General features: G+C 45.1%; 56 protein-coding genes (1 of these 56 running past the window's edge). 31 read left to right on the forward strand and 25 right to left on the reverse strand.

The window, feature by feature from the left end:
- Positions 1–660: 660 nt before the first annotated feature.
- The gene (locus tag L5M11_RS18155; RefSeq protein ID WP_263186021.1) at positions 661–1,209 is read left to right on the forward strand and encodes a gamma carbonic anhydrase family protein; all 549 of its coding nucleotides are present in this window, start codon (positions 661–663) and stop codon (positions 1,207–1,209) included.
- Between the two features lie 134 nt (positions 1,210–1,343).
- Here L5M11_RS18155 and L5M11_RS18160 read toward each other — a convergent pair whose 3' ends face one another.
- Positions 1,344–1,619, reverse strand: a complete 276-nt coding sequence (locus tag L5M11_RS18160; protein ID WP_113941387.1) for a DUF1488 domain-containing protein — start codon at positions 1,617–1,619, stop codon at positions 1,344–1,346.
- A gap of 5 nt (positions 1,620–1,624) precedes the next feature.
- Positions 1,625–2,473: a shikimate dehydrogenase gene (aroE, locus tag L5M11_RS18165; protein ID WP_113941388.1), complete on the reverse strand. Its 849-nt coding sequence runs from the start codon at positions 2,471–2,473 to the stop codon at positions 1,625–1,627.
- A 153-nt stretch (positions 2,474–2,626) separates the two neighbouring features.
- Here aroE and L5M11_RS18170 point away from each other — a divergent pair, with 153 nt between their 5' ends.
- On the forward strand, positions 2,627–3,064 hold the full coding sequence (locus L5M11_RS18170) for a group II truncated hemoglobin (RefSeq protein WP_263192904.1): 438 nt from the start codon (positions 2,627–2,629) through the stop codon (positions 3,062–3,064).
- A gap of 33 nt (positions 3,065–3,097) precedes the next feature.
- Here the strand turns inward: L5M11_RS18170 and hemF are convergent, their stop codons facing one another.
- The 6 genes from hemF to L5M11_RS18200 form a co-directional block, all read right to left on the reverse strand.
- The gene (gene hemF, locus L5M11_RS18175; RefSeq protein ID WP_263192905.1) at positions 3,098–4,006 is read right to left on the reverse strand and encodes an oxygen-dependent coproporphyrinogen oxidase; all 909 of its coding nucleotides are present in this window, start codon (positions 4,004–4,006) and stop codon (positions 3,098–3,100) included.
- 25 nt (positions 4,007–4,031) lie between these two features.
- Positions 4,032–4,598 carry an L-threonylcarbamoyladenylate synthase gene (locus tag L5M11_RS18180; RefSeq protein WP_105250832.1) on the reverse strand — a complete coding sequence of 189 codons (567 nt, stop codon included), beginning with the start codon at positions 4,596–4,598 and terminating at the stop codon, positions 4,032–4,034.
- A 147-nt stretch (positions 4,599–4,745) separates the two neighbouring features.
- Positions 4,746–5,309 carry a type I DNA topoisomerase gene (locus L5M11_RS18185; protein WP_263192907.1) on the reverse strand — a complete coding sequence of 188 codons (564 nt, stop codon included), beginning with the start codon at positions 5,307–5,309 and terminating at the stop codon, positions 4,746–4,748.
- A 119-nt stretch (positions 5,310–5,428) separates the two neighbouring features.
- Positions 5,429–5,902: a DUF494 family protein gene (locus L5M11_RS18190; RefSeq protein ID WP_006083793.1), complete on the reverse strand. Its 474-nt coding sequence runs from the start codon at positions 5,900–5,902 to the stop codon at positions 5,429–5,431.
- Between the two features lie 2 nt (positions 5,903–5,904).
- Positions 5,905–6,921, reverse strand: coding sequence for a DNA-processing protein DprA (gene dprA / locus L5M11_RS18195; RefSeq protein WP_168827568.1), 1,017 nt, complete (start codon positions 6,919–6,921; stop codon positions 5,905–5,907).
- A gap of 83 nt (positions 6,922–7,004) precedes the next feature.
- Positions 7,005–8,135 (reverse strand): LysM peptidoglycan-binding domain-containing protein, encoded by a 1,131-nt coding sequence (locus tag L5M11_RS18200; RefSeq protein ID WP_131524499.1) that lies wholly within the window; start codon positions 8,133–8,135, stop codon positions 7,005–7,007.
- A gap of 125 nt (positions 8,136–8,260) precedes the next feature.
- On the opposite strand from L5M11_RS18200, the gene def reads away from it, so the two are divergent.
- Genes def through L5M11_RS18225 form a run of 5 tightly spaced genes read left to right on the forward strand, consistent with a single transcriptional unit; the run spans position 8,261 to position 13,915 of the window.
- Positions 8,261–8,773, forward strand: a complete 513-nt coding sequence (gene def, locus L5M11_RS18205; protein ID WP_206766142.1) for a peptide deformylase — start codon at positions 8,261–8,263, stop codon at positions 8,771–8,773.
- Between the two features lie 8 nt (positions 8,774–8,781).
- Positions 8,782–9,738 (forward strand): methionyl-tRNA formyltransferase, encoded by a 957-nt coding sequence (gene fmt / locus L5M11_RS18210; protein ID WP_131524501.1) that lies wholly within the window; start codon positions 8,782–8,784, stop codon positions 9,736–9,738.
- A gap of 2 nt (positions 9,739–9,740) precedes the next feature.
- A complete protein-coding gene (gene rsmB / locus L5M11_RS18215) occupies positions 9,741–11,027 on the forward strand; it encodes a 16S rRNA (cytosine(967)-C(5))-methyltransferase RsmB (RefSeq protein WP_173248514.1) in 1,287 nt (428 codons plus the stop codon).
- 15 nt (positions 11,028–11,042) lie between these two features.
- A complete protein-coding gene (trkA, locus tag L5M11_RS18220) occupies positions 11,043–12,452 on the forward strand; it encodes a Trk system potassium transporter TrkA (RefSeq protein WP_105250826.1) in 1,410 nt (469 codons plus the stop codon).
- Positions 12,453–12,472: 20 nt separating this feature from the next.
- Positions 12,473–13,915, forward strand: a complete 1,443-nt coding sequence (locus L5M11_RS18225) for a TrkH family potassium uptake protein (RefSeq protein WP_263192908.1) — start codon at positions 12,473–12,475, stop codon at positions 13,913–13,915.
- A gap of 69 nt (positions 13,916–13,984) precedes the next feature.
- Here the strand turns inward: L5M11_RS18225 and hemG (L5M11_RS18230) are convergent, their stop codons facing one another.
- On the reverse strand, positions 13,985–14,536 hold the full coding sequence (gene hemG / locus L5M11_RS18230; protein WP_263192909.1) for a menaquinone-dependent protoporphyrinogen IX dehydrogenase: 552 nt from the start codon (positions 14,534–14,536) through the stop codon (positions 13,985–13,987).
- Positions 14,537–14,735: 199 nt separating this feature from the next.
- On the opposite strand from hemG (L5M11_RS18230), the gene L5M11_RS18235 reads away from it, so the two are divergent.
- Entirely contained in the window at positions 14,736–15,044 is a 309-nt protein-coding gene (locus tag L5M11_RS18235) for an ArsR/SmtB family transcription factor (protein WP_105250823.1), read from the forward strand.
- Between the two features lie 63 nt (positions 15,045–15,107).
- On the opposite strand, the gene hemG (L5M11_RS18240) is transcribed toward L5M11_RS18235, so the two are convergent.
- From hemG (L5M11_RS18240) to pepQ, 4 genes are all read right to left on the reverse strand, one after another.
- Positions 15,108–15,632 carry a menaquinone-dependent protoporphyrinogen IX dehydrogenase gene (hemG, locus tag L5M11_RS18240; RefSeq protein WP_219252093.1) on the reverse strand — a complete coding sequence of 175 codons (525 nt, stop codon included), beginning with the start codon at positions 15,630–15,632 and terminating at the stop codon, positions 15,108–15,110.
- Positions 15,633–15,634: 2 nt separating this feature from the next.
- Positions 15,635–17,092 carry a TrkH family potassium uptake protein gene (locus L5M11_RS18245; RefSeq protein WP_105250821.1) on the reverse strand — a complete coding sequence of 486 codons (1,458 nt, stop codon included), beginning with the start codon at positions 17,090–17,092 and terminating at the stop codon, positions 15,635–15,637.
- Between the two features lie 77 nt (positions 17,093–17,169).
- Positions 17,170–17,784 (reverse strand): YigZ family protein, encoded by a 615-nt coding sequence (locus L5M11_RS18250; RefSeq protein ID WP_263186032.1) that lies wholly within the window; start codon positions 17,782–17,784, stop codon positions 17,170–17,172.
- A gap of 27 nt (positions 17,785–17,811) precedes the next feature.
- Positions 17,812–19,134: a Xaa-Pro dipeptidase gene (gene pepQ, locus L5M11_RS18255; protein WP_263186034.1), complete on the reverse strand. Its 1,323-nt coding sequence runs from the start codon at positions 19,132–19,134 to the stop codon at positions 17,812–17,814.
- A gap of 490 nt (positions 19,135–19,624) precedes the next feature.
- On the opposite strand from pepQ, the gene fadB reads away from it, so the two are divergent.
- The 6 genes from fadB to L5M11_RS18285 all read left to right on the forward strand — a co-directional run bounded on the left by fadB (position 19,625) and on the right by L5M11_RS18285 (position 28,720).
- The gene (fadB, locus tag L5M11_RS18260; protein WP_263186036.1) at positions 19,625–21,775 is read left to right on the forward strand and encodes a fatty acid oxidation complex subunit alpha FadB; all 2,151 of its coding nucleotides are present in this window, start codon (positions 19,625–19,627) and stop codon (positions 21,773–21,775) included.
- A 22-nt stretch (positions 21,776–21,797) separates the two neighbouring features.
- Positions 21,798–22,961, forward strand: coding sequence for an acetyl-CoA C-acyltransferase FadA (gene fadA / locus L5M11_RS18265; protein WP_263192910.1), 1,164 nt, complete (start codon positions 21,798–21,800; stop codon positions 22,959–22,961).
- A gap of 243 nt (positions 22,962–23,204) precedes the next feature.
- Positions 23,205–24,371 (forward strand): diguanylate cyclase domain-containing protein, encoded by a 1,167-nt coding sequence (locus tag L5M11_RS18270; RefSeq protein ID WP_131524506.1) that lies wholly within the window; start codon positions 23,205–23,207, stop codon positions 24,369–24,371.
- 175 nt (positions 24,372–24,546) lie between these two features.
- Positions 24,547–24,792, forward strand: coding sequence for a sulfurtransferase TusA (gene tusA / locus L5M11_RS18275; RefSeq protein WP_168827595.1), 246 nt, complete (start codon positions 24,547–24,549; stop codon positions 24,790–24,792).
- 48 nt (positions 24,793–24,840) lie between these two features.
- The gene (locus L5M11_RS18280; protein ID WP_168827597.1) at positions 24,841–25,287 is read left to right on the forward strand and encodes an MOSC domain-containing protein; all 447 of its coding nucleotides are present in this window, start codon (positions 24,841–24,843) and stop codon (positions 25,285–25,287) included.
- 244 nt (positions 25,288–25,531) lie between these two features.
- On the forward strand, positions 25,532–28,720 hold the full coding sequence (locus tag L5M11_RS18285; RefSeq protein ID WP_263192911.1) for an amidohydrolase family protein: 3,189 nt from the start codon (positions 25,532–25,534) through the stop codon (positions 28,718–28,720).
- Between the two features lie 171 nt (positions 28,721–28,891).
- Here the strand turns inward: L5M11_RS18285 and L5M11_RS18290 are convergent, their stop codons facing one another.
- Positions 28,892–29,482 (reverse strand): DNA-3-methyladenine glycosylase I, encoded by a 591-nt coding sequence (locus tag L5M11_RS18290; protein ID WP_263169493.1) that lies wholly within the window; start codon positions 29,480–29,482, stop codon positions 28,892–28,894.
- A 117-nt stretch (positions 29,483–29,599) separates the two neighbouring features.
- On the opposite strand from L5M11_RS18290, the gene glyQ reads away from it, so the two are divergent.
- The gene (glyQ, locus tag L5M11_RS18295; protein WP_263192912.1) at positions 29,600–30,505 is read left to right on the forward strand and encodes a glycine--tRNA ligase subunit alpha; all 906 of its coding nucleotides are present in this window, start codon (positions 29,600–29,602) and stop codon (positions 30,503–30,505) included.
- A gap of 10 nt (positions 30,506–30,515) precedes the next feature.
- Positions 30,516–32,585, forward strand: coding sequence for a glycine--tRNA ligase subunit beta (gene glyS, locus L5M11_RS18300; protein WP_263186040.1), 2,070 nt, complete (start codon positions 30,516–30,518; stop codon positions 32,583–32,585).
- Positions 32,586–32,672: 87 nt separating this feature from the next.
- Here the strand turns inward: glyS and L5M11_RS18305 are convergent, their stop codons facing one another.
- Complete coding sequence (locus L5M11_RS18305) at positions 32,673–33,713, reverse strand: HDOD domain-containing protein (RefSeq protein ID WP_263169498.1); 1,041 nt, start codon at positions 33,711–33,713, stop codon at positions 32,673–32,675.
- Positions 33,714–34,046: 333 nt separating this feature from the next.
- Here L5M11_RS18305 and L5M11_RS18310 point away from each other — a divergent pair, with 333 nt between their 5' ends.
- Complete coding sequence (locus tag L5M11_RS18310; protein WP_263169500.1) at positions 34,047–34,967, forward strand: biotin-dependent carboxyltransferase family protein; 921 nt, start codon at positions 34,047–34,049, stop codon at positions 34,965–34,967.
- Between the two features lie 94 nt (positions 34,968–35,061).
- On the opposite strand, the gene L5M11_RS18315 is transcribed toward L5M11_RS18310, so the two are convergent.
- From L5M11_RS18315 to L5M11_RS18330, 4 genes are read right to left on the reverse strand one after another with little or no spacing between them, the layout of a single operon-like run.
- A complete protein-coding gene (locus L5M11_RS18315) occupies positions 35,062–35,397 on the reverse strand; it encodes a c-type cytochrome (protein WP_198573716.1) in 336 nt (111 codons plus the stop codon).
- Positions 35,394–35,777 carry a cytochrome C gene (locus tag L5M11_RS18320; protein WP_263169502.1) on the reverse strand — a complete coding sequence of 128 codons (384 nt, stop codon included), beginning with the start codon at positions 35,775–35,777 and terminating at the stop codon, positions 35,394–35,396. Before L5M11_RS18320 ends, L5M11_RS18315 begins: the two co-directional genes overlap by 4 nt.
- Entirely contained in the window at positions 35,777–37,003 is a 1,227-nt protein-coding gene (locus tag L5M11_RS18325) for a sulfite oxidase (RefSeq protein WP_263192914.1), read from the reverse strand. Before L5M11_RS18325 ends, L5M11_RS18320 begins: the two co-directional genes overlap by 1 nt.
- Position 37,004: 1 nt before the next feature.
- Positions 37,005–37,307 carry a c-type cytochrome gene (locus L5M11_RS18330; protein WP_105250807.1) on the reverse strand — a complete coding sequence of 101 codons (303 nt, stop codon included), beginning with the start codon at positions 37,305–37,307 and terminating at the stop codon, positions 37,005–37,007.
- A gap of 240 nt (positions 37,308–37,547) precedes the next feature.
- Here L5M11_RS18330 and L5M11_RS18335 point away from each other — a divergent pair, with 240 nt between their 5' ends.
- Complete coding sequence (locus tag L5M11_RS18335) at positions 37,548–38,210, forward strand: glutathione S-transferase family protein (RefSeq protein ID WP_263192916.1); 663 nt, start codon at positions 37,548–37,550, stop codon at positions 38,208–38,210.
- 112 nt (positions 38,211–38,322) lie between these two features.
- Here L5M11_RS18335 and gyrB read toward each other — a convergent pair whose 3' ends face one another.
- Genes gyrB through dnaA form a run of 5 tightly spaced genes read right to left on the reverse strand, consistent with a single transcriptional unit; the run spans position 38,323 to position 44,549 of the window.
- Positions 38,323–40,740 carry a DNA topoisomerase (ATP-hydrolyzing) subunit B gene (gyrB, locus tag L5M11_RS18340; RefSeq protein ID WP_263192918.1) on the reverse strand — a complete coding sequence of 806 codons (2,418 nt, stop codon included), beginning with the start codon at positions 40,738–40,740 and terminating at the stop codon, positions 38,323–38,325.
- Between the two features lie 16 nt (positions 40,741–40,756).
- Entirely contained in the window at positions 40,757–41,839 is a 1,083-nt protein-coding gene (gene recF / locus L5M11_RS18345) for a DNA replication/repair protein RecF (protein ID WP_105250804.1), read from the reverse strand.
- Positions 41,836–42,066 (reverse strand): hypothetical protein, encoded by a 231-nt coding sequence (locus L5M11_RS18350; RefSeq protein ID WP_158683016.1) that lies wholly within the window; start codon positions 42,064–42,066, stop codon positions 41,836–41,838. Before L5M11_RS18350 ends, recF begins: the two co-directional genes overlap by 4 nt.
- On the reverse strand, positions 42,041–43,141 hold the full coding sequence (dnaN, locus tag L5M11_RS18355) for a DNA polymerase III subunit beta (RefSeq protein ID WP_105250803.1): 1,101 nt from the start codon (positions 43,139–43,141) through the stop codon (positions 42,041–42,043). Before dnaN ends, L5M11_RS18350 begins: the two co-directional genes overlap by 26 nt.
- A gap of 19 nt (positions 43,142–43,160) precedes the next feature.
- Positions 43,161–44,549, reverse strand: coding sequence for a chromosomal replication initiator protein DnaA (gene dnaA / locus L5M11_RS18360; protein ID WP_113941415.1), 1,389 nt, complete (start codon positions 44,547–44,549; stop codon positions 43,161–43,163).
- 445 nt (positions 44,550–44,994) lie between these two features.
- Here dnaA and rpmH point away from each other — a divergent pair, with 445 nt between their 5' ends.
- The 5 genes from rpmH (at position 44,995) to mnmE (ending at position 48,825) form a co-directional block, all read left to right on the forward strand.
- Positions 44,995–45,132, forward strand: coding sequence for a 50S ribosomal protein L34 (gene rpmH / locus L5M11_RS18365; protein WP_006083827.1), 138 nt, complete (start codon positions 44,995–44,997; stop codon positions 45,130–45,132).
- Positions 45,133–45,147: 15 nt separating this feature from the next.
- Positions 45,148–45,504 (forward strand): ribonuclease P protein component, encoded by a 357-nt coding sequence (rnpA, locus tag L5M11_RS18370; protein ID WP_105250802.1) that lies wholly within the window; start codon positions 45,148–45,150, stop codon positions 45,502–45,504.
- Positions 45,471–45,725 (forward strand): membrane protein insertion efficiency factor YidD, encoded by a 255-nt coding sequence (yidD, locus tag L5M11_RS18375; RefSeq protein ID WP_006083829.1) that lies wholly within the window; start codon positions 45,471–45,473, stop codon positions 45,723–45,725. Before rnpA ends, yidD begins: the two co-directional genes overlap by 34 nt.
- 3 nt (positions 45,726–45,728) lie before the next feature.
- A complete protein-coding gene (gene yidC, locus L5M11_RS18380; RefSeq protein WP_105250801.1) occupies positions 45,729–47,357 on the forward strand; it encodes a membrane protein insertase YidC in 1,629 nt (542 codons plus the stop codon).
- A 106-nt stretch (positions 47,358–47,463) separates the two neighbouring features.
- Positions 47,464–48,825 (forward strand): tRNA uridine-5-carboxymethylaminomethyl(34) synthesis GTPase MnmE, encoded by a 1,362-nt coding sequence (gene mnmE, locus L5M11_RS18385; protein WP_113941427.1) that lies wholly within the window; start codon positions 47,464–47,466, stop codon positions 48,823–48,825.
- A 90-nt stretch (positions 48,826–48,915) separates the two neighbouring features.
- On the opposite strand, the gene L5M11_RS18390 is transcribed toward mnmE, so the two are convergent.
- Positions 48,916–50,469 carry an oligopeptide:H+ symporter gene (locus L5M11_RS18390; protein ID WP_173248474.1) on the reverse strand — a complete coding sequence of 518 codons (1,554 nt, stop codon included), beginning with the start codon at positions 50,467–50,469 and terminating at the stop codon, positions 48,916–48,918.
- Between the two features lie 250 nt (positions 50,470–50,719).
- Between L5M11_RS18390 and mioC the strand changes: the two genes are divergently transcribed.
- The 8 genes from mioC to atpE all read left to right on the forward strand — a co-directional run.
- Positions 50,720–51,160, forward strand: coding sequence for an FMN-binding protein MioC (mioC, locus tag L5M11_RS18395; protein ID WP_219235712.1), 441 nt, complete (start codon positions 50,720–50,722; stop codon positions 51,158–51,160).
- A gap of 439 nt (positions 51,161–51,599) precedes the next feature.
- On the forward strand, positions 51,600–53,489 hold the full coding sequence (gene mnmG, locus L5M11_RS18400; protein WP_263192919.1) for a tRNA uridine-5-carboxymethylaminomethyl(34) synthesis enzyme MnmG: 1,890 nt from the start codon (positions 51,600–51,602) through the stop codon (positions 53,487–53,489).
- Positions 53,490–53,606: 117 nt separating this feature from the next.
- Entirely contained in the window at positions 53,607–54,227 is a 621-nt protein-coding gene (rsmG, locus tag L5M11_RS18405) for a 16S rRNA (guanine(527)-N(7))-methyltransferase RsmG (RefSeq protein WP_113941418.1), read from the forward strand.
- A gap of 73 nt (positions 54,228–54,300) precedes the next feature.
- Positions 54,301–55,089, forward strand: coding sequence for a ParA family protein (locus L5M11_RS18410; RefSeq protein ID WP_105250796.1), 789 nt, complete (start codon positions 54,301–54,303; stop codon positions 55,087–55,089).
- A 9-nt stretch (positions 55,090–55,098) separates the two neighbouring features.
- A complete protein-coding gene (locus tag L5M11_RS18415) occupies positions 55,099–55,977 on the forward strand; it encodes a ParB/RepB/Spo0J family partition protein (protein WP_263192920.1) in 879 nt (292 codons plus the stop codon).
- Positions 55,978–56,202: 225 nt separating this feature from the next.
- Positions 56,203–56,586 carry an ATP synthase subunit I gene (locus L5M11_RS18420; protein ID WP_105250794.1) on the forward strand — a complete coding sequence of 128 codons (384 nt, stop codon included), beginning with the start codon at positions 56,203–56,205 and terminating at the stop codon, positions 56,584–56,586.
- A 12-nt stretch (positions 56,587–56,598) separates the two neighbouring features.
- Entirely contained in the window at positions 56,599–57,393 is a 795-nt protein-coding gene (gene atpB / locus L5M11_RS18425) for a F0F1 ATP synthase subunit A (protein ID WP_105250793.1), read from the forward strand.
- Positions 57,394–57,457: 64 nt separating this feature from the next.
- Positions 57,458–57,671 carry the 5' portion of a F0F1 ATP synthase subunit C gene (gene atpE / locus L5M11_RS18430; protein WP_006083840.1) on the forward strand. Its footprint extends 38 nt past the window's final position, so the window shows 214 of its 252 coding nt (coding positions 1–214); the start codon lies at positions 57,458–57,460; its stop codon lies beyond the right edge, outside the window.

Consider the following 57,671-nt stretch of genomic DNA (forward strand, 5'->3'; position numbering starts at 1 on the left):
CTTACGTCAAACGGCTCAATGAATTCTACTGTTTTGATTCGCTTTGCTCACTAAGAAACATCGCGTTTCAATTCATACTTACGTCAAACGGCTCAATGAATTCTACTGTTTTGATTCGCTTTGCTCACTAAGAAACATCGCGTTTCAATTCATACATTACTGTATGTACATATTACTATGAACACTCAATCACCCTTCCCGTAAGGAGAATGACTTGAAAACATTGATTTAAATTTTTGACTGCCAACCCTAAGGCTAAGCAGTTTCGATTAACTCAACACCTGTGAGTGTCCACACAGATTTCTTGTTTTATCTTGTTAAAGAGCGTTGACCACATACCGTTGCAGGCGGGTCGTGCTGATACTTCATCAGCTCAGGGTCGTGCATTTTACGCATTTCCCGTTTCGCGTCAAGGAGTTTTTTACAACTTCTTGCTGCCGTTGAATTAAGTGCTTAAAAGCGACTCAATTCAACCTAACTCGTCAGCTGGCTTTCGCTGTCTGCCGTGTCAGTGGATGCGCATTATAGGGAGATTGAGAAAGTCCGCAACCCCTATTTTTAAGATAATTGTCATTTTCTCACTGTTCGTTGGATATTTGACCTGACCCGCTAGTTTTTAACCTTTATAATGCTAAAAACCACTCAATTAGGGACTTTTCTATGTCAGGGCCACTCAGAACTTACCAAGGTATTCATCCTCAATTAGGCAATAACGTATATGTAGATGAAGCTTCGGTGCTTGTTGGCGATATTGCGTTAGATACTGATGCCAGTATTTGGCCTATGGTGGCGGCGCGTGGTGATGTTAACCATATTCGTATTGGTAAACGCTCGAACGTACAAGACGGTAGCATATTGCATGTAACGCGTAAGTCAGCTGCTCGTCCCGATGGTCATCCACTGATTATTGGTGATGATGTGACTATTGGTCACAAGGCTATGCTTCACGGTTGCAAAGTCGGTAACCGAGTATTAGTAGGCATGGGTGCGATTATTCTCGACGGTGCGATTTTAGAAGATGATGTGATCTTAGGTGCGGGTTCTTTAGTGCCACCGGGCAAGGTATTACAGAGTGGCTATTTATATGTAGGCAGCCCAGTTAAGCAGGCTCGCCCATTAACGCCAGCCGAAATTGCCTTTTTGCCAGAATCTGCCGACAACTATGTCAGACTGAAAAACGAATACTTAGTTAAGTTACAGAACATCTAATCACTTATAGCTAATCTCTTATAGTTAGTCGCTTAGTGTCACTATAGCTATATAAGAAAGGCGGTAGAGACTCATTGAGTCTCTACCGCCTTTTGCTATTCGCTGATTCAGAAAACTATCTGAGTTCGATAAGTTTAGCCTAAGTGTACTGCCCCAAACTCATCAAACTCTTCGGCTTCAATTAAGTCTTCCGCCATTTCTTCGGCATCAAATCTCACCGCATCAAACAATGCCAGCATAGCGGCGGCTTCATTGGCACTCGGCTGTTCAGAGAAATCATTCAGCTCGGCTAACTTATTCACACTGATATAGCACTTAATGTTCATCCCCTGTGACTGCGCGATAAAGCAGACTCGCTTGTGGGCGTCGTCCCAATATTGCAGTTCGGGAAAAAGAATACTTTGATTCATGCTTCCTACTTAGGCTCGGCCATTAGTTTATCCCTCAAAAGATTTAATACCACTTGAGTATCGGGCTCGATACCTCGCCATAGGGTAAAACTCTTAGCCGCTTGTCCGACTAACATGCCGAGCCCATCAATAACCTTAGCTGCACCTTGAGATAGCGCCCATTGGTTAAACGCGGTGACCGAGGCGCCATACATCATGTCATAACAAACAGTTTGGGTGGTGATGATATGCGCTGGCAAAGTTGGCAACTCGCCCGCAAGACTGGCCGAGGTTGAATTGATGATGACATCGAACTCGCCCACAAGCTCATTCATTTCTACGGCGGTGACTCTATTTGCGAAAGCACCGTTATCCACCGAAGTAAAGATATCGACCAGAAGCTGTGCCTTAGTGTGAGTGCGATTACTGATGATCATCTGCGCAATTCCCGCATTTAATAACGGCAGAATACAACCGCGCGCCGCACCACCAGCACCAATAAGTAACACGCGCTTATCTTGCAGGCTGCCTAAGTTAGCGATGAGATCGGCCACCAGCCCTAAACCATCGGTGTTATCACCGCGAATAGTGCCATCGGCCAATAAACTTAAGGTGTTTACCGCGCCAGCAAGCTTGGCCTCTGGGCTGAGACTGTCACACAGCGCAAAAGCTTGCTCCTTAAAAGGCACTGTCACATTCGCGCCCTTGCCGCCCGCATTGAAAAACGCCGTCAGTGAGGCTTCAAAACCATCGACCGGAGCAAGAATGGCTTCATAGGTTAATAACTCTTGGGTGGGCGCGGCAAATTGTCCATGAATGAACGGCGATTTACTGTGGCTAATTGGATTGCCAAACACTGCGTATCTGTCTGTCATAGCGATATTAAATTTTAGGTTCAATGGCTTTGCAGTCTACCGCGCTTTTGAGCCTAGGCAAGACGAATTATGTTCAACTAAATTTCACGTTGGGTTTCACGCTATAATGCGCCATCGGCTCAATACTCTCTATTTTAGTGAACGACTATTCCAATGAACTGGCTTAAAAAGATTTTTAGTAAACACACTCCGCCACAGGATGATCGCGATCCGAGTCAATCTAACGCCTATGATTTAATCGGCGGCGAACAGGTGATACGTGCTATCGCAAAGAGTTTTTATCAGAAGATGGCAAGCTCTGCAGAAACGACAACACTGCTTGCCATTCATAGAGCGCCAATTGCGGAATCAGAGCAGAAGTTGTTCGAATTTTTAAGTGGTTGGCTCGGCGGGCCGCAGCTCTATCAGCAGAAATATGGTCATCCCGCATTGCGAGCACGGCACATGCATTTCGCCGTCGATGAGGCGATGCGGGATCAATGGCTGTTTTGTATGAAATTTGCGATTGAAGAAAACATTAATAAGCCAGAGCATCGAGCCGCCATCTTTGAGGCGATTTCAACTCTGGCCGATCATATGCGTAATCAATAACGTGGATATGGCTCTACTTTTTATGATTAACGGCTAAACCCAGTCGCGGGGTTTGAGGTAGTTATCATACAAATCTGCCTCTGGGCTTCCCGCCTCTGGTGTATAAGCATATTGCCAACGCACTAATGGCGGCATCGACATTAAGATAGACTCGGTACGGCCGCCTGTCTGCAGGCCAAACAAAGTGCCCCTGTCGTAGACTAAGTTGAACTCAACATAACGACCACGGCGATAGAGTTGGAACTGACGCTCACGCTCACCGAACTCAGTATCTTTACGACGCTCAACAATCGGCGCATAGGCCGTTAAGAAGCCATTGCCCACGGCTTGCATAAAGCTAAAGCTTTGCTCGAATCCTGCTTGATTCAAGTCATCGAAAAACAGTCCGCCCACACCGCGAGTTTCATTACGATGCGGTAGGAAGAAATACTCATCGCACCATTTCTTATACTTGGGATAAACCTCATCCCCGAAAGGCGCGCAAATATCCTTAGAAGTCTGGTGCCACTCGCGCACATCTTCCTCGAAAGGATAATAAGGCGTTAAATCAAAGCCACCGCCAAACCACCACACGGGATCGGCGCCCTCTTTTTGAGCAATAAAGAAACGCACATTGGCATGAGTCGTTGGGATATAAGGATTATTAGGATGAATAACTAAAGAAACGCCCATAGCTTCAAAACTACGACCCGCTAACTCAGGGCGATGCGCCGTAGCCGACGCAGGCATAGCTGCGCCAGTCACATGGGAAAAGTTAACCCCTGCTTGCTCGAACACAGCACCTTGGGTTAATACTCGGCTAGTACCACCACCACCTTCGGCGCGAGTCCATGAATCGGCGGCGAACGTGGCTTGGCCATCCAGCGCCTGTAAACCAGCACAAATTCGGTTTTGTAGATCGATTAAAAACGCTTTTACCACTGCAACATCAGGCACACTCATCTTGTTATCCTTATTATTGGTTTGCTCATTGTCCATTTCGTAAAATCTTGCCGCTTCGCGCATCGATAATGGTCGAGGGCTGACGTTGTTCGCCGAGTTCACCTAATACGAGTGCATCAATTTTACCTGTAAAATCTGCGAGAATTTCATCGGCAGTTAATGCTGGATCTTCACCCGCAAGGTTAGCGCTAGTCGACACTAAAGGTTTATTGAGCGCGCGGCACAGGGCTTGCACCCCAGTATGGGCTGATACTCGCACTGCAATAGAGTCAAATTCACCACAGAGGTATTTTGAAACCTGCGCTTTGATTGGCATTACAAAGGTAAAAGGCCCCGGCCACTTGGAAAATGCAAACTCGAGCTGCTCAGCCGTTAATTGCGATTCATCAACATAAGCTAAAAGCTGCTGAAAATCACTGGCGACTAAGATCAGTCCCTTTTGCCATGGGCGCTGTTTTACCGCCAATAACTTTTGGATAGCGGTGTCATTATCTGGGTCGCAACCTAGGCCATAAACCGCCTCGGTTGGATAAGCGATAACACCACCGTTAAGCACAATATCTTTTATGTCAGATGGGTGCAGCTGCAACATCTTAGGATCACCTTTTGAGTATTGTCGATTTCAACAATCAAATTATTGGATAAATTCGAATACTGACCGCCCCATCAGCGGTCAGCCGAGGATTATACGCAAGCCACTTTCATCGGCCAAATATTAAGATGCAGGTCACACAATAAACTAAAGTGGTCTTTTGTATTTACAGCTTTTTTGCGGGCATTCTAAACGCATCCCAGCCGCACCTTTACGCTCGACTAAGATCCCAAAACCACAACTCGGGCAATCTTCAGCAACCGGAGGATAATTCACAATAAACTTGCACTTAGGGTAAGCACTGCAGGCATAAAAACTCTTTCCGAAGCGACTCGTTCTGTGCTCAAGCTTACCCGCTTTGCATTCAGGGCAAGGAATGTCAGGCTTGTCACTCGCTTGATCCTGTTTTTCAATATGCGTGCAGCTAGGGTATTGAGAACACCCAATAAAGATCCCAAAGCGCCCAGACTTTACTGCCAGTTCGTGACCGCATTCAGGGCATACAGAACCTTCAATCACTTGAGTTTCAATAGATTCGTGCTGCACTAAGGGTCGAGTGTAATTACAGCTAGGGTAATTATTACAGCCAATAAAACCGCCGTGCTTACTGTGTTTAACCGATAACTCGCTGCCACATTCGGGACAAAGTTCGTATTCTTTTTCCAGTGCGTGTTCGTGGGCACTAAATAATTGTTCATCAATCTTAGACATAATCATTCACCACCTGTCGTAGCGCATTAGGATATCAAGCGCAGTGCCATCAAGGAATTTATGGCATCAAAAAAGGAGGTCTTAGCCTCCTTTCTCTCATAATTCATCTTTCACAACAATTAAGAATGCAGTCGGCCTTCGGGCTGTTCGAAGATTAAATCTTCCATTTGCTCATAAGCGGACTCATGGCCAGGAGCATTAAACAGCACCATTAAGATAACCCATTTGAGATCTTCTAAAATCAGGGTTGGTTCATCCAACTCCATAACTCTATCGATCACCATTTCACGGGTTTCGACATTCAGCACTTTAACTTGCTCTAAAAACAGCAAGAAACCGCGGGATTCCACATCCAGCTTGTCCATTTCGTCCTTTGTATAGATACGAAACGAATGCTGATCGTGATTACAAAGATAAGGTTTATCCCCTTCTTGTAATTCAGCTAAGCGCTCCAACCAAGTTAACGCTTTTAAAATCTCGGATTGATGAAATCCGGCACGAGTGAGTTCCTTGGTTAACTCGTCTTCATCAACTAGTAGTTCAACTTCACTGTGAACATAGTTTTCAAATAGATACATGAGGATATCAAACATGGCTAGCTCCTCTTTACTCTGACGTAACCACCGGGTACTGCTATTACCCAACCTTGCAACTCAAGTTCAAGCATTTGTTCTAACACCAGATCTATCGTTTTTCCACTATGTTCAACGACTGCATCAATTGATGTAGTTTCATAACCTACACTAGCTAACAGAGACGAAAATGGCAAATTACAAATCTCGTCTTGCTGTATATGGTGGCATAACTTCAATTCTTCAAGGTGGAAAGCGGTTAAACTTGCCAACTCTTCCACTATATCGGCAGCGGTTTCCACAAGCTTTGCTCCATCACGTAATAAATCATGACAGCCTTGATGGTAACCACCTAAGATTGAGCCCGGAACGGCAAACACCTCACGCCCTTGTTCCATCGCCAACCTAGCAGTGATTAAAGAGCCGCTTTTGCGACAGGCTTCAACCACAAGAGTACCTAAAGATAGACCGCTAATAATGCGATTTCGTTTCGGAAAATTACCCGCAAAGGGACCAGTATCAGGCCAAAACTCGCTAAGTATACAGCCTTGCCGCTGAATATCATGATAAAGCTGTCGATGTTTTCGTGGATAAATGATCTCTATGCCCGTTCCTAGTACGGCAATAGTGCGCCCTTGATGGTCAACACAGGCTTTATGGGCCGCCCCATCAATCCCCATCGCCATGCCACTACAGATACCAAATCCCATTGAGGACATCTCAGCAGCCAGTTGGTAAGCGACCTGTAATCCGCCAGGAGAAGCATTACGACTGCCAACAATCGCAAGATAAGGAAGGGCTAACGCCTCTAAGCAACCTTTAACGAACAGGACGGCGGGCGGATCTGAGAGTTGTTTTAATAATGGTGGATAAAGCGGATCAGAGAAACAAAGCAGATGATGATCGGCGGCTTGCTGTTGCCATTCGAGGGCGACATCCACTTTTTGATAATCAATAACAAGGCTATGGAGCAGATGATCAGATAAAGGTAGCGCTTGTCTCTCATGCTCTAATCTTTGTCTGAGGTCGTCCACTTCCATGTGCGTTAATAATTGTTGGATCCGAGCGGGTCCTAGCCCAGATACAGCACAAACAACTAACCAATCGACCAAATTTTCAGAGATTATAGACCTCTTAAGGCTAAAGATTCTGGGGCGATTAACTTATCGTCGACACGAACAGGCCGCTCGGTGGAGACAATCAAACCTAAGCTCGCCTTATCAAACACTTTAAACACTAACAACTTACCATGATAAACATCCGGCATCTTAACTGCACGATCCGAAGAGACTGACGCCATTAGGTTATCATAGGCAGTACGTTCAATTGCAGGAACCGGCATACCATCATTGTTGATAACAATAACCTCACCATCACGATAAATAGAAAATACCACCCCAGGCTCGACGCCATCCTGAGTGCCTTTATCTAAGTACACGACATTCAACTTACCCGCTTCACGCAAATTTGATTCTGTCGCTAACACTAAAGCCGGTATCTTTAATTCCGCAGGTTTAGGAGTAAAGTAAGCTGACATCAAGGAATCACTTTCCATCGGCAATACTCTGAAGCCCGCTTTGGTTTCGCGAAAGCTCGTTAGCAACTTAATTTTTGAAACCTTACCAGACTCAATCACTTGCCCAGTAGACGACAAAATGGCTTCTTGTCCTAACGCTTCGCCTGACTCTTTATTGAAAAACTCGCGACCGCGTTCGTAAATACCATACTTTTGGTTTATTGGCAGTTCAGCATCAATATAAATCACATCACCCACAATATGGTGACGCGATGGACTTTCACCTGCCAGCACCATAGGTTGCTCAGTAAGCCAGTGAGTCTCGACGACCCGATTCTGCACTAAATATTGTTCAATCAAGGCTAAATCAACGGCTGGAATAGCATTACTCTTAGCAATGACACGTCCCTCGGGACTCTTTCTTACATGGGGTTTAGCACTATCGACAGTAGCACCATTACGCACAAGGCGGGGCTGACCATCAATAAATACTAGAGTGAGTTGATCGCCAGGGTAAATAAGGTGGGGGTTAGCAATCTGTGGGTTTACATCCCAAAGACTCGGCCATTTCCATGGGTCATTCAGAAACGCGGCGGAGATATCCCAAAGAGTATCGCCCTTTTTCACTACATATGACTCAGGATGCCCCGCCTTAAGCGTCAGGGTATCTGCGGCAACAAACGTGCAATTGAATGTCATTAACGCGAGTAAAATTAACCGTTTCATGGGTATTTCCATGTTGTTTAACTCTTAGTTTGAGCTTTTACTGTTATTGGTAGGCACTAAAGATTAAAATTAACTCATTAGCATCAGTCAGTATAACTAACTGGCAGAGATTTGACAGACTTGTTAAGAGTTTATGTATGACACTATTAAAAGTATTACAATTCCCTGACGAAAGATTACGAACACAAGCCACACCCATCACAGAGTTTAATGCCGAGCTGCAGACTCAAATTGATGATATGTTCGAAACCATGTACCAAGAAAAAGGTATCGGTCTGGCCGCGACCCAAGTTGATTACCATAAACAACTTATTGTCATGGACTTACAGGATGAAGTCGAACGACCCAAAGTGTTTATCAACCCCGAAATTATCGCCAGCAGCGGTGACTTCTGCAATGAAGAAGGTTGCCTGTCGGTTCCGGGGATTTACGCCAAAGTCGATCGCGCCGAATTTGTCACGGTAAAAGCCTTAGACAGGCACGGTAACGAATTTATAGTTGAAGCCGATGAGTTATTTGCCATTTGTATTCAACACGAAATGGATCACCTCAAAGGCAAATTGTTTGTCGATTATTTGTCGCCGCTAAAACGTCAGCGGATCAAACAAAAACTTGAAAAAGCGGCCCGATTGGACGCCAAAGAAGCATAGGATCAGATTTGAAACCACTCAACATCATCTTTGCCGGAACACCGGATTTTGCCGCTCGCCACTTACAAGCACTGTTGAACTCACACCACAATGTGATTGGCGTTTACACTCAGCCCGATAGACCCGCTGGCCGCGGCAAGAAACTGACCGCCAGCCCAGTAAAAGAACTCGCTATCGCCAATAGTATTCCAGTGTTTCAACCCGGCTCATTACGTAAAGAACCCGCGCAACAAGAACTTGCCGCACTCAACGCCGATATCATGGTGGTCGTCGCCTACGGCCTGATCTTGCCAAAAGTCGTATTAGATACACCGCGTTTAGGTTGTATTAACGTTCATGGTTCTATTTTGCCACGCTGGCGTGGTGCCGCACCGATCCAACGCGCGCTTTGGGCCGGCGACAAAGAAACTGGCGTAACCGTTATGCAGATGGATGTGGGTTTAGATACTGGTGACATGCTGCTTAAAACCTATCTGCCGATCGAAGATAACGACACGTCAGCCAGCCTTTACGAGAAACTGGCAGAACAAGGTCCCGTTGCCCTATTGCAAGCCCTCGAGGGTTTAGCAAACGGTACCTTAGCCGCTGAAAAACAAGATGAGGCCTTAGCGAACTACGCAGAAAAACTCAGTAAAGAAGAAGCCAGACTCGACTGGAATAAATCTGCCAAACAACTCTGGCAAGAAGTCCGCGCCTTTAATCCTTGGCCTGTGAGTTACTTTGAGCACCAAGGTAACACTATTAAAGTGTGGCAAACCCAAGTCAGCGAAACCACCAGCACAGCTGCTCCGGGCACTATTATCAGCGCCAGCAAAAAAGGCATAGACGTCGCCACCGCTGATGGTGTGTTAACCCTGCTGAGTATGCAGCTTCCGGGGAAAAAGCCACTCAATGTTGCCGATATTCTCAATGCTCGAGGTGAATGGTTTAGCCCGAATACTCGCCTCGCAAACGAGGCACAATAATCATGAACTTGCGCGCGCTAGCTGCGAAAGCCATCTTCGAAGTATTAGAAAAAGGCGTGTCACTGTCAGTGGCATTGCCTGATCAACAAAAGCATCTTGCCAGCGGCAAAGATAAAGCCCTACTTGCCGAGATCTGCTATGGCGTGATGCGCACTCTGCCGCAAATAGAAAAACGCATCAGTGAATGCCTAGAGAAACCACTTAAAGGCAAACAAAGGATTATCCACCAGCTCCTGATCGTAGGTTGCTATCAACTGTACTTCACTCGTATTCCAAGCCACGCCGCAATTTCAGAAACCGCCGAAGCCTGTCGCCAATTAAAATTTGAAGGCATGGTCAAAGTGGTTAATGGTGTACTGCGCAATATTCAGCGCCAGCTATCGCCGCTAAGCACAGAATCAGATACCTTAAGCTATAACACACCCGCTTGGTTAATTAAGCGCTTAAAAGAAGCCTATCCCGAGCAGTGGCAAGACATCATTCAACAAAGCCATGAACGCCCGCCCATGTGGCTGCGTAACAATCGCTTATCCCAGAGCCGTGCCGAATACCTCGCTGCTTTAGCCGAAATCGACATTGAAGCGAGCGAAGGCAGCAGTGCCGATGCCATTCTCCTAGCGCATCCAAAGGATGTCGCCACACTGCCACACTTTCATGAAGGTGCAGCATCAGTGCAAGATGGCGCGGCACAATGGGCGGCTACCTTACTAGCCCCGCAAGCGAATGAATTAATACTCGATGCCTGCGCGGCACCCGGTGGCAAAAGTTGTCACTTACTCGAACTTGAGCCGAGTATCAAATTAGTCGCTGTTGATTTTGATGCCAAACGCCTTGAACGTGTGCAACAGAACCTTGACCGCTTATCATTAAAAGCGGAGCTTATCCATGGTGATGCGGCCAACATAGACTCATGGTGGCAAGGCGGACAATTTGATCGTATCTTACTGGACGCGCCTTGCTCAGCCACAGGAGTGATCCGCCGCCATCCCGATATTAAATGGTTGCGAAAAAACCATGACATTGAAGAATTGGCTGAACTACAACAGCAAATTCTCGATCATTGCTGGAAGTGGCTAAAACCCGGTGGCACGCTTCTTTATGCCACTTGTTCGATTTTACCGCAGGAAAACCGCGACCAGATCAGTGCGTTTTTAGATAGAACGGTAGATGCTAAGCTAGACACACTTGCCCAGCAAAATTCGCCACAGGATATAGGTTGGCAAATCACGCCAGGACAAGACAATATGGATGGGTTTTATTATGCCCGTTTATTGAAAGCGACTGATTAGGAAGTAAGCAAGGCCATGAAAATTATCATATTAGGTGCGGGTCAAGTCGGGGGAACCTTGGCCGAAAATTTGGTGGGTGAGAACAATGACATCACCATTGTCGATTATGACAAATCCAGATTACGCGCCCTGCAAGATAAATATGACCTTCGCGTCGTAGCGGGCCATGCCGCTCACCCTGATGTTCTCAGAGAAGCAGGCGCAGAAGATGCCGACATGCTTATCGCCGTAACCAATAGTGATGAATGTAATATGGCTGCCTGCCAGATTGCCTATACCCTCTTTGGTACGCCGACTAAAATTGCCCGTATCCGCTCAGAACCCTATTTGGCGATGCGCGATAAACTCTTTATCGACAGTGAAACCAAAAATAGCGATGGTCGTCCCCGTGGCGGCTTCGTGATCGATGAATTAATCGCCCCTGAACAGTTAGTGACCGCTTACATCCAGCGACTCGTAGAATATCCAGGCGCATTGCAAGTGCTTGAATTTGCGGAAGGCCGCTTGAGCCTAGTGGCCGTTCGAGCCTATTACGGCGGCCCACTGGTGGGGAATGCATTAGCGGCACTTCGCGAGCATATGCCCAATATTGATACCCGGGTCGCGGCGATCTTCCGCCAAGGCCGTGCTATTATGCCTCGCGGAACAACCATTATCGAAGCCGATGATGAAGTCTTCTTCGTTGCAGACAGTCGCCACATTCGCGCTGTCATGAGCGAAATGCAAAAACTCGATAACTCCTACCGCAACATTATGATCGCTGGTGGCGGTAACATAGGCCTAGGTTTAGCAAAACGCCTTGAGCGCACCCACTCGGTCAAACTGATTGAGCATAAATTAGAACGTGCAGAAGCCTTATCGGAGCAGCTGGAAAATACCACAGTGTTCTGCGGTGATGCCTCAGATCAAGAATTACTGCTCGAAGAACACATAGACCAAACCGACGTATTTATTGCGGTCACCAATGACGACGAAGCCAATATTATGTCCGCCCTGCTAGCAAAACGTATGGGCGCGAAAAAGGTCATGGTGCTTATTCAACGCGAAGCCTATGTGGATATAGTGCAAGAAGCCAACATCGATATTGCTATCTCACCACAACAAGCGACGATTTCGGCACTATTAACTCATATTCGTCAGGGTGATATCTGTAACGTTTACTCTCTACGTCGTGGGGCGGCCGAAGCAATTGAAGCCATTGCCCACGGAGATGCCAGCACTTCTAAAGTCGTTGGCAAAGCCATTGGTGATATTAAGTTGCCACCGGGGACAACGATTGGTGCCATTGTCCGCAATGATGAAGTGCTGATGGCCCACGACAAAACCGTGATAGAGCAAGGAGATCACGTGATCTTGTTCTTAGTGAATAAAAAGTTTGTCGGCGAAGTCGAGAAGCTTTTCCAACCAAGTGCTTTCTTCTTCTAAGAACCTTAGTAAGCCAACTTATGCTGAACTTTAGACCGCTATTGTTTATTTTAGGGCTGTTTTTGTCCATGCTGACAGCTTTCATGCTGATCCCTCTGCTCCTCGCCGCATACAAAGGTGAGGAAACCGTGGGCTCTTTTATGGTGTCAGCATTAGTCACAGGCATTAGCTCAAGCCTGTGTTTACACAATGGCCAGAGCAAAAGCATTAACCTCAATATCCGCGATATGTTCCTGCTAACCAGCCTAACGTGGTTGATCGTAAGCCTATTCGCGGCCATGCCATTTACCCTTTATCACGGTATTGGTTATACCGACGCCTTCTTTGAAACCATGTCCGGCATCACGACCACAGGTTCTACTGTACTCTCAGGGTTGGATACTATGGATCACAGTATCTTAATCTGGCGCTCTTTATTGCAATGGCTAGGTGGGATTGGTTTTATCGTAATGGCGGTGGCGATTCTGCCCTTCTTAAACATCGGCGGGATGCGGCTATTCCGCACTGAATCATCCGATTGGAGCGATAAAGCAGTGCCTCGCACCCAAAGCATGGCTAAGTATTTATTCTTTATATATATTTTACTAACGAGTATCTGCTGTGTTGCCTATCATCTGGCGGGAATGACTTGGTTTCAGGCCATCAATCATGCAATGACCACCCTCTCGACTGGTGGCTACTCGACCTCAGATAGCTCAATGGCGGCGTTCTCCAACTCTGCACACTGGGTTGGGATTTTCTTTATGGCAGCAGGTGGCTTGCCACTGCTCATGTTTGTACAAACCATACAGCAAAGGGATCTACGGATTTGGAACGATGCTCAGGTCAAAGGCTTCTTATTTTTCCTCACATTTGTATCTTGTTCTATTGGCTTCTGGCTGTGGCAAACCCGCGACATTGAGCTTCTAGATGCACTGCGTTTATCCAGCTTTAACGTGGTATCGGTAGTCACCACTACAGGTTATGGCTTAACGGACTACGGTGCTTGGGGCGCCTTTGCCAATATCGCCTTCCTGTTTTTAATGTTTGTCGGTAGTTGCTCTGGTTCAACTTCGGGCGGGATTAAGATCTTCCGTTTTCAAATTGCTGGGGCCATTATGCGCGAGCAATTGAAACAGCAATGTCATCCAAACGGTATCTTTAGGGAACGTTACAACAACCGCATCATCAGTGATGATATCGTGCGCTCTCTGATCACTTTCGTACTGCTGTTTGTGATGGTGATTGTAGGCTTGTCAGTGATTTTAGTGCTCACGGGTCTCGATCCTATGACCAGTTTCACGGGCGCGATTACGGCAGTCACTAACGTGGGCCCTGGTTTAGGCCCGATTATTGGACCTGTAGGTAACTTCTCAACGCTACCCGATGTCGCTAAATGGGCGTTGTCACTCGGCATGCTCCTCGGTCGTTTAGAAATCTTAACCGTGGCGGTGTTGTTCCACCCGAGTTTCTGGAAGTACTAATTCAGTAGAGCTTAAATACTAAAAAGGCGCTTAACTTGTTAAGCGCCTTTTTATTAAGCCTGACCCGTCCTAAATAGCGGTAACGTCGAATAATTCCAATAGATGATCAGCATAAACTTTCACATCTGCCCAGTCGGTATAATCGATAACTGACTTAGGATCAGTTGGACCTTTAGTCATCTTCATAATCAACTGAATCGCCAATCTGTCATACCAAGGCCATGAAGGATAATCCACTTTGCCCGCAATAATTTTAAGATCAGCAGGCGTCCATGGCGATAACGCAATGAACTTTTGCAGATATTTATTATTTGCAGGGATACGTTTTTCAGGATTTCTCGCCACAACATTGACGCAGAAAAAACTGTTTGGCAATGCGCCCAGAGCCTGTGCATGCTGCTCAATAAATTGAAAAACGCTCTTATCATAGGTGCCATAGAGCACGCAGGCACCTAAGGCAACGACATCATAATCAGGCCAATTAATACAAGTCGCTGCAGCACTGTTGATATCGATGAGGTCAACCTTAGCGTCACGAAATCTTAATTGCTCGGCAATTGCACTGGCAATCTTGGCCGTATGGCCACCACGGGTAAAATAAAGTACGAGGACGCGTGTCATAGGCAATTTCCGATCCACTGAGTAATACCACCATTGTGGCAAGGTTACGTTAAATAAACCTCTGATAGGATCACAAATCAGTCGTATCTCATATTCTGAGATGCAAAAATTGAGATCTGCATTGCCGAGCAGTATGATTGCGTAAACACATGTGTTCAATTAGAATTATCTAATCAAAAGCGATAAAGTGAGTGACCTTATGCAAAATGACATAGATGTAGATGCAATGGTAACTAATGCGGAAAGTGCGGCTAAATGGCTCAAGGCCATAGCGAACCCTTATCGCCTAATGATTTTATGTCTATTACTAGACAAAGAGTTGAGCGTAACCGAGCTCAACGCCACAGTGCCATTAAGCCAGTCGGCCCTATCCCAGCATTTAGCCGTATTACGCGCAGAAGATCTCGTGGATACCCGTAAGAGCTCGCAGATTGTTTACTATAAACTCAAGAACGAGCAAGTCACCCAAGTGATTTCAATTCTGCATAGCCGCTACTGCGCAGCCTAACACTGCAAAATTAGCCTAAATTTAAGCCCTAACCTCTTGCAAGTGATTAGGGCTTAATGGTTTTTAATGTTGGCTAAAACGGTTACCGAAGGCATCGACTTTTGCCCAATCGGTAAACTCAAAAGTGCCTGTGATATCCGTTGGCCCTTTAGTCAACCACATGATAAAACGTATCATGGTCCGGTCGAAGAAACCGTATTTAGGGTAATCAATCTTGCCCGCAAACACTTCTAACAGCTGGGGCTGCCACAGTGAAAGCTTGAGAAACTTTTGCATATAAGGATTGGTTTCAGGCGTATTTTTTAAGGGTTTGCGCGCCACTACGTTAACGGTAAAAAAACCATTAATCTTAGTATCTAGCACTGCATGGTGGCGATTCACATACTGATAAAGCTCTGGTCTATGTTTACCATAACGAATACTGGCACCAATCAGCACTTTATCAAAATCCACTAAGCTCAACGCTTCCGCCTGCTCTAATGTGGCGAGCGAAACCTGCTCTCCCGCCTGTTCAGCAATCGTCTTCATTTTTTGGCAAATTGCCAATGTTTGGCCATCTATCGTCGAATAGATTATTAACGTCTGCATGATTAATTCTTCCAAAAAGTTGGCGTAAACAAAATCAGTAAGGTAAATACTTCGAGGCGACCAAACAGCATAGCCACGACCAATACCCACTTGGCTCCATCACCAATACTGGCATAATTGCTCGCTACCTCACCTAAACCTGGGCCTAAGTTGTTTAAGCATGCCGCCGTGGCACTAAAAGCCGTAATATCATCTAATCCCATCGCCATGAGTGCAAGCATACAAATCACAAACACCAGCGCATAGGCAGAAAAGAATCCCCAAACAGCATCAACCACGCGGTCGGGTAAGGCTTTAGAGCCAATCCTAATCGAAAACATTGCCTTAGGGTGAACGAGTCGTTTCAATTCACGTGAACCCTGTAGCAGCAGTAAAATTACTCGAATGACCTTAATCCCACCCGCAGTTGAGCCACCACAACCACCGATAAAACTCGAAAACATTAATAGTATGGGTAAAAATAATGGCCACAGATGGAAGCTATCAGTGCCAAATCCAGCCGTAGTGGCAACTGAAACTGCCTGAAATAAAGCATGATCTAAGGTTTCTTCTGGCGAATCATAAATACCAGAACGATAAAGCGTGAAGAAACAAATCGCTGTGAGAATAAGTTGAATCGCCACCAGCATCTTAAATTCAGCATCTTTAAAATAGACTCTAACGTTAATCCCACGTCGTGAGAATGCCGCAAAATGCACGCTAAAGTTAACCGCAGAAACAATTAAAAAGAACACACAAATAAGATTAATAGTAGGACTATCGAAATAGCCCATACTGGCATCGTGGGTCGAAAAACCTCCGATGGCTATGGTCGAAAATGAATGACAAATGGCGTCAAAAATACTCATGCCCGCCCACCAATAAGCCGTCGCGCAGGAAATCGTTAGCAGTAAATAGATATACCACAGTGCTTTAGCGGTTTCGGCTATCCGCGGGGTCATCTTACTGTCTTTCACTGGCCCCGGGATTTCTGCGCGATAAAGCTGCATTCCTCCCACACCGAGCACAGGTAAAATAGCTACTGCGAGCACAATAATCCCCATGCCGCCAAGCCATTGCAGCATATGGCGGTAAAACAAAATAGCCTTAGGTAGGAAATCGAGCCCGACAATGACAGTGGCTCCGGTGGTAGTTAACGCAGAAAAAGATTCAAAGAAGCTGTCTGTCCAGCTTAAGTCTGGCTGACTCGAAAAGATAAACGGCAAGGCACCAATAGAACCCAGTACAGTCCAGAACAGCACGACAATCAGGAAGCCCTCTCGCGTACGCAATTCTTCTTTGCAGTGGCGGTTTGGATACCAGAGCCAAAAACCAATAAATAGGCTAACAAAAAATGCCTGCATAAACGCCGTGCCGCCGCCATCGTTATACCAAACAGCGATCAGTGCTGGTGGCAGCATAGTGATTGAAAATAAACCAATCAGCAGGCCTATGATTCTAATTATGGTTTTATATTGCATTACGCGAGTTCAATTATTCCATTGGCTGTAAAGGTATTTTCAGCATTTGGGCTATTTTGGCATAATTTACGCAGGCATCACAGCTCAAACTCGGGCCTCAAACTTCCTTGACTCAGTGTCGCCAGTGACTCACAAAGCCATGCCTGTTGCTCTCGCCCTATCTCAAACACAATATCGACCGCTGCGGCAAATTGCTTATCGATGATCACGGCATCCACTTGCTGTAATAGATGCTCGACATCGCGCAACTGCGCATAATCACAATGCAACTTGGCGGGATACCGTAACTGTTTGAGTCGCGTCGGTAATTGAATCAAGCCTTGCCTTAAGCCCGACGTATAAGCCCGAACGAGTCCACCTACGCCTAGCTTAGTACCGCCATAGTAACGCACGACAACGGCGCCAACTTCGCCAATATGTGCCCCTTGCAACACAGCTAACATAGGGCGGCCTGCACTGCCAGCGGGCTCACCGTCATCACTCGAACCAATTAAGACGCTATCATCCGGTGCGCCAGCAACAAAAGCTAAGCAATAGTGGCTTGCGCCGGGATAGTCACGCTTTATGTCAGTAAGTACTAACTTTAATTTATCGACGCTATCGCAATGAAAGAGAAAAGAGATAAAGCGACTATGCTTTATCTCTTCTTCAATGACGATTTCATCACAGGGAACGTTATAACTTTCGAGCACGAATTCGCCCTAATCTATTTTCAAACATCAATCGGCTAAACCGAGCTCACGGGTCATGTTCTCGTTTCTATCTTGATGCACTATGACGTTATCTTCGATACGAATACCGCCAAAAGGCCTTAACTCATCAATCGTTTGCCAGTTGATCTGCAGGCCACGACTATCTTGTTTAAGCTCATTGAGCAAAGTATCTATGATGTATAACCCAGGTTCCATAGTCAGTACTTGGTTTGGCGCTAAAATGCGGGTGCAGCGCAAGAATGGATGGGCCTCGGGCGCCGCAATATGGGTACCGCGCTCATCGTGGGAGAAGCCACCCACATCATGCACTTGTAAACCTAACATGTGGCCTAAACCATGGGGGAAGAAAGCACTGGTAATGCCTTGATCAACCAAACCTTGGGCATCACCCGTGGCTAAATCAAAATCCAATAGCATTTGCGCGACTTTAGCGTGAGTCGCTAAGTGTAAATCAGGATAACGAACGCCGGGGCGCATCATGTCGATGAGCTCCAGCTGCGCCTTATTCATCGCAGCGATCAACTCATCGAAACGATTCTTCTCGAATGCATAGGTTCTAGTGATATCAGACGCATAACCAAAGTAGCTCGCACCCGCATCGATAAGAAAAGACAAACGTTTCGCAGGGCTTTGATGCTCGAGCGCGGTGTAATGCAAAATCGCCGCATTTTGATTAAGAGCGATAATATTGCCGTAGGGCACTTCATTTTCGCTCTGACCCACGGCAGATAAATAATGCTGTTGGATCTCAAACTCACTCGCACCGTTATAAAACGCATTTTTAGCCGCCAAATGTCCCTGCACCGCAATTTGGTTGGCGCGGCGCATACATTCCAGCTCATATTCAGTTTTAGTGGTTCTGTGGTAATGCAAATAGCTCATCACAGCATCGGGATTGCGACTGGTAAAACCCAGCACTTCGGCTACATCTAAATGCTCACCCAAATAAGCCCAATTAACTGTGTCTTTAGGTAACAGCTCAGCGACCTTATCAGCCTTAGTTAACAGCTTAATATCAAAATGCTCGGTCCAGAACATATCCGGCACATCGGATACTTTGTGCCAAAAATCCACAGGACGATAAAAAATCAGCTGCGGCTTATCGCGACCATTGACGACTAACCAGCAATTCGGATTATCTAACACTGGCAACCATGCCTTGAAGTGCGGGTTTGCTTTAAAGGGATAATTGATATCATCCAAAAACATCCGATGCGGCTGACCCGAATGGATCACTAAACCAGACAAGGCTTCTCGAGACAAAATCTCTGCGACTCGGCGGTTTAACTCGGCAATATGGGCACGATAGTGATGAGTCAACTGATCCATTTGTCATCTCCTGCAATGAATAAAAGTTAATATTATGAGCCAAATTTGCCCACATAATCTTAATCTGATCATGAACAACAGATTCAATCAAAACGTTAAACTGTCACTCAATCTAAAATACATGGCTGCTGAATAAAGAACATTAAAGCGATAACATCATGATTATTTTTAATAATTCTATTCAACCCTAGCATGGCTGCAGCGTTTAAACGTCTAAGGAAAACAGCCACAAAGACCTATTTATCCGCAAAGTGATTTAACGCATTCTAGGTGTTCTACACTCTGTGCAGTGTATCACAAAGGTGAAAAATCACTCTAGCCGACATGAAATTAAACAGTCGTTTAAATTGGGTGTTGTAATTTATCGAATTTCGAAGCACACTGGCACACAACTGGTCAAATGATGGCCGAAGCTGCTGTGAGATAGAGAGTCGTACTAGCACCAACACATAATGGTGGGTATCACTTTTAAGCCAAAAGGAAGCAAGCAATGATCTACCAAAGTCCTACAATTCAAGTTGAGTTACTCGAGGATAATATTGCCAAGCTGTGCTTTAACGCACCCGGTTCGGTGAACAAATTCGACAGAGAAACCCTCGCTTCGCTCGATGCCGCATTAGACAGCATCAAGCAAAATTCCAATATCAAAGCGTTAGTGCTGACCTCCAGTAAAGATACCTTTATTGTGGGTGCCGACATTACCGAATTTTTAGGCCTATTTGCACAAGATGACGCCGTACTACTCTCTTGGGTTGAACAAGCCAACGCAGTCTTCAATAAACTCGAAGACTTGCCTTTCCCAACTGCATCTGCAATCAAAGGCTTTGCCTTAGGTGGCGGCTGTGAAACCATTCTGGCAACGGATTTTCGTATCGCAGATACCACAGCCAAAATCGGTTTACCTGAAACTAAACTCGGCATCATCCCAGGCTTTGGCGGCACAGTTCGTCTGCCACGTGTAATTGGTGCAGATAACGCACTCGAGTGGATCACCACAGGTAACGACCAACGCGCTGAAGATGCACTGAAAGTCGGTGCTGTAGATGCCGTGGTTGCACCAGAAGCATTAGAAGCGGCTGCGATTCAAATGCTCAAAGATGCTGTTGCTGAAAAGTTAGATTGGCAAGCGCGTCGTAACCGCAAGCTGTCTGCCCTAACGCTGCCAAAACTTGAAGCCATGATGTCATTTACCACAGCTAAAGGCATGGTGTTTGCTGTTGCGGGTAAACACTACCCAGCACCAATGGCCGCAGTAAGCGTAATTGAGCAAGCATCAACTAAAGGCCGCACCGAAGCACTGCAAATCGAACATCAAGCCTTTATCAAGCTCGCTAAAACTGACGTTGCTAAAGCGCTTATCGGTATCTTCCTTAATGATCAATTAGTTAAAGGCAAAGCGAAAAAAGCGGGTAAGTTAGCCAAAGAAGTGAAAAACGCTGCCGTATTAGGTGCTGGCATTATGGGCGGCGGTATCGCCTACCAAAGCGCCAGTAAAGGCACACCGATTGTCATGAAAGACATTGCCCAGCCAGCATTAGATTTAGGCCTCAATGAAGCCGCCAAACTGCTGTCTGCCCAAGTTGCTCGTGGCCGTTCAACGCCAGAAAAAATGGCCAAAGTGCTGAACAACATCACGCCTTCATTAGATTATGCTGCGCTCAAACACAGTGATGTCGTCGTTGAAGCCGTTGTTGAACATCCAAAAATTAAAGCGCAGGTTTTAGCCGAAGTTGAAGGCTATGTGAGTGAAGATGCAATTATCGCGTCAAACACCTCAACGATTTCAATCAACTTGCTCGCTAAGAGCATGAAGAAACCTGAGCGTTTCTGCGGTATGCACTTCTTCAACCCAGTGCACAAAATGCCGTTGGTCGAAGTTATCCGTGGCGAGCACAGTTCTGAAGAAACCATCGCCTCTGTTGTGGCTTACGCCAGCAAAATGGGCAAAACCCCAATCGTGGTAAACGATTGCCCAGGCTTCTTCGTTAACCGCGTACTCTTCCCTTACTTTGCAGGCTTTAACGGCTTACTTGCCGAAGGTGGCGACTTTGCTGCAATCGACAAGGTAATGGAAAAACAATTCGGTTGGCCAATGGGCCCTGCTTACCTGCTCGACGTAGTGGGTTTAGACACAGGTCATCACGCCCAAGCCGTTATGGCTGAAGGTTTCCCTGATCGCATGGGTAAATCAGGCACTGATGCGATTGATGTGATGTTTGAGAACAAACGTCTTGGCCAGAAAAATGGCAAAGGTTTCTATGTCTATTCAGTCGATAGCCGTGGTAAACCGAAGAAAGATGTCGATCCAACGAGCTACGGCCTATTGAAAGCTGCCTTTGGCGAATTAAAAGTCTTTGAAGCCGATGACATTATTGCCCGTACTATGATCCCTATGATCATCGAAACCGTGCGCTGTTTAGAAGAAGGTATTGTCGCATCACCAGCCGAAGCGGATATGGGCCTAGTTTATGGCTTAGGTTTCCCGCCATTCAGAGGCGGCGTGTTCCGTTATTTGGATACCATGGGTGTCGCAAACTTTGTAGCCTTAGCAGACAAATATGCTCACTTGGGCGGTCTGTATCAAGTCACAGATGCGATGCGTACATTAGCAGCCAATAACGGTAGCTACTACCAAGCCTAATTAGCGGGAAAGGAATTTAATCATGAAACAAGCTGTTATCGTAGACTGCATCCGTACTCCGATGGGCCGCTCAAAGGCTGGCGTATTTCGTAATGTACGTGCAGAAACTCTGTCTGCCGAATTGATGAAAGGTCTGTTGCTGCGTAATCCGCAACTCGACCCAAACCTAATTGAAGACGTGATTTGGGGTTGTGTGCAACAAACCCTAGAGCAAGGCTTCAACATTGCCCGTAATGCTTCACTATTAGCCGGCATTCCAAAGACCGCTGGCGCTGTGACGGTTAACCGCCTATGTGGTTCATCAATGGATGCAATCCATCAAGCTGCGCGTGCAATCATGACTGGCATGGGCGACACCTTTATTATTGGTGGCGTAGAACACATGGGCCATGTGCCGATGAGCCATGGTGTCGACTTCCACCCAGGTCTTGCTAATAACGTGGCAAAAGCCTCTGGCATGATGGGGTTAACTGCTGAAATGCTGGGTAAACTGCACGGTATTACCCGTGAACAGCAAGATGCTTTTGCAGTACGTTCTCATCAACGTGCTTATGCTGCGACGATTGAAGGCCGTTTTGCCAAGGAAATCTATGGCATTGAAGGTCACGATGCTAACGGTGCCTTAATTAAAGTACTGCAAGACGAAGTCATTCGCCCAGAAACCACAATGGAATCTCTAGCAGCACTACGTCCGGTATTTGATCCAGTCAACGGTACTGTCACTGCGGGTACTTCTTCTGCACTGTCTGATGGCGCTTCAGCCATGTTGATCATGGAAGAATCTAAAGCGCGCGCACTTGGCTTACCAATTCGTGCACGTATTCGCTCTATGGCGGTTTCGGGTTGTGATGCGGCTATCATGGGTTACGGCCCAGTGCCAGCCACGCAAAAAGCGCTGGCTCGTGCTGGTATCACAGTTGCCGATTTAGATGTGATTGAACTGAACGAAGCGTTTGCAGCTCAGTCTTTACCTTGTGTAAAAGATTTAGGCTTAGCGGATGTGGTTGACGACAAAATCAACCTCAACGGCGGTGCGATTGCATTAGGTCACCCACTGGGTTGTTCAGGTGCGCGTATCTCTACGACGCTGATCAACTTGATGGAAGACAAAGACGCGACCTTAGGTTTAGCGACCATGTGTATTGGTTTAGGCCAAGGTATCGCCACTGTGTTCGAACGTGTTTAATTCGTTAATCAAATAATTATCAAAGCCGGAACTTGTTCCGGCTTTTTTATGCCAAATCTTCTGCCATCGTAAATATTAATATTTCTCATTTCTTCTGCTGTTCATTTGAAAATCAGTCCGTTATCGACTTAACTACAAGGGCATTACTGGCTATTGTGGACGACAAGTGGCAGCAATCATCAGCCAAATCTAGGCAGTGTAGTGCAAGGATGCAATTCGTTGTTTTACCAGAGGTAATGCCAGATGCTACAAACGGAACAGACCCTTTTCGAACAAATGCGGATCACTGAGCTGGAAATCGAGTCTCGTAAGGCGCTCTTCTCTTTTACTGGGGCGGACGTAAAGGCCCTGCAATCCTTTAAGCCCATCATTGAAGAAAACATAGATAAAATCGTCGACGACTTTTACGGCTTACAAACCAGTGTGTCAGAAATTGCGCTCTTGATTGGAGACTCAGACACCCTTGCCCGCCTACGTACCGCACAGAGAAGATATGTGCTTGATTTATTTAATGGTGTTTATGATCTTGAGTACGTAAACAATCGCCTGCGGATTGGGTTAGTCCATAAACGCATTGGTGTTGAGCCCAAACTTTACCTGTCTGCGGTGCACACACTCAAGGAGTTGATCTATGCAGTGATCAACAGCTCAGTACAAGATGTACGTCAAGCCGAACGTATTCGAGCCGCAATTGATAAACTGGTGCTGTTTGATGTCACACTAGTATTCGATACTTATATTCGCAGCTTAGTCTCCGAGATTGAGAACGCTAAGGATAAGGCCGAGAAATATGCCCAAAGTATGGAAAGCAAAGTCAAAGAGCGAACGCAGCAGTTAGAAGAACTCTCGCAAACCGATCCCTTAACAGGTTTACTCAATGTAAGGCACTTGCAAGAAACCGCAACTCGCATACTCAGAGCAGCCCAAAGACGCGCCGAGCCAGTATGTGTCATCTACTTAGATGTAGATGATTTTAAATTATTTAATGACACTCAAGGCCATAGATCAGGTGATGAAGTACTTTGTGCTGTCGCAAAAGCGATTAAAGAAACCACTCGTGCTGAAGATCATTGTTTTCGATATGGTGGAGATGAGTTCTGTATCATCATGCCTAACTGTCGTGAGGAACAAGCTCGAGAGAATTTCATCACTCGGTTTAATCAAAAAATAAAACTCAGTCTAAACAATATTTCCTTAAGCTTTGGCATTACAGATACTGGCCCCTATGAATATGAAGAAGCCAATAGCTTAATTCATAAAGCCGATCAAAAAATGTATAGCTACAAACGGGCGTCCAAATTGCAGCAACAAACTATGGCGGCAGCAAATGATTTAGCACCAGAGAATAGTACAGCTGTCATCCATCCGATCTCTCAATCTCAAAGCGCTGCTGATAAAGCCGTTGAGTAATGTTAATTATCATAAGCCATAAGTTTGTTCCACGTGGAACATTTTATCTCTAGCTTTGGTAACGACAAAAAGCACACCAATCAAACCACATCACAAATTGAGACCACCAACTTGGTTTATCATGGGGGCTGGAGTAACATTAGCTAATTCTGCTTAACCGTTCAGTAGAGGTAATATGAACGACGCTTTCTCAACCGCACAGCATAGGCTCGATGCAATAGGCTTACGTTGCCCAGAACCTGTAATGATGGTGCGTAAAACGGTAAGACAAATGGCTGCAGGCGAGACACTGCTGATCATTGCCGATGACCCTGCAACGACACGCGATATTCCAAGCTTCTGTGAGTTTATGGATCACACCCTTATCGCCAGCGAAACGGCTCAGACGCCATACCAATATTTGATCAAAAAAGGACTTTAAGTCGTATCGTTTTAGCGACTTAATCATTAAAAAAGGATGTGAGGAACTATGCCAAAACTGCTGGCAATTGCCTATAAAACTGTAAAGCGCGGCCCAATGAATGAGGTTCTCTGTGCCAATGTCACCCAGTTAAATGGTGTAGAGAAAGATGTATTTGGTCGTCCAGGCAAACGCCAAGTCACTGTGCTTTCCAAACTACAATGGCAACAAGCCTGTCGTGCTATCGAGGCAGAATTGCCTTGGACGACTCGCAGAGCAAATCTGCTCGTTGATGGTCTAGTATTTAGCAGTGCAGATGTTGGTAAACATTTACAGATTGGTGAGTTACTACTTGAAATTACAGGTGAGACCGATCCTTGTAAAAAAATGGAAATTGCACATGTTGGTTTAGAAGCCGCACTCACCCCAGATTGGCGAGGAGGTGTAACATGCAGGGTATTGAATGACGCTATGATCCACTTAGGTGATGAGATAGCAATTTTCTTTCCTAGCTAATCCAATCAGCCTATCTCAGCTAGTTCTCCATACTCCTCTATAAATAGAACCAAATAACTTGGTTCTATTTCTGTTGTCCCAATCCTAATATAAATATCAGCTTTCTAGCTCGAACATCAATTGAAACAGTATTTACGTTTTCCTTCCTATCTATTTATGCGATAACTACACCAAGTATTAACAAAACTTTATCTTGTGATTAATACCGCTCATGTAGCCCATAAGAACGATAACAGGAAGTGACATGTTGAACTCTAAACTTACCCCGCTTTATATTGCCCTCACTCTTGGGATGAATACCCTCGCAGTTAACGCCACAGAAACGAAAGAATCGACTTGGAATGTTAACGCTCCAGCGAATGCTCCCTTAGTGCAAGTCAAAGTTGATGTTAATGAAGGCACTTGGATGAACTTGAGTGTCAGTCCAGATGGTAAGCATATCGTCTTCGACTTACTCGGTGACATCTACCAAATTCCAGTAACAGGCGGTGAAGCTAAGCCATTAGCCCAAGGCATAGCTTGGCAGATGCAGCCCGTCTATAGCCCTGATGGCAAGCACATTGCTTTTACGTCCGATGGTGATGGTGGTGATAACATTTGGATTATGGATGCTGATGGCAAAAACCCAAGAACAGTCACCCAAGAAACCTTCAGGCTGCTAAACAGTCCAGCTTGGAGCCCAGACTCCCAGTATCTGGTTGCCCGTAAGCACTTTACCGCCAGTCGTAGTTTGGGTGCGGGCGAAGTGTGGCTATACCACGTTGCGGGTGGTGAAGGCGTTAAATTGACCGAACGTCCTAATGATGAGAAAGATTTAGGTGAACCCGCGTATTCACCCGATGGTCGCTATATCTACTTTAGTCAGGATGACACGCCGGGTAAAACATTCCATTACTCAAAGGATTCGGTCAACGGTATCTACAAAATAAAACGCTACGATACTCAAACTGGTGAGATTGAGGTATTAATCGAAGACACGGGTGGAGCGATTCGGCCAACGCCGAGCCCAGACGGTACTAAGCTCGCCTATATTAAGCGCGATGATTTCCAGTCATCACTCTACCTACTCGACCTTAAGTCGGGAGAAACAACTAAGCTGTTTGGCGAACTTGACCGTGATATGCAGGAGACTTGGGCCATTCATGGCGTCTATCCAACAATGGCATGGACACAAGATAACAAGGATATTTTCTTCTGGGCTAAGGGAAAAATTAATCGTCTGAATGTTGCCAATAAAACACTCACAGATATCCCCTTTAGTGTAAAAACTGAGTTAGCCGTACAGCCCTCGGTGCGCTTTAAGCAAGATATCGATAAAGACGTTTTCGATGTAAAAATGCTACGTATGGCGCAGGTCTCACCGGATGGTAGCAAAGTCGCCTTCGAAGCACTGGGTAAAATTTGGTTAAAATCCTTACCCGATGGCAGAATGTCACGCTTGACTGAGCTAGACAAAAATATTGCAGAACTTTATCCCCAATGGTCGCGCGATGGTAAAAATATTGTTTTCACCACTTGGAATGACCAAGACCAAGGCACAGTGCAAGTGATCAGCGCCAAAGGTAGCAAACCTAAGCAGCTAACATCTGAGCCAGGAAAGTATGTCGAACCCACCTTTTCACCCAATGGTGAACTCGTAGTGTATCGTAAAACTCAAGGCGGTAACCTCACACCAAGAACTTGGTCGCAGGAACCTGGGCTATATAAAGTCGATATTAAAGGTAAACAAAATAGCAAGATCAGTGCCGATGGCTATCAAGCTCAATTCGGTGCTAATGCCGATCGCGTCTTTTTTATGAATAGCAGCGAAGATGAAACGCCGCAGTTATCATCCATCAACTTAGACGGCTTCGATAAACGGGTTCATTACAGCAGCAAACATGCAACTGAATTTAGGGTTTCACCCGATGGTGAGCAACTCGCCTTTGCTGAACGATTCAAGGTTTGGGTAACACCTTTTGCTAAACACAGCGAGACAGTTGAGATTGGCCCCAATGCCAGCAATCTACCCGTAAGCCAATTGAGTGCCCGTGCGGGTGAAAGTATCAGTTGGAACAGTAAAAGCGACCAACTATATTGGACTCTTGGCCCCGAGTTGTACCAAGCCAAGGTTGACACTCAATATCGCAACAAAGATGAAAAGGCACAACCAAGCATTATCGATTTAGGCTTTACCGAAAAGGCCGATGTTCCACGTGGAACAATCGCGTTTGTCGGTGGTAAAGTGATTACGATGGAAAATGACCAAGTGATTGATAATGGTGTGGTCATAGTCAAAGACAATCATATTGTCGCCGTAGGCGATGCCAATGTTGCGATTCCTAAGGATGCGCAGATCATCGACATCAAAGGCAAATCCATTATGCCAGGACTATTCGATGCCCACGCCCATGGACCGCAAGCAGATGATGAAATTGTGCCACAACAGAACTGGGCGCTGTATTCAGGCTTATCCTTGGGTGTCACCACTATTCACGATCCATCGAATGACACTACAGAAATCTTTGCCGCATCTGAGCAACAAAAAGCAGGCAATATTGTTGGCCCACGAATATTCTCCACCGGCACCATACTCTATGGCGCAAATGCGCCTGGCTACACATCGCACATAGACTCACTGGATGATGCCAAATTCCATCTTGAACGCCTGAAAAAAGTCGGAGCCTTTAGCGTAAAAAGCTATAACCAACCGCGCCGCAATCAGAGACAGCAAGTCATAGCCGCAGCGCGTGAACTTGAAATGATGGTTGTCCCTGAAGGTGGCAGCTTGCTGCAACATAATTTAAGCATGGTCGCCGATGGACATACTACGATTGAGCACTCGCTCCCCGTTGGTTCAATCTATAATGATATCAAACAGTTTTGGAGCCAGACTCAAGTTGGTTACACGCCAACCTTAGTGGTTGCCTATGGTGGTATTTCTGGTGAAAACTACTGGTATGATAAAACCGATGTGTGGGCACATCCACGCCTATCCATGTATGTGCCAGCCGATATTTTACAAGCAAGATCAATGCGACGCCCCCATGCACCAGAGAGCCACTACAATCATTTCAATGTTGCTAAGGTGGCTAACGAACTCAATAAGTTAGGGGTTCACCCAAATATTGGCGCCCACGGTCAACGTGAAGGTTTAGCGGCACATTGGGAAATGTGGATGTTTGCCCAAGGCGGCATGAGCAATATGGAAGTGTTGAAAACGGCCACCATTAATCCAGCGACGACCTTTGGCATGGAGCAGCAACTCGGTTCTATCAAAGAAGGCAAGCTCGCAGACTTGATCGTTATTGATGGTGATCCATTAGCCGACATTCGAGTCACCGACAGAGTCACTCATACTATGGTCAATGGTAAGTTATTTGATGCAGAGACTATGAATGAACTTAATGGGGATAAAGCACAGCGTAAGCCGTTTTTCTTTGAGAAACTCTAAGGGCAACTTTCAAGTCTAAGGAAAATAGCTTTCCTGTTGAGACCGTTTAAGTTTAACAAGATGAGTTCCAGCGAAGCTCAAAAAGCATGTTCCACGTGGAACATGCTTTTTTGTATTTGGATACTCTACAAGAGTTTTCTTTAATATCAGTCAGATCAACGATTAATGATTCTAGTGGCTATGCTCAGCACAGGAATCAACACAGGTCTGATAGGAAATACACTCGACAAGGTGATCGTTCACCATACCCACCGCCTGCATAAAGGCATAACAAATGGTTGGGCCGACAAAATTGAATCCGAGTTTCTTCAACGCTTTTGACATGGCTTCAGATTCTGGTGTTTGTGCAGGAACCTGCGACATTGCCGTAATCTGATTAACTATGGGTTTTCCGCCCACAAAGCTCCATAAAAATGCAGAGAAATCCTTCCCGTCGGCAGTATATGCTAAATAACCTTTGGCATTCTTGATGATAGAGTTCACCTTCAAGCGATTGCGCACTATGCCGGGATCCAGCATGAGCTCCTCCACTTTCGCCTCATCAAAAGTCGCAATAATCTCAGGTTCAAAATTAGCAAAGGCCTGTTCATAGTTTTGTTGCTTCTTCAGGATAGTTATCCAAGATAATCCGGCCTGTTGACCATCTAAACACAACTTAGCAAACAGCTCCTTTGGATCATAAACAGGTCGCCCCCACACTTTGTCGTGATACTCACGATACAAGGGATCATCACTTACCCAGCCACAGCGGATCTCTTCCATGGTATATAACCTTATTGTTTTAATTAAGAAGGTAAAAAATAACCTACATAAGCAGATATCTACAAGGTATAATCGAACCCATTTTCTATTCAGGCTGACGGCAGTAGACAAGTAGACATGACGACAAAACACGACGTAAAAACATTTCAGGGTTTCATTCTCACCCTGCAGGAATATTGGGCACAGCAAGGCTGTGCAATTGTTCAACCTTTAGATATGGAAGTCGGCGCTGGTACATTCCACCCACAAACTTTCCTACGTTCTTTAGGGCCTGAACCTATGAGCAGTGCCTATGTGCAGCCATCGCGCCGCCCTACGGATGGTCGTTACGGTGAAAACCCTAACCGTCTGCAGCACTACTACCAATTCCAAGTCGTGTTGAAGCCTTCACCTAACAATATTCAAGAGCTGTATTTAGGCTCACTGCAAGCACTGGGTATTGATACTCAAATCCACGATATCCGCTTTGTGGAAGATAACTGGGAATCACCAACACTAGGTGCTTGGGGCTTAGGCTGGGAAGTCTGGCTTAATGGTATGGAAGTGACTCAGTTTACTTACTTCCAGCAGGTCGGCGGCATCGAATGCAGCCCAGTCACAGGTGAAATCACTTATGGCCTAGAGCGTCTGGCCATGTATATCCAAGGCGTAGATAGTGTTTATGATCTCGTATGGACCGATGGTCCACTGGGCCTAATCACCTATGGCGATGTGTTCCATCAAAACGAAGTCGAGCAATCGACCTATAACTTCGAACACGCCGATGTGGATTTTATGTTCGCCTTGTTCGATCAATGCGAAAAAATGTGTCAGCATTTATTGTCGCTAGAAAAACCTTTACCTCTGCCCGCATACGAGCAAGTGATGAAAGCCTCACACGCCTTCAACCTGCTCGATGCCCGCCATGCCATTTCAGTTACCGAGCGCCAGCGCTACATCTTACGTGTTCGTACTATGGCGAAAGAGGTCGCTGAATCTTATTATCAGGCACGCGAAGCGCTTGGCTTCCCAATGTGTAAGTAGAGGTAAAAACATGAATTTTGAAAACTTACTCATAGAGTTAGGCACGGAAGAATTACCACCTAAGTCACTGCGTAAACTGGCTGAATCCTTTTTAGCTAACTTTACTGAAGAACTCACCAAAGCCGATTTAGCGTTCAGCTCAGCCGTTTGGTACGCAGCGCCACGTCGTCTGGCAATTAACGTCACTGAACTTGCCCTTGCGCAAGCTGACAAAGTGGTTGAGAAACGTGGCCCCGCCGTGAGTTCAGCATTCGATGCTGAAGGCAAACCGACTAAAGCCGCTGAAGGTTGGGCACGTGGTAATGGCATTACCGTTGAGCAAGCCGAACGTTTAGTCACAGATAAAGGCGAATGGTTAGTCCATAACGCCAAAGTTGAGGGCGTCGAAACCAAAAGTTTGATCGCCGCTATGGCTCAACGTGCACTCGATAAATTGCCCATTCCTAAGCCAATGCGTTGGGGCAATAATAAAACCCAATTTATTCGCCCCGTTCATACAGCCACTATCTTGTTAGGCAGTGAGTTGATTGAAGGTGAATTGCTGGGTATCAAATCGGCACGCACTGTTCGCGGTCACCGCTTTATGGGGCTCAAGCAGTTTGAATTAGCACACGCTGATCACTACCTTGCCGACCTAAAAGAAAAAGGTAAAGTCATCGCCGATTACGAAAGCCGTAAAGCATTAATCAAAGCCGATGCCGAAAAAGCCGCAGCTAAGATTGGTGGCACAGCGGATATCGAAGATAGCCTGCTTGAAGAGGTCACCTCTTTGGTTGAATGGCCTGTGGTATTGACCGCCAGCTTCGAAGAAAAATTCTTAAGTGTACCGTCTGAAGCTTTGGTCTATACCATGAAAGGCGACCAAAAATACTTCCCAGTCTTTGATGATGCAGGCAAGTTACTGCCAAACTTTATCTTTGTGGCCAATATCGAATCTAAAGATCCCGCGCAAATTATCTCTGGTAACGAGAAAGTCGTTCGCCCACGTCTTGCCGACGCCGAGTTCTTTTTTAATACCGATAAAAAACACACGCTGGAATCGCGTTTACCTAGCCTAGAAACCGTCCTGTTCCAACAACAGCTCGGCACCTTAAAAGACAAAGTAAATCGTATTTCTGCTCTAGCCGCCTTTATTGCCGGACAAACTGGCGCGAATGCAGTTGATGCAGCCCGTGCAGGTTTGTTATCTAAAACCGATTTGATGACCAATATGGTGATGGAGTTTACCGACACTCAAGGCACTATGGGCATGCACTACGCCCGCCTCGATGGTGAAACCGAAGCCGTTGCAGTTGCAATGGAAGAGCAATACAAGCCTAAGTTCTCTGGCGATACAGTGCCTAATGCCGGTGTATCTTGCGCTGTCGCATTAGCAGACAAGCTCGACACCTTAGTCGGCATCTTTGGTATTGGCCAAGCACCAAAAGGCGCTGCCGATCCCTTTGCCCTACGCCGTGCCGCCATCGGTGTGCTGCGTATTATCGTTGAGAACAAACTGCCACTGGACTTAGTAACGCTGATAGCTAAAGCTCAGGAGCTCCACGGTACTAACTTAAGCAACGCCAATGCAAGCGATGAAGTGTTAGAGTTCTTAATGGCACGCTTCCGCGCTTGGTATCAAGATAAAGGTATTGGTGTTGATGTGATCTTAGCCGTGCTAGCACGTCGCCCAACACGCCCAGCTGATTTTGATAGCCGTATCAATGCGGTATCACACTTTAGAAGCCTAGAAGCTTCTAGTGCACTTGCGGCAGCGAACAAACGTGTATCAAACATTCTAGCTAAGGTTGAAGGTGCTTTACCGACAACGATCAATGCGAGTCTGTTAACCGAAGCCGCAGAACAAGCATTGGCAGCCAAGTTGAACGAGCTGCAACCGCAATTGGCGCCTTTGTTTGCCAATGCCGATTACCAACAAGCCTTAACCTTGTTAGCTGGCCTACGTGAAAGCGTGGATCAGTTCTTCGAAGATGTGATGGTCATGGCGGATGATGAAGCGTTGAAAAACAATCGTTTAGCATTATTGAATAATCTACGCGAGCAGTTCCTGCACGTCGCGGATATATCACTACTGCAATAACGATACTAACGTTTTTTAAATTATCGCTTTAGAAAAAACGCGCTCAATAGCGCGTTTTTTATTGTCCTGATTTCTTAAACAGCCCAATCAGAACTGCGTCAGTTGTTGATGTAAGCCATCAAATTGAGTTTGATCTAAGTTAACTTGCTGCAGTAAATTCGCCAGTATTTCAGGAGACAATTGCCCTGCTTGATGCAGCATAGAAATCTCGCTGATCACATTCGCCCGCCATACCACAGCTGCGAGCCCAGCTTGCGGACGCGAGTTCACACTGGCGAGCTTGTCTAATTCTGTTTCAAAGGTATTAGGTAGCTGCCAATACTTAGCGAGCAATGAACTTAAGGTTAACGATTTCGTCGTCATCACTTGTCTAAATAACCCAGAATTAGGCTGTTCTCCGGGCTCCGCCTGCACAAACGCATCGAGTAGCATTTTGAAAATGGCCAGCTTGCCGACATCATGCAATAAGCCCAATAAAAAAGCCGTATCTTGATCTTCATCGCTTAACTCACTGGCGAGAAAGGCGACCTGCATCGAGTGGCGCCAAATTTCAGCGCCGAAACGACGAAAATAGATTGGTTTGATATCCAACATTTCACGCACTAAACAAGTGGTGACAAATTTTCTCAACTGTTCGCGGCCAAGCTGTACCAAAGCCTGCTGTAAACTGGTGATATCCCTATCACTACGTTTAAACGCAGGGGAATTGCACAGCTTAAGCACCTCCACACTCAGTAAAGGATCACGCTCGATAAGTGCTAATAGAGCCTTAATATCAAACTGTGGGTCGGACAATTTACGATCTAACTCCAATACTTTTGACGGCAGTTTTAACACTTTTTCGGCGATCACTTGTGGCGATGCCAAGGCCTGCTCTATCTCCGTCATGACTCGACGTTCAAGATTATTGGCTACACCGCCAGTGTCCTTAACCCGTGTCGGAAATAACAAACTATAAAAGAGTGCAGATAAATCCACAGATACCACACTAATGTCTTCGAGAGGTTTAGCTGGCTTTCGCGCAGGTTCAAGCGACTTACCTAAGTCCGTCGTTGAAAAACTTTTGGGTCTCTCAACGGTCGCCGTATCGCGAATATTAAAGAGTTTATTAAAAAGTGATTTAATCAAGAAGCATCAACCTGTCATTATAAATAATTGTTAAAAAGTCAGTTAAATATTGCCCATCATAAATCCATTTTGATCAGCTCAAGCCGTGTATTAAGACATTGTAGACAGGCTAATACTTAGCTTAAGTGTAACATATTCAATTCATTTCGGACTTCTTCTATCCCACCATTACTGCTTTTACAAAGACAATCTTGGTTACAAGTTGAAACCTCAAAAAACTTACATTTCAGCATCATTTAACTGACAATATGTCTACCATTCATAAAGGGATACGTATTTTGTCTCCCTTTAAGTGATTAACAATCTACTCGCGAGCTAACAACGGAAAATTTGATGATCGAGGTAATAAAAGCGGGTGCACTAACCACAGTTCAAGATATCGGACGCATGGGATATCGACATTTAGGCGTAACCCAAGCTGGTGCCTTAGATAGACCTGCACTGTGTTTAGCAAACCGCCTACTCTCAAACCCAGACAATACACCCGTACTGGAATTGACCTTCGGCCAATCGATTTTTTTGTTTAAACGTGATGCTTGGATTGCCTTAACGGGTGCCGATTTCGATGCCCGCATAGACAATAAACCCATAGTTTGCGGCTGGCGTTACTCAATTAAGGCAGGACAAAAACTCAGTCTTAGAGGGGGAAATAAAGGCATGCGTGCCTATGTTGCGATTGATGGCGGCGTTAGAGTGCCGTTAGTGATGGATTCTGCTGCAACTGATTTAACCTCAGGTATCGGTGGATTTCATGGTCGCGCATTAGAAGCTGGCGATAACCTGACCTTAGGTTCAGCTCATCCAATAAGAAGGCAAGTTGGCGCAATTCAAAAAAGTTGGAATGGGCATATTCGCGCACTCGCAACAAAGCACACCCAAGCCTTCTCGTTGAAATCTCAGCAAACATTCTGGCAAACACAGTGGCAACTGTCGGCAGAAAGCAATCGTGCAAGTGCAATACTCAACGGGGAAATATTGACCTTAGCAAAACCATTTCCCGTTCAATCCCATACAGTCAAGCCCGGAGTCATTCAAGTGTCAGCTTCAGGGCAACCTTTAGTGTTACTTGCCGATGCTAAGACCACCAGCAATCATCCTCAAATAGCCGTGATTATTGAAGCCGATCTGTGGAAACTCGCGCAAACTCGCCCAGGGCAGACAATTAAATTCGAATTGGTTGACGATGAACAAGCGGCAACGGCACAAGCGGAATGGCATGACTACTTCTATCGACTACAACGTAGCCTAGATTAACGAACCACTGCATAATCAAATCTACAAAATATCACCCCGTATTCCCTAACTAAACCCTATATCGGTTTTATTCAAATAACGCACTATACTCGCGCTAATTCGCACTTAGGTTCGGTGTAACTTGCTGGCTATAAAATAGCGCCACATCTTGTAATTGCTCTGAGCTTAACGCGCTGACTTGTGATTGCATCAAAGGATCGAGTCGTAAACCGGTTTTAAAATCGACGAGCTGTTTATTAAGATAAGCTAATTTTTGTCCCTTTAAGTTTGGGAATTGCTTGGCCATAGCGATCACCGCATTGCCATGGCATGACTCACACTGTGCCGTAGCCAATGCCTGACCTCGCTCTATATCTGCTTGATAAACCTCCCCATTAACCTCTGTGGATAAGCCACATAGCGCAATCAAACTTATGATAATCGCTTTCATTTTGGCTCCTTAGGGAAAGGGTTAACTAGCGCAGGCTGCAGGCTCGGTTCTAAAGGTAGACGTCTGAAGATCGTCATATCCATTTCAGCCTGCCCATAATGAGTGCTTAGATAACTCAAGGTCGGCGCCCAAGTATCCGACAAGTCCCATAAACCCTGAGTGTCTATCATCCACTGCAAAGTTTCATTCCAAAAGGCTTTATCGCCGTGGTTTTGCACGACTATCATACTGGTATGGTAGGCATTACATTGATAGTTCACTAACTCCCAGCCAGGAGCCATGATCAAACCCGATTTAGGGTCCACTGGATACTCAGCGGCTAGCGAAATACTGGATGCTACTAGCCCAAGCAATATCAGTTTATTGATATGCGACTTCATCACACCACCCTAACGGCAATACGGTGGCAACCGTTAAACATATATCCCTTAGGATTCCATTGCGGTTGTACGACAGGCTGACTATCACCTTCACTATCTGTCGCTTTGGCCCAGATTTCATAATAGCCCTGCGACGGTAATTGCAATTCAATCTTCCATTGCTGCCATGCTGTTATGTTTTTAGGTTTTTCTAATTCAGCGGCAAACCAACGGGTGCCATAATCGTAACTGACTTCCACCTTAACCACTTCCCGCAATCCCGCCCAAGCATGGCCTGCGATAGTCATCTTTTGACCCACAGCTAATTCGGTTCCAGATTGGGGTTGAGTGATCAATGACTTCACTATCATTTCTTCAATGATTTTATAGTCTTTATCATCAACAGACTCACCTGGCGCTATCGGATATTTAGGGAGTTGATACGCTGGCGCTTCCATTTTATGCCCATCATGGACTTTATTACGCACACTGATCCCCGTCGCCGCTTTTTGCGAAACGGATCCTGGCCGTCCACCAAACACAATACGTAAGGGATATCCATGTAGATAAGGAATGTCCTCACCATTCATCGACCATGCAATAAGCCCAAGCTCTTCGAGCGCCGCCTTTATTGGTACGCCGCGTGAAATCGCCTCACCTTTGCCGCTCAAATGCCGATCAACACCGTGATGGCCTGTGTAAACAGCATCAGCTTTAATACCGCAATCCTTAAGCACATCACTCACTAAGACACCTGTCCACTCGGAGCAAAATACGCCGGCATTATTCCACTGATTGCCTTTAGTACTAGGAAAAAAGCCAGAGCGACTATTACCGCCACATTCAATCAGCAACTGCAATGTGTAATGCTTAAAGCGACGCTTAAGTTCATTAATTGTGTAGGTTTTTGGGGTGATAACAGACTCACCATCCACTTGAAAAGTCCAAGTTTTAGCATCTAACGCCTTAAAGTCAGGCACTATGCCATTCCAACGGATAAACGAGGCATCGGCAGGCGTCACAGCAGGAGCGAGCTTATGCTCCGGCGGAAACGCATTCAGTGGATGAGTGTTTAACACTTTGAAATAACTCGGCAAGTCCTCACCCTTAGTCCAAGTTAATGCTGATATATCCAGAGGAATGACCTCTGCGGGAAGCTGATCGGCAAATACCCACTTAACGGGTAAAGCTGATAACACAGACGTCGCTACCGCACCTTTAATAAAAACCCGACGATTAAGATCCATGTTATTTATCCTTTCCGAGGTAAAAGTAATCCGCCATCAGCTGCATATCAGCCTCAGTCAAGAGTTGGGCGACTTTAGTCATAGTGGGATCTTGGCGATCCCCCGCCTTAAAGGCTCGCAGTTGCTTCAATAGGTATTCTGAGTTTTGCCATCCAATGTTAGGAATATGCTCAAAACGACTCACACCGGACTCGCCATGACAGGCCTTACACATATTCAATAACTTATTTGCCTCATCGGCGTTTGCCACCGCCGATAGCATAAAAATCAGTGCACTTACGGGGTAAATCACTCGCTGCCACATCCATTTATCTCGCCAATTAGCCTTCATCTCGACAGAATCCATCGAACAAAGTAATTAAGATATGGTTAAATTATCTCAATGCTGTGAGTCGTTTAAATTCAATAAAAGTGACTCGTAAGCTCAAGAGAAATGACGCGTATTAGCGGATGTAGAAAGGGTAAAATATTCATTAGTCATAGGTGAAATGAGTCCATATAGTAGCTTTGCAGAAACACTCGGCATTTCACTCAAGGACAAACAATGGATCTTTATATTGGCAATAAGAACTACTCTAGCTGGTCACTGCGAGCTTGGTTAATGGCCGCAAAATCTGGCGTGCAGTTCAACGAAGTATTACTGCAACTCGATACCGACAGCTTCTATCAGCAACTCAAAGCCATTTCCCCGACGTTAAAAGTACCGACATTAGTCGATGACGATATCACGGTATGGGATTCACTTTCGATTTGCGAATACCTCAACGACACCTATCTTGCCGGTAGTGCATGGCCGCAAGATCCTAAACAAAAAGCCAAGGCTAGATCGATTGCCAGTGAAATGCATTCTGGCTTTAATGCCGTGCGTAACGCTCTACCAATGAACATATGCGCGAGCCGTTATGTTGAGCTCACTGATGCGGTCCGCAAAGACATTGAGCGCATCGATGCGATTTGGTCAGCACAAATGGCCGAGTTCGCCCCATCTCATGCGGAAGGTACTTGGTTATTTGGCCAATGGTCGATTGCCGACATGATGTTTGCCCCTGTGGTTATGCGTTTTCTTACCTACGATATTGAAGTCTCGCAGGCAAGCCGTGCCTATATGCAGCATGTGATCAGCTGTCCGGAAATGCAGGCGTGGATTAATGCGGCTAAAGCAGAGACTGAAATTGTTGCAGCGGATGAAGCGGGTATTGATCGATAAAGAGATAAATCATAGAGATAAAAAAGGGAAAGCCTTGGCTTTCCCTTAATCATTCACGTACTAACGCGAGTCACTTAACACGCATTACACGTCTAATATTATACATCGAGCATTAAACGTCTAAGTTAGCCACGTTCAATGCGTTCGCTTCGATGAACTCACGACGAGGTTCAACTTGATCACCCATCAAACAAGTGAACAACTGATCGGCACCCACGGCATCATCAATCGTGACTTGCAACATACGGCGTGATTCAGGATCCATTGTAGTTTCCCACAATTGCTCAGGGTTCATCTCACCCAATCCTTTATAACGTTGAATGTATAAGCCGCGTTTGGCTTCAGAAATCGTCCAATCTAGCGCTTCAAGGAAGCTGCCGACTTCTTTAACACGATCGCCGCGTTGTACATAGCCGCCTTCTTCAATCATGCCATCTAACGCCGCACCTAACTTGCCGATACGTTGATAATCGCTTGATTGGAAGAAGTCATAAGTAAACAGATAGTTAGTATCGATACCGTGTTTACGAATGGTGATCTTAGGCAGATACACTTTACGCTCAGGATCGAGAATCGGCTCAGCAGAATACAGTACGCCGCTGTTTTCCATTTCCACCAGCTCATTGATAAAGGCATCGATCCACTCTTTCATCTTGCCTTCATCGGCCAACATCTCATTGGTGATCATTGGATGGTAAAGCATACGGTTAGTAATGTGCGTTGGATAGCGCTGCTCTAAACGAGCAACAATGGCTTCCACTTCACGATACTGAGTCACTAAACGCTCTAACGGCTCACCTGACATACCAATCGCACCTTGCGTTGGATACACAACAGTGCCATCCAATGCTTGAGTCGTGAGGTATTGAGTCAATGCTGGCTCATCTTTCAAATACTGTTCTTGCTTGCCCTTTTTCACTTTAAATAAAGGCGGTTGAGCAATATACACATAACCACGTTCAATCAATTCAGGCATTTGACGGAAGAAGAAGGTCAACAGCAAAGTACGAATGTGCGAGCCGTCGACGTCAGCATCCGTCATGATGATGATGTTGTGATAACGGGTTTTATCTGGGTTATATTCGTCGCGACCAATACCACAGCCAAGTGCCGTGATCAGTGTGGCCACTTCTTGAGAAGACAACATCTTATCGAAGCGGGCCTTCTCAACGTTTAGAATTTTACCTTTCAGTGGCAAAATCGCTTGGTTCTTACGGTTACGTCCCTGCTTAGCACTACCGCCAGCAGAGTCACCTTCCACTATGTAAATTTCTGAAAGACCAGGATCTTTTTCTTGGCAATCGGCCAGCTTACCTGGCAAACCACCTAAATCGAGTGCGCCTTTACGACGGGTCATTTCACGAGCTTTACGCGCCGCTTCACGGGCACGGGCAGCATCGACAATCTTACCGACGATCAACTTCGCATCAGCTGGGTTTTCCAGCAGATAATCGTTCAGCTTCTCACCCATGGTTTGTTCAACCGCGGTTTTCACTTCACTAGAAACCAGTTTGTCTTTGGTTTGCGAGCTGAACTTTGGATCTGGCACTTTAACAGAGATAACGGCAGTCAAGCCTTCGCGGGCATCGTCGCCAGTCGCGCTGGTTTTGCCTTTCTTGTTATAGCCTTCGTTTTCCATGTAGCTGTTGAGGTTACGTGTCAACGCACTACGGAAACCGACTAAGTGAGTACCACCATCACGCTGTGGGATGTTGTTGGTAAAACAGAAAATATTTTCCTGATAACCGTCATTCCACTGCATAGCCACTTCAACGGTAATGCCATCTTCACGCTCTTGCATAAAGTGGAATACATCTTTGTTGACTGGGGTTTTGTTACGGTTCAGGTAATCGACGAATGCGCTAATACCGCCTTCGTATTTGAAGAATTCATTCTTGTTGTCACGTTCATCAACCAGACGAATACCCACGCCTGAGTTAAGGAAAGACAGTTCACGCACGCGCTTTGCCAGAATTTCAAAGTGAAACTCAACATCGCTGAAGGTATCTTCACTTGGCCAAAAACGGATTTCAGTACCGGTTTTGGTTGCATCACCAATCTCTTTGATCGGCGCATCAGGCACACCGTGAGTATAAAACTGCTCGTATACTTTGCCAGCACGACGAATGGTCATTTGCAGCTTTTTAGATAAAGCGTTTACAACCGATACACCCACGCCGTGGAGACCGCCAGACACTTTATAGGAGTTATCGTCGAACTTACCGCCGGCATGCAATACCGTCATAATAACTTCTGCCGCCGATACGCCTTCTTCCTCATGGATAGATACCGGAATACCACGGCCGTCATCCTTAACAGAAACCGAACCATCTACATGGATAGTAATCGTAATATCGCTACAGTGGCCGGCTAAGGCTTCATCGATAGAGTTATCGACTACTTCGAACACCATATGATGTAGACCCGTACCGTCGTCGGTGTCACCAATATACATCCCAGGTCTCTTACGTACTGCATCAAGGCCCTTAAGGACCTTAATACTCGAAGAATCGTAACTATTCTCTGACATATTATTCTCTCAATGGTTATTCAATTACCGTTACACGTCCCTGTTCCACATGAAACATCCTACTGGGAGGCGTGTGTAACGAATCGACTATTGCAGCAGGATCAATGGCGGTCACAAAAACTTGTGCTCCGGTATCCGTTAACTGCTTAAGCAATAGCTGCCTATGCTGTGCATCCAACTCGGACGGAAGATCATCCACAAGATAAATACTGTTTTTATCTATTTGTTGTTTGAGCAACTTTCCCTGTGCAATACGCAGTGCACAGACTAATAATTTCAATTGACCACGGGACAGGGCATCCTGCGCCGGCAAAGTGCCTACACGAAGTCTAAGGTCAGCTTTATGGGGACCGCTGACGGTATGACCTGTGGCCAAATCTCTGGAATATTGGTTTTCGAGTAGTTCTGCAAAATCCGTTTTACTATCCCAGCCGCGCGTAAATGAAACCTTCACATCTACACTCGGTAAAAACTCTCCGATTATACCCTTAAGTAGCTCATTTAACGAGTCTACATAATGGTTTCGTATTTCGGTGACCTGCTCGGCATAGCGCACAAACTCTTGGTCCCAAAATTGAATATGACTGTAAGCTGAACCGTTTCTAAGCAATTGATTTCTTTGTTTAAGAACGCGACGAACATTCGTCCAAGCGCCATAAAACTGTGGGTCAGCATGAAATGCGCCCCAATCGATAAATTGTCGACGGGATTTTGGGCCTTCAAACAGTAAAGAAAAGCTTTCAGGTGTGATCACTTGAATAGGTAAAGCTTCGGCTAAGGTCGACAGACGTTTGACTTTTTCGCCGTCGATTTTCACTTCCGTCTCACCATTGCGAAATCGGCGTAAACCAATTTTACTGTCACCGCGCGCTAAATTTAAAGTCGCAAATAGCGTTAATTTATCGTCATCATGATTAATCACTCGTTGGGATAAATGGCTGCGAAACGAGCGCCCCATACCGAGGAAATAAATGGCTTCTAAAATACTGGTTTTTCCGCTGCCATTTTGACCATAAATCACGTTAATCCCAGGTGCAGGGATTAACTGTGCGGACTGAATGTTGCGAAATGCTTCGATATTGAGGCGGGTCAGGCTCATGCATTACTCATTAAGCCGCGTAAACGGCGTAGGCAAGGATTCATAGCACTTAACGAGCAACTCAATCGCTGCCACAGGCTAAGACTATCGGTAAATGAGTGAAGGAATGGCCAATGCTGCGTATTAAACACTATGCCGCCGTTAAGCGGCATAGACATCGAAGACAGAGGTACAGACACGGGTAACGTAAAAATCGATGGTTTATAAGCGCATCGGCATAACCACATACATGGAATCTTCTTCCAAATGGTTTTCGATTAGGGCGCTGGAGTTACCATCAATGAGCGTGATACGCACATCATCGGACTTAAGGTTGTTGAGCACGTCCAGTAAGTAACTGACGTTAAAACCAATTTCTAAGGCCTGATTGTTGTATTCCACATCAATGATTTCTTCCGCTTCTTCCTGTTCAGGATTATTAGCGGTGATCTTGAGCAGACCATTTTCGAGTTGAATACGCACACCACGGAATTTTTCATTGGATAAAATAGAAGCCCGCGTCAGCGCTTGCTTCAAGTGATTACGACTCGCAATCACAATTTTATCACCGCCCTTTGGCAATACACGGCGATAATCAGGGAAGCGACCATCGACTAATTTACTGGTAAATACTGTGTTAGCCGTGGTGGCACGAATAGCATTATCACCAATAGCAATAGTGATATCGAGATCGTCAGACTCCAATAAGCGCGCCATTTCAATTACGCCTTTACGGGGCACAATGACTTGTTTTTCCGGTAATTGTGCTTCAATCGTACGATGACTTAAGGCTAAACGATGACCGTCGGTCGCTATCGCACGCAACACATTACCTTCAGTTTCAAACAATAATCCGTTGAGGTAATAGCGTACATCTTGGTTAGCCATCGAAAACTGCGTCGAGTCGATAATCGACTTCAACACGCCCTGCTTCAAGCTAAATTCAATCTCAGCTTGGAAGGCTTCAACGTTAGGGTATTCTTCTGCGGGCAAAGTCGCTAAGGAAAAACGGCTACGGCCTGAACGCAGCAACCATTTATTATCTTGTTGTTCGACTTTCAGTTCGCTTTGTTCTGGCAAAGACTTAACAATATCGAGCAGTTTCTTCGCCGGAACCGTAGTACGACCTTCTTCGATATCACCGTGAACCACAGCTTGGCCCACGAGTTCGACTTCTAAATCTGTACCAGTCAGCTTAAGTGAGTGACCACTTACTTCTACAAGGAGGTTAGACAAAATGGGCAAGTTATGGCGTCTTTCTACCGCACCACACACCAATTGCAACGGCTTTAATAGGGCATCCCTATCAATTGAGAATTTCATCGTGTCCAAATTCCTTGTTTTAAGAAGATAAGGTTCTAATCAAATTAGCATAATCTTCTTTAATGTCGTGGCTCTCTTCCCGTAGCTGAGCAATCTTACGACAGGCATGCAACACTGTGGTGTGATCTCGACCACCAAAAGCATCACCAATTTCCGGCAAGCTTTGGTTAGTTAATTCTTTGGATAACGCCATTGCCACTTGCCTTGGGCGCGCAACACTGCGTGAACGACGCTTAGACAACATATCAGCCATCTTGATCTTGTAGTATTCAGCTACGGTTTTCTGAATATTGTCTATAGTGACTAATTTTTCTTGAAGTGCCAAGAGGTCACGTAAGGCTTCACGAACAAAATCAATAGTAATTGGCCGACCCGTGAAGTTAGCGTTGGCGATAACGCGGTTTAATGCCCCTTCTAGCTCGCGTACGTTTGAACGTAAACGCTTAGCAATAAAGAAAGCCACTTCATCGGGCAAGTTAATGCCGCTCTCTTGAGCTTTACGCATCAAGATCGCTACGCGGGTCTCTAACTCTGGTGGCTCAATAGCCACAGTTAAACCCCAACCGAAACGCGATTTCAATCTGTCTTCAACACCGTCGATCTCTTTTGGATAACGATCTGAAGTCAAAATAATTTGGTGATTCCCTTCAAGTAACGCATTGAAAGTATGAAAGAATTCTTCTTGTGATCTGTCTTTATTGGCAAAAAATTGAATATCATCAATAAACAAGGCATCGACGCTACGGTAGTAACGTTTAAATTCTTCTATCGCATTGTTTTGCAGCGCTTTAACCATGTCCTGGACAAAACGCTCGGAATGCATGTAAACCACTTTGGCATTAGGATTATTTTTAATGATCCCGTTACCGACAGCGTGCAACAAGTGAGTCTTACCTAGACCTGTTCCGCCATATAAAAATAGTGGGTTATAAGCACCACCCGGATTTTCAGCCACTTGTAACGCCGCAGCCTTACCTAATTGGTTAGACTTACCTTCTACGAAGTTATCAAACTGGTAGCTAGGATTGATGTTACTGCGGTGATTAGCGTTCGCCATAGGCTCGGCTTGGACATTAAAGGTCGTGCCCACAGTCGCTTTCGTTTGAGTATTGGGTGCTCGAGTTGGCGCAATCGGTGCCGGTACACTTGGCTTTTTCGCCGAAGGACGACTACCTATATCGAAACGCAATTTAGGCGCGTCACTACCCATCTGCTCAGTAAAGAACTGATTAATGATATTGATATACTTATCTCTGACCCAATCAAGCACGAAGCGGTTGGGCGCATAAAGCACCAGAGTATCTCCATCCATTTCGGCTTGTAACGGTCTGATCCACATACTGAACTGCTGAGCAGAAAGCTCATCTTGCAGTCGTCCGATACATTGTTGCCAAAGTGAAACAGCCACTTAGTTATCCCCAAAAGATCATCAAAAAAGAGGTGTATTCTATAGCGAGATCTCAAGGATCGCTATCCTTAAAAAATATTTATCCCCAGCGAGATCATTCTATGTGGATATCCTCGATCATCAAAGATCCAAAACGATCCTTTTATTCAGCACTAACCGCAAATCCTGCTTTATTAAGCGATCCACATTGATCTATAATGGCGCCCCTTAGATCGGCTCGAAGATCCCCTGCACTACTACATGTAGTGTCCGTACACAGAGTTATCCACATCTTATGGTGTATTCTGGGGATTGATCTAAGGATACGCTGGCAGAAATAAAGCACTTACTTACTTTCGTTGTTGACGTGACTAAGTATTGTGATTACAATTCGGCCTCTTTTTTGCCCTTACCTCTATCCTAGAGATAAGGATATGTTCACTAATAACAAAGACGGATTGCCATCATGAGTAAACGTACTTTTCAACCTAGCAACCTGAAGCGCAAGCGTTCTCACGGCTTCCGCGCTCGTATGGCTACTGTAGGCGGCCGTAAGGTGCTTGCACGTCGTCGTGCGAAAGGTCGCGCTCGTTTATCTGCTTAATAAGTGGGTAACTAGTTGACTAGCTATACCTTTTCGCGGGAGTTACGTTTGTTAACTCCCGCGCAATTTAAATCTGTATTTTCCAATCCCATCAAAGCATCTTCTGCTGAAATTACCTTGCTCGCTATTCCTAACACGGAACAACATCCGCGTATGGGCCTTACTGTTGCTAAACGCTATGTAAAACGCGCCAATCAACGTAACCGTATTAAGCGCGTGATCAGAGATAGTTTTCGCTTAAATCAACACGACATTCCTCATCTTGATATTGTTGTGCTTGTCAGAAATGGCGTGATGGAAATGGAAAACGCTGAAATCAACAAATTGATAGAAAAGCTATGGCGCAAACTCAGTCGCCGCTACAATGGCTAGCGACCACGTTAATTCGTGGCTATCAAGTATTCATAAGCCCTATACTGGGCCCTCGATGCCGTTTCAATCCCACCTGCTCTCACTACGCTATTGAAGCAATAAAAGTGCATGGAACCGCGAAAGGTTGTTGGTTTGCATTGAAACGCATATTAAAATGTCACCCTTTACATCCCGGCGGTAGTGATCCCGTCCCCCCTAAAAATGATAGGTGTAATAAATAGGCTATGGAATCTCAACGCAATATATTGCTCATAGGACTACTGTTTGTCAGCTTTTTGCTGTGGCAACAGTGGCAAGCAGACAAAGCTCCTAAACCCGTTGCAACCGAATCGTCCTTAGTGGCGAACGCGGCAAGCTCGCACAGTGCCGATGTTCCAGAAGCTGATACAGGTGTTCCTGCTGCTGCAGTTACTGCAAACAGCAAACTGATTACGGTAAAAACAGATCAGTTAGACATTCAGATCAATCCAGTGGGTGGTGACATCGTTTTTGCTGCGTTAGTTTCGCACAAAAAAGAACTAGAGAAAGATCAACCATTCGTATTGCTTGAGCAAACGAATGATTTCACTTATATCGCTCAAAGCGGCCTAATTGGTCGCGATGGTATCGATAGCAGCGCAAAAGGCCGTGCCGCATTTAGCACAACGGCAACTGAATATACCTTAGCCGAAGGCCAAGATACCTTAGAAGTACCGTTAACTTATATCGCTGACAATGGTGTGACTTACACTAAAGTGTTCGTATTCCATCGCGGTAAGTTCAACATAGATGTTGACTATAAAATCAACAACACTTCAGCAGCACCGCTGCAAGTTCAGATGTACGGTCAGATTAAACAAACGATCAAGCCATCTGAAAGCAGCATGATGATGCCTACCTATCGTGGTGGTGCGTTCTCAACGAATGATGTGCGCTATGAAAAATACAACTTTGACGACATGGCCAAAAGTAACCTGAACCAAGCCACTTTAGGCGGTTGGGCAGCCATGTTACAACACTATTTCGTTTCAGCTTGGGTACCACCCGCAACTGACAGCAACACCATTTTTTCTAGTGTCAGTGCTGGCGGTCTAGCTAATATTGGTTTCCGCGGCGCGGTATACGATATTGCACCTGGTGCCAGCCAAGAAATTAGCTCACAGTTCTATGTTGGTCCTAAGGATCAAGCGGCACTGTCAGCGATTTCTGAAACCTTAAATCTCGTGGTCGATTACGGTTTCTTATGGTGGTTAGCGGTTCCTATTCACTGGTTATTGATGTTCTATCAATCATTCGTCGGTAACTGGGGTGTGGCAATTATTCTGATCACATTAACCGTTCGTGGTTTACTGTTCCCGCTGACAAAAGCGCAGTACACCTCAATGGCGAAGATGCGTAATCTGCAACCTAAGCTAACAGATTTGAAAGAACGCTTTGGTGATGACCGTCAAAAGATGGGTCAAGCCATGATGGAACTGTATAAGAAAGAAAAAGTTAACCCTATGGGTGGCTGTTTACCTATTATTTTACAGATGCCAATCTTCATTGCCTTATACTGGGTATTGCTAGAAAGCTTCGAATTACGTCATGCACCATTTATGCTGTGGATCCACGATTTATCGGTACAAGATCCTTACTACATACTGCCCTTGCTGATGGGCGTCTCTATGTTTGTAATGCAGAAGATGCAACCAATTGCGCCGACAATGGATCCAATGCAAGTGAAAATGATGCAATGGATGCCAGTAATCTTTACCGTATTCTTCCTGTGGTTCCCATCAGGTCTAGTACTGTACTGGTTAGTAGGTAACATAGTTGCCATCACGCAGCAGAAGATTATTTATGCAGGTCTTGAGAAAAAAGGCTTAAAATAAGCCCTACCTTTAGCAAAGCATAAAGTGAAAATAATACTAAAGGCGGCTTAATTAGCCGCCTTTTCCTTTACATGATTTGGTAGATATTAGTTTGGTGGGTATTTCCGTGACAACTGACACTATCGTGGCTCAAGCCACCGCGCCTGGACGTGGCGGCGTTGGCATCATCCGAATTTCAGGCAACAAGGCCAGTGATGTCGCTATGGCCGTATTAGGTCATCTTCCTAAAACAAGATATGCCGATTATTGCGACTTTAAAAGTGCAACAGGCCAAGTAATCGACCAAGGCATAGCGCTGTTTTTTAAAGGCCCCAATTCCTTTACTGGCGAAGATGTATTGGAACTTCAAGGCCACGGCGGCCAAATCGTTCTAGACATGCTGATCAAACGTGTAATGGAAGTCGGTGGCATTCGTATCGCCAAACCCGGTGAGTTCAGCGAACAAGCCTTTATGAACGACAAGCTAGACTTAACCCAAGCCGAAGCGATTGCCGATCTTATCGATGCCACCAGTGAGCAAGCGGCTAAAAGTGCGCTGCAATCACTCCAGGGTGAATTTTCTAAGGAAGTCCATGAGCTGGTGGATCAAGTCACTAACCTACGTTTATATGTAGAAGCTGCGATTGATTTCCCCGATGAAGAAGTCGACTTTTTAAGTGATGGCAAAATTGCCAATGCACTCTATAAAATCATCGACAAACTCGACCTAGTGCAAGCCAGTGCTAAACAAGGTTCTATCATCCGCGAAGGCATGAAAGTCGTGATTGCGGGTCGTCCTAACGCCGGAAAATCCAGCTTATTAAACGCCTTAGCCGGTAAAGAATCGGCTATTGTTACCGAAATTGCTGGTACAACACGAGATGTATTACGCGAGCACATCCACTTAGATGGCATGCCACTGCACATTATCGATACCGCAGGCCTACGTGATACGACAGATACCGTTGAACAAATTGGTATAGAACGCGCTTGGAATGAAATAAACAGTGCCGATCGGGTGTTATTTATGGTTGATGGCACCACCACAGCCGCCGTTAATCCCCATGATATTTGGCCTGACTTTGTCGATCGCCTGCCCTCAAATTTAGGTGTGACAGTGATCCGCAATAAAGCCGATCTCACTGGCGAAGACTTAATGATGACAGAGGAACAAGGTTATAGTGTTTACCGGATCTCGGCGAAAACAGGCTTAGGTGTTGAACAGTTAAAGCTGCATTTAAAATCACTCATGGGCTACCAGAGTAACCTCGAAGGTGGCTTTATCGCTCGGCGTCGTCACTTAGAAGCCCTTGAACTCGCCGCAAGCCATCTGCAATTAGGTAAAGAACAATTAGAAGTGTATCTAGCAGGAGAACTGCTGGCAGAAGAGTTACGCATGTGCCAATTAGCATTATCAGAAATCACTGGCCGCTTCACTTCTGACGATTTACTAGGCAAAATTTTTAGCTCTTTCTGTATTGGAAAATAACTAACCTTAATATTATTTCCATATAAATCAGCCCATACAATATGGGCTGATTTTTTATCTACAACTGAATATTTCCACTCATCGACTAACTCATGATTCGACGTGGCGGTAATGATCTTGCATTTGATAGGATCTTGCATAAAGCGCAAACATCAATGCCGCCAAGATGGCAAAACCAGCAAAGAAAAACATCTGAAATGCGGTAATGCTAATCCCCGTCTGGGCAATTTGTTCCGTCACTGCCGGACTTTTCACACTGACGTTCGCTAGTAGCACCCATAAGTTACCGACGGTCACCGATAAGGTCCAAAAACTCATAATAGTGCCTTTCATGGCTTTAGGCGCTTGGCTGTAGGCAAACTCTAGCCCAGTGGCAGAGACTAATACTTCACCAAAGGTGAGCAAAGCATAGGGCACAATCTGCCAAAATATTGATAATACCGAGCCGCCATCCATCACCAATTGAATGCTACCAACGACTATCCAACTCACGCCCGTGATGGCAATCCCAGCCCCCATTTTACGCAAAGCAGTTAACTTTATCCCCATGCGCTCAATCGCCGGATATAACACAAAGTTATTAAATGGGATCAATAACATAACTAATAATGGGTTTAAAGCTTGCATCATGGCGGGTTCAAACCAATCCGGTTTAGACATATCATTTGCTTGCAGTATCCATGTGGACGCTTTCTGATCGAACAAAGACCAAAAAGGAGTCACTAACGCAAATAAGATTAAGATCCGTAGTACTGAGCGTACCCCATCAACGGCGATATCCGGATGGATCCCCCTAGCGCGTTCGAGTTGCAATGAAGCCCCTGCGCCAACAAATCCCATCACTAGCACTAACGCACAACACAAACCAGCAACGATACCTAAGGTTGGAATATTCACTAAGGCATACGCTGCAGAAATTATCCCAACTAAAGCTAACACTAAACCTATGTTGGCTTGACCAGCGATTTTAGTGAGCAATGCGGTACGAATAACGGGTAAAAAACCATGGGGATTTTTCGGTTCGGGTGGCATATGCACATAACGTTTGCGGCCTAACCAGAAGAACACAGTTGCAATAAACATTAAGACACCAGGGATCCCAAATGCGACCGCAGCACCATAATATTTCAATAGTAATGGCATAGATAACGAGGCGAAGAAGGAGCCAAAGTTAATCGTAAAATAAAACAGATCAAACGCTTTCTGCGCCAATGTTTTATTGGTTTGATCAAATTGATCCCCCATAAAGGAAGAAACCAAGGGCTTAATCCCACCCGATCCGAGCGCAATTAAAAATAATCCCGTATAAAACCCTTGAATACTGTGTTCAAAAATAGCGAGAAACGCATGGCCAACACAGTAAATTAAACTTAACCATAAGATAGTATTGTATTTACCGAAAAAACGATCGGCAATCCAACCACCGAGTAACGGGAAAAAGTACACTCCAATGACAAAGGAATGGAACACATCCTTAGCCATAGTTCCGCGCAGTTCTTCTGGAATAGACAACAAAAGTGCTGTCATCAAGAATGGGGTAAGAATATTCCGCATACCGTAAAAGCTAAAACGTTCACAAGCTTCACTGGCTATGATGTAAGGAATTTGCCGTGGCCACTGGGGCGCATTTACGGGTGTTGTCATGGATCATCCTATTATAATTATTTGATTTTAAATGAAATTAACTTTTTAAATATATTAATTATGTATCAAGAAGCTAAAGGTAACATGTAAGCGAAACCAACCTTATATAAAGGATGCAAAAACTGCAAAAATCACGTATTGCTTCTGTGGTCCTATCCACATTTCCTTTATGATGAACATAATAATAGCCATTCAGCTATCTATTTAATTGAAATTAGTTTTAAAAACAACAACACACTGAGAAATCATAATGGCAAAGATTGAAGTAATCGTTGGTACAACATTGGGCAGTGCAGAGTATGTTGCCGACGAAATGATGGCCCAGTTAACGGAGCAAGGACACCAAGTTCAAGTTCATTTAACCCCAACATTGTGCGAAATAGACACCCATGCACTGTGGATTATCGTGTCATCAACTCATGGAGCTGGTGATCTTCCAGATAATATTCAGCCTTTTTTCAACGAAATTACCGAGCAAAAACCGGATCTCAGCCAAGTAAACTTTGCCTTATGTGCAATTGGTGACTCAAGTTACGATACCTTTTGCCAAGGCCCAGAAAAATTAATTTCGGCCATTCAAGACTGCGATGCAAAAGCCTTTGTGGATAAGATCCAGATCGATGTACAGCTTGATCCTGTGCCGGAAGACCCAGCCCTTGCATGGTTAGTACAATGGCAACAGGACATTTAAGATCGCTTATTGGATAAGGTCCCGATCTATGTACAGTTTAGATCCTATTTATCCACAATTTACTTATTTAAAGTATAAACATGTGGATAAGCTATTATTTAGATCTGATCAACCTCTGTACTATTCACAGTCCGATCTGCTTAATGATCCGCCTTGTGGATAAGTGGGCGATCTATCCCCATGTTTAATGACGTTAGATCGCGATCAGATCACAGGATCAAGATCGCGCTAATTAATGATTTATATCATGAATTTGGGTTATGCACAGAAAAACGCGATCCTAATAGTAAACATAATAAGAAGATCTATATAAAGATCTTAAGATCTATTAGTCCGGATCATCTCGATCGAACAGCGTAAAATGATCATTCACCTAAGACGAAGCAAATGCTAAAATGCTCGGCTCGTACTGAGTCTCTTAGCAATTGAAGGTAGTGGCATGCATTTTCATGAACGGTTTGATGTTATTGTTGTTGGTGGTGGTCATGCCGGAACTGAAGCCGCGTTGGCAGCAGCAAGAATGGGATCAAAAACATTATTACTAACGCACAATATCGATACGTTAGGACAAATGTCATGTAATCCAGCGATCGGTGGCATAGGCAAAGGCCATTTAGTGAAAGAAATTGACGCCTTAGGTGGTGCAATGGCAATCGCAACCGATTATGCAGGGATCCAATTTAGAACCTTAAATTCAAGTAAAGGCCCAGCAGTACGAGCAACACGAGCACAGGCTGACCGTGCACTGTATCGTCAAAAAATCCAAAATATATTACAAAACCAACCTAACTTACGTATTTTCCAACAAGCAGTAGATGACTTAATTGTTGAAAATCATCAAGTAGTTGGTGTAGTTACCCAAATGGGTTTAGCTTTTGAATCTCCAGCTGTTGTATTAACAACAGGTACATTCTTAAGCGGCAAAATTCATATAGGCTTAGAAAACTACAGCGGTGGCCGTGCAGGCGATCCACCAGCGATTGCTTTAGCAAATCGATTACGTGAATTACCGATCCGAGTCGGCCGTTTAAAAACAGGTACACCGCCACGTATCGATGCAAACACGATCGATTTTTCTCAAATGGCTGAACAGAAAGGCGATTCTCCGTTACCTGTCATGTCATTTATGGGGGATATCAGTCATCATCCAAAACAGATTTCTTGCTGGATCACTCACACCAATGAAAAAACCCATGAAATTATTCGTGGTGGTTTAGACAGAAGCCCTATGTATTCAGGCGTCATCGAAGGTATTGGTCCACGTTATTGCCCATCGATTGAAGACAAGATCCACCGCTTTGCGGATAAATCTTCGCATCAGATCTTCATCGAACCAGAAGGTTTAAATACCAATGAGATCTATCCTAACGGGATCTCTACTAGTTTACCTTTCGATGTACAGTTGAATTTAGTACGTTCGATCAAAGGCATGGAAAACGCAGAAATCATGCGTCCAGGTTATGCGATCGAATACGATTACTTCGATCCAAGAGATCTGAAAAACTCATTAGAAACCAAAGCGATCAACGGTTTATTCTTCGCAGGCCAAATAAACGGCACTACAGGTTATGAAGAAGCTGGTGCTCAAGGTTTATTAGCAGGCATGAATGCCTCACTGCAAGTACAAGGCAAAGAAGCCTGGTGTCCACGCCGTGACGAAGCATATCTTGGAGTACTAGTTGACGATTTATCAACTCTGGGTACCAAAGAACCGTACCGCATGTTTACTAGCCGTGCCGAATACCGTTTGTTACTCCGTGAAGATAACGCTGATATTCGCTTAACGGCAAAAGGCCGCGAATTAGGTTTAGTTGACGACACTCGCTGGGCGGCATTTAGTGAGAAGTTAGAATCGATCGAACTTGAGTTACAACGTTTGCGCGCTCAATGGGTGCATCCAAATTCACCTTTGATCCATGCGTTAAACCCACACTTGAATACGCCGATCTCTCGCGAAGCATCATTTGAAGAATTACTGCGTCGTCCAGAAATGGATTACAGCAAGTTGATGCAGATCGAAGGTTTTGGTCCAGGGCTTGAAGATCCACAGGCGGCTGAGCAAGTTCAGATCCAAGTTAAGTATTCTGGTTATATTCAACGTCAGCAGGAAGAGATCAACAAAGCTGTGCGTAATGAGAACACAGGTTTACCTTTGACGCTCGATTACAAAGAAGTACCAGGCTTATCGAATGAAGTGATTGCTAAGTTAAATAACCACAAACCAGAAACCATAGGTCAAGCGTCACGGATCTCTGGCATTACCCCTGCGGCTATTTCAATTTTGTTAGTTCACCTCAAAAAGCGTGGCTTATTACGTAAGAGTGCGTAAAAGCTAGCTTAATCGCTGCTTAGGTCATAGAAGGGAAGCATTCAGGCTTCCCTTCATCGTTTTCGGGCTTCATAATAGCCTTCGCGTTCATAATCGTATCTTTGTTGAGGTTGCTCAGTGTTATCTGCCCAGTTAGAGGCTTATTTAGCCGAAATTAATTTGCCCGCAACCGTCGAGCAGAAAAAACAACTAATTGATTTTGTTGGTATGCTCAACAAATGGAATAAAGCCTATAACCTGACATCGGTGAGAGATCCCGAAGCTATGCTGATCCGTCATATCATGGACAGTTTAGTGGTTTCAAAACACCTGCAAGGTAAACGTTTTATCGATGTAGGCACTGGACCGGGTTTACCTGGGATCCCGTTAGCCATTATGAACCCCGATAAACAATTTGTGTTATTGGACAGCTTAGGTAAACGTATTCGTTTTCAAAAACAAGTGTCCTTTGAATTAGGCATACATAACATCAGCTCAGTTGAAAGCCGCGTAGAAGCTTATCAACCGGAGGATAAATTCGACGGCGTATTAAGTCGTGCATTTGCCTCAATCCAAGATATGCTGACTTGGTGCCATCATCTCCCCGCCGAACATGGACAGTTTTATGCACTTAAAGGCCAGTTGAATGATGAAGAGATGCAACATATTCCAAGTGGATTTGTGGTGAAAGAAGTTATCGAGCTTAAGGTGCCTAAACTCGATGAAAAAAGACATTTATTGAAGATAATCAAAGAATAACAGGCTTAAAAGTGATAAATAAATCATTTATAAGCAAGGGCAATAAACCAGCATTTACATACAGGGTGATATTGTGGGTAAAGTGATTGCCGTGGCTAACCAGAAAGGTGGCGTAGGAAAAACAACTACTTGCGTTAACCTCGCCGCTTCGTTAGCAGCAACAAAACGTAAAGTATTATTGATCGATCTCGATCCTCAAGGTAATGCCACCATGGGGAGCGGTGTCGATAAGTATGACGTAGCTAATACAGCCTATGAATTATTGGTTGAAGAAAAATCCTTCGACGAGATCGTCATTAAAAACACTGCGGGTAAGTATGATCTGATCGCCAGTAATGGCGATGTCACTGCGGCAGAAATCAAATTGATGGAGTTTTTTGCCCGAGAGATCCGTTTGCGTAACGCGCTCGCACCGATCAAAGATCAATACGATTATATCTTTATCGACTGCCCTCCTTCATTGAACATGTTGACCGTAAACGCTATGTCAGCGGCCGACTCTGTACTCGTGCCTATGCAGTGTGAATATTACGCCCTTGAAGGCTTAACTGCGCTGATTGATACCATCACTAAGCTTGCAGCTATGGTTAATCCTGGACTTGGCATCGAAGGCATTTTACGTACTATGTATGATCCGCGTAATCGTTTGTCTAATGATGTGTCCGATCAGCTAAAACAACATTTTGGTGACAAAGTCTATCGTACCGTTATCCCACGTAATGTGAGGCTAGCAGAAGCACCAAGTTTTGGAGCGCCTGCTATGTATTACGATAAATCGAGTGCTGGCGCTAAGGCGTATCTAGCGCTTGCGGGTGAAATGATCCGTCGTTCAGAACAACAAACTCAGGCTAAGCAAGCGTAAAGGATCACCATGACGTTGAAAAAAAGAGGATTAGGCAAAGGGTTAGATGCCCTACTGAGTAACAGTCATGCCGCCAGTAAAAAGCACACTGACGAAGCTGATGTTGTCGATAAAAAAGAAGAGCTTATCCATCTCGATTTAGACTTATTACAGCCAGGTAAGTATCAACCTCGTAAAGACATGTCCCCCGAAGCGTTGGAAGAACTGGCACACTCTATCCGCAACCAAGGCATTATTCAGCCTATCGTTGTGAGACAAGTGACGAATAATATGTATGAGATCATTGCGGGTGAACGTCGTTGGCGTGCTGCGCAACTTGCTGGCTTGAATAAAATCCCCTGCATAGTAAAGCAAGTACCTGATGAAGCCGCTGTTGCTATTGCTTTGATTGAAAACATCCAGCGTGAAGACTTAAATGCCATGGAAGAAGCCATTGCATTGCAACGTTTAATGCAAGAATTTGAACTGACTCACCAACAGGTTGCCGATGTTGTGGGAAAATCCAGAGCGAGTGTATCTAACTTGTTACGTTTAAACGGTTTAAATGAGCCGGTTAAGCGTCTACTCGAGTATGGCGACATTGATATGGGTCATGCTCGCGCTTTGTTGGCAATTGAGGGAGAAGAACAAACAAATCTTGCGAGATTAGTGGCCGCTAAGGAATTAACCGTTCGCGAAACTGAACGATTAATTAATCAAACCTTAAATCCGCCTAAACAAGCCGAAACTACGACTAAAGATCAAGATGTTTGTCGTTTAGAGCAGCAGTTAATTGAAAGATTAGGTGCCAAGGTTTCGATCGCTCATAGCAGTAAGGGCACGGGTAAAATTGTAATTAACTATCAGAATCTGACTGAATTAGACGGAATTCTTAGTAAAATTCATTAATGTCTGTAGATTAACAGTTTTTAATGTAAATTTGTGACAGATGCTAATCTTACATTTTAACTCGTTTGGCGCGAGATCACGTTAAAAGTGTTGTTTTTCCTTATCTCAAAGTTGCAATGAAGGCGTGAAAAGGTATACTTTCGCAAGCTTTTTGTGCATCGACATAAATACGGGTATTTGTCATCCGGTCATCGAAACAAAAAGTATGAATGCGGAGAGGATGAATTGAGTAAGGTTTTAGCGCGTCGTGGCCGGTGGTCAGCCTATAAATTGGTGATGATGCAGGCGGCGGTCGCTGGGGGTGCTTCAATTCTCTTTTTCGCCGTGTGGGGAGTTCAGTTTGGCTATTCTGCATTAGCAGGTGGTTCAATCGCTGTGCTCCCTAATTTTGTATTCGCAACCCTCGCTTTCTCCCACACGGGAGCAAGTTCAGCTGCAAAAGTCATAAAGACTTTTTACTGGGGGGAAGCGGTAAAGTTGCTGTTAACCATCGCAATGTTTTCGTTTGTGTTTATCAATCTTAAGGTCGCTTTTATGCCGCTTTTTGTTTGTTATGTGCTGACGCTAATCGTGCATTGGACAGCTCCTTTATACTTCAAGCAAAGTTAAGTGGGATGAATCATGGCTGCAACTGGTGAAGCGTTAACACCGCAGGGCTATATCCAACATCACCTTACCAACTTAAGTGTTGGTGAAGGCTTTTGGACATGGCACATTGATTCGTTGTTCTTTTCGGTTGGTCTTGGTGTTCTGTTCCTGTGGATTTTCCGCAGCGTTGGTAAAAAAGCGACTTCCGGTGTTCCTGGCAAACTGCAATGTTTTGTTGAGATTATCGTCGAGTTCGTAAATAACAGCGTGAAAGAAAGTTTTCATGGCCGCAATGCTCTGATCGCGCCTTTAGCTCTGACCATTTTTGTATGGGTATTCATGATGAACTTCATGGATATGATCCCTGTAGATTGGCTGCCTCACGCAGCAAGTTTAATGGGTATTCCCTATCTAAAAGCGGTTCCGACGACTGACGTTAACATTACTTTTAGCTTAGCTATTGGTGTGTTCGTGCTGATTATTTTTTACAGCATTAAGGTCAAAGGTGTGTCTGGGTTTGTTAAAGAATTGACACTACAGCCCTTTAACCATAAGGCAATGATACCCGTCAACCTCCTATTAGAGACTGTTACTTTGATTGCTAAGCCAATTTCATTGGCATTGCGACTCTTTGGTAACTTGTACGCAGGTGAGTTGATCTTCATCCTTATTGCGCTGATGTATGGTACCAACTTGTTATTATCTACCCTAGGTGTGACTCTGCAACTGGGCTGGTTAATATTCCACATTTTGGTTATCACGCTGCAGGCGTTTATCTTCATGATGTTGACCATTGTTTATTTAAGCATGGCGCATGAAGATCATTAAGGATTGCTGAAGAAATTTTAAACTAAATCATCAACTAATATAGATTTAGATACTGGAGATACAGATGGAAACGATTTTAGGCATGACAGCTATCGCTGTTGCTCTGCTGATTGGTATGGGTGCTCTTGGTACTGCAATCGGTTTCGGCTTATTAGGCGGTAAGTTCTTGGAAGGCGCTGCGCGTCAACCAGAAATGGCTCCTATGCTACAAGTTAAAATGTTCATCGTAGCGGGTCTTCTTGACGCCGTAACTATGATCGGTGTTGGTATCGCATTAT

It is taken from the genome of Shewanella sp. SM87, assembly GCF_025653705.1.
Taxonomy (GTDB): Bacteria; Pseudomonadota; Gammaproteobacteria; order Enterobacterales; family Shewanellaceae; genus Shewanella; species Shewanella oncorhynchi.

Excerpts from the sequence above, each read along its gene's own strand:
- L5M11_RS18155 (WP_263186021.1), top strand. The coding sequence starts at position 661 with ATGTCAGGGCCACTCAGAACTTACCAAGGTATTCATCCTCAATTAGGC.
- L5M11_RS18160 (WP_113941387.1), bottom strand. The coding sequence starts at position 1,619 with ATGAATCAAAGTATTCTTTTTCCCGAACTGCAATATTGGGACGACGCC.
- aroE (WP_113941388.1), bottom strand. The coding sequence starts at position 2,473 with ATGACAGACAGATACGCAGTGTTTGGCAATCCAATTAGCCACAGTAAA.
- L5M11_RS18170 (WP_263192904.1), top strand. The coding sequence starts at position 2,627 with ATGAACTGGCTTAAAAAGATTTTTAGTAAACACACTCCGCCACAGGAT.
- hemF (WP_263192905.1), bottom strand. The coding sequence starts at position 4,006 with ATGAGTGTGCCTGATGTTGCAGTGGTAAAAGCGTTTTTAATCGATCTA.
- L5M11_RS18180 (WP_105250832.1), bottom strand. The coding sequence starts at position 4,598 with ATGTTGCAGCTGCACCCATCTGACATAAAAGATATTGTGCTTAACGGT.
- L5M11_RS18185 (WP_263192907.1), bottom strand. The coding sequence starts at position 5,309 with ATGTCTAAGATTGATGAACAATTATTTAGTGCCCACGAACACGCACTG.
- L5M11_RS18190 (WP_006083793.1), bottom strand. The coding sequence starts at position 5,902 with ATGTTTGATATCCTCATGTATCTATTTGAAAACTATGTTCACAGTGAA.
- dprA (WP_168827568.1), bottom strand. The coding sequence starts at position 6,921 with ATGGAAGTGGACGACCTCAGACAAAGATTAGAGCATGAGAGACAAGCG.
- L5M11_RS18200 (WP_131524499.1), bottom strand. The coding sequence starts at position 8,135 with ATGGAAATACCCATGAAACGGTTAATTTTACTCGCGTTAATGACATTC.
- def (WP_206766142.1), top strand. The coding sequence starts at position 8,261 with ATGACACTATTAAAAGTATTACAATTCCCTGACGAAAGATTACGAACA.
- rsmB (WP_173248514.1), top strand. The coding sequence starts at position 9,741 with ATGAACTTGCGCGCGCTAGCTGCGAAAGCCATCTTCGAAGTATTAGAA.
- trkA (WP_105250826.1), top strand. The coding sequence starts at position 11,043 with ATGAAAATTATCATATTAGGTGCGGGTCAAGTCGGGGGAACCTTGGCC.
- L5M11_RS18225 (WP_263192908.1), top strand. The coding sequence starts at position 12,473 with ATGCTGAACTTTAGACCGCTATTGTTTATTTTAGGGCTGTTTTTGTCC.
- hemG (WP_263192909.1), bottom strand. The coding sequence starts at position 14,536 with ATGACACGCGTCCTCGTACTTTATTTTACCCGTGGTGGCCATACGGCC.
- L5M11_RS18235 (WP_105250823.1), top strand. The coding sequence starts at position 14,736 with ATGCAAAATGACATAGATGTAGATGCAATGGTAACTAATGCGGAAAGT.
- hemG (WP_219252093.1), bottom strand. The coding sequence starts at position 15,632 with ATGCAGACGTTAATAATCTATTCGACGATAGATGGCCAAACATTGGCA.
- L5M11_RS18245 (WP_105250821.1), bottom strand. The coding sequence starts at position 17,092 with ATGCAATATAAAACCATAATTAGAATCATAGGCCTGCTGATTGGTTTA.
- pepQ (WP_263186034.1), bottom strand. The coding sequence starts at position 19,134 with ATGGATCAGTTGACTCATCACTATCGTGCCCATATTGCCGAGTTAAAC.
- fadB (WP_263186036.1), top strand. The coding sequence starts at position 19,625 with ATGATCTACCAAAGTCCTACAATTCAAGTTGAGTTACTCGAGGATAAT.
- fadA (WP_263192910.1), top strand. The coding sequence starts at position 21,798 with ATGAAACAAGCTGTTATCGTAGACTGCATCCGTACTCCGATGGGCCGC.
- L5M11_RS18270 (WP_131524506.1), top strand. The coding sequence starts at position 23,205 with ATGCTACAAACGGAACAGACCCTTTTCGAACAAATGCGGATCACTGAG.
- tusA (WP_168827595.1), top strand. The coding sequence starts at position 24,547 with ATGAACGACGCTTTCTCAACCGCACAGCATAGGCTCGATGCAATAGGC.
- L5M11_RS18280 (WP_168827597.1), top strand. The coding sequence starts at position 24,841 with ATGCCAAAACTGCTGGCAATTGCCTATAAAACTGTAAAGCGCGGCCCA.
- L5M11_RS18285 (WP_263192911.1), top strand. The coding sequence starts at position 25,532 with ATGTTGAACTCTAAACTTACCCCGCTTTATATTGCCCTCACTCTTGGG.
- L5M11_RS18290 (WP_263169493.1), bottom strand. The coding sequence starts at position 29,482 with ATGGAAGAGATCCGCTGTGGCTGGGTAAGTGATGATCCCTTGTATCGT.
- glyQ (WP_263192912.1), top strand. The coding sequence starts at position 29,600 with ATGACGACAAAACACGACGTAAAAACATTTCAGGGTTTCATTCTCACC.
- glyS (WP_263186040.1), top strand. The coding sequence starts at position 30,516 with ATGAATTTTGAAAACTTACTCATAGAGTTAGGCACGGAAGAATTACCA.
- L5M11_RS18310 (WP_263169500.1), top strand. The coding sequence starts at position 34,047 with ATGATCGAGGTAATAAAAGCGGGTGCACTAACCACAGTTCAAGATATC.
- L5M11_RS18315 (WP_198573716.1), bottom strand. The coding sequence starts at position 35,397 with ATGAAAGCGATTATCATAAGTTTGATTGCGCTATGTGGCTTATCCACA.
- L5M11_RS18320 (WP_263169502.1), bottom strand. The coding sequence starts at position 35,777 with ATGAAGTCGCATATCAATAAACTGATATTGCTTGGGCTAGTAGCATCC.
- L5M11_RS18325 (WP_263192914.1), bottom strand. The coding sequence starts at position 37,003 with ATGGATCTTAATCGTCGGGTTTTTATTAAAGGTGCGGTAGCGACGTCT.
- L5M11_RS18330 (WP_105250807.1), bottom strand. The coding sequence starts at position 37,307 with ATGTGGCAGCGAGTGATTTACCCCGTAAGTGCACTGATTTTTATGCTA.
- L5M11_RS18335 (WP_263192916.1), top strand. The coding sequence starts at position 37,548 with ATGGATCTTTATATTGGCAATAAGAACTACTCTAGCTGGTCACTGCGA.
- gyrB (WP_263192918.1), bottom strand. The coding sequence starts at position 40,740 with ATGTCAGAGAATAGTTACGATTCTTCGAGTATTAAGGTCCTTAAGGGC.
- recF (WP_105250804.1), bottom strand. The coding sequence starts at position 41,839 with ATGAGCCTGACCCGCCTCAATATCGAAGCATTTCGCAACATTCAGTCC.
- L5M11_RS18350 (WP_158683016.1), bottom strand. The coding sequence starts at position 42,066 with ATGTGGTTATGCCGATGCGCTTATAAACCATCGATTTTTACGTTACCC.
- dnaN (WP_105250803.1), bottom strand. The coding sequence starts at position 43,141 with ATGAAATTCTCAATTGATAGGGATGCCCTATTAAAGCCGTTGCAATTG.
- rpmH (WP_006083827.1), top strand. The coding sequence starts at position 44,995 with ATGAGTAAACGTACTTTTCAACCTAGCAACCTGAAGCGCAAGCGTTCT.
- yidD (WP_006083829.1), top strand. The coding sequence starts at position 45,471 with ATGGCGCAAACTCAGTCGCCGCTACAATGGCTAGCGACCACGTTAATT.
- yidC (WP_105250801.1), top strand. The coding sequence starts at position 45,729 with ATGGAATCTCAACGCAATATATTGCTCATAGGACTACTGTTTGTCAGC.
- L5M11_RS18390 (WP_173248474.1), bottom strand. The coding sequence starts at position 50,469 with ATGACAACACCCGTAAATGCGCCCCAGTGGCCACGGCAAATTCCTTAC.
- mioC (WP_219235712.1), top strand. The coding sequence starts at position 50,720 with ATGGCAAAGATTGAAGTAATCGTTGGTACAACATTGGGCAGTGCAGAG.
- mnmG (WP_263192919.1), top strand. The coding sequence starts at position 51,600 with ATGCATTTTCATGAACGGTTTGATGTTATTGTTGTTGGTGGTGGTCAT.
- L5M11_RS18415 (WP_263192920.1), top strand. The coding sequence starts at position 55,099 with ATGACGTTGAAAAAAAGAGGATTAGGCAAAGGGTTAGATGCCCTACTG.
- atpB (WP_105250793.1), top strand. The coding sequence starts at position 56,599 with ATGGCTGCAACTGGTGAAGCGTTAACACCGCAGGGCTATATCCAACAT.